Annotated in this window: 42 protein-coding genes and 1 pseudogene (2 of these 43 cut by a window edge); 13 read left to right on the forward strand and 30 right to left on the reverse strand. The window is 61.2% G+C overall.

What is annotated here, in order from left to right:
- From HU806_RS13170 to HU806_RS13235, 14 genes are all read right to left on the reverse strand, one after another.
- On the reverse strand, positions 1-1,206 hold the 5' portion of the coding sequence (locus tag HU806_RS13170) for a tryptophan 7-halogenase (protein WP_186611785.1). Its footprint begins 42 nt before the window's first position; 1,206 of the gene's 1,248 nt are visible here — the first part of the coding sequence; the start codon lies at positions 1,204-1,206; its stop codon lies beyond the left edge, outside the window.
- Complete coding sequence (locus tag HU806_RS13175; protein ID WP_186611786.1) at positions 1,193-2,350, reverse strand: cation:proton antiporter; 1,158 nt, start codon at positions 2,348-2,350, stop codon at positions 1,193-1,195. Before HU806_RS13175 ends, HU806_RS13170 begins: the two co-directional genes overlap by 14 nt.
- Positions 2,347-4,683, reverse strand: coding sequence for an MMPL family transporter (locus HU806_RS13180; protein ID WP_186611787.1), 2,337 nt, complete (start codon positions 4,681-4,683; stop codon positions 2,347-2,349). Before HU806_RS13180 ends, HU806_RS13175 begins: the two co-directional genes overlap by 4 nt.
- Positions 4,667-5,260, reverse strand: a complete 594-nt coding sequence (apeL, locus tag HU806_RS13185; protein WP_186611788.1) for an ApeL family LolA-like protein — start codon at positions 5,258-5,260, stop codon at positions 4,667-4,669. Before apeL ends, HU806_RS13180 begins: the two co-directional genes overlap by 17 nt.
- The gene (locus HU806_RS13190; RefSeq protein ID WP_186611789.1) at positions 5,257-5,682 is read right to left on the reverse strand and encodes an acyl-CoA thioesterase; all 426 of its coding nucleotides are present in this window, start codon (positions 5,680-5,682) and stop codon (positions 5,257-5,259) included. Before HU806_RS13190 ends, apeL begins: the two co-directional genes overlap by 4 nt.
- Positions 5,675-7,219: an HAL/PAL/TAL family ammonia-lyase gene (locus tag HU806_RS13195; protein ID WP_186611790.1), complete on the reverse strand. Its 1,545-nt coding sequence runs from the start codon at positions 7,217-7,219 to the stop codon at positions 5,675-5,677. The genes HU806_RS13190 and HU806_RS13195 overlap by 8 nt, the downstream gene beginning before the upstream one ends.
- The gene (locus tag HU806_RS13200; protein ID WP_186611791.1) at positions 7,200-8,138 is read right to left on the reverse strand and encodes a lysophospholipid acyltransferase family protein; all 939 of its coding nucleotides are present in this window, start codon (positions 8,136-8,138) and stop codon (positions 7,200-7,202) included. The genes HU806_RS13195 and HU806_RS13200 overlap by 20 nt, the downstream gene beginning before the upstream one ends.
- Positions 8,135-8,869 carry a glycosyltransferase family 2 protein gene (locus HU806_RS13205; protein WP_186611792.1) on the reverse strand — a complete coding sequence of 245 codons (735 nt, stop codon included), beginning with the start codon at positions 8,867-8,869 and terminating at the stop codon, positions 8,135-8,137. The genes HU806_RS13200 and HU806_RS13205 overlap by 4 nt, the downstream gene beginning before the upstream one ends.
- 140 nt (positions 8,870-9,009) lie before the next feature.
- Positions 9,010-10,692 (reverse strand): ApeI family dehydratase, encoded by a 1,683-nt coding sequence (locus tag HU806_RS13210; RefSeq protein ID WP_186611793.1) that lies wholly within the window; start codon positions 10,690-10,692, stop codon positions 9,010-9,012.
- A complete protein-coding gene (locus tag HU806_RS13215; RefSeq protein WP_186611794.1) occupies positions 10,689-11,234 on the reverse strand; it encodes a COG4648 family protein in 546 nt (181 codons plus the stop codon). Before HU806_RS13215 ends, HU806_RS13210 begins: the two co-directional genes overlap by 4 nt.
- Positions 11,231-11,485: an acyl carrier protein gene (locus tag HU806_RS13220; protein WP_186611795.1), complete on the reverse strand. Its 255-nt coding sequence runs from the start codon at positions 11,483-11,485 to the stop codon at positions 11,231-11,233. The genes HU806_RS13215 and HU806_RS13220 overlap by 4 nt, the downstream gene beginning before the upstream one ends.
- Before the next feature lie 9 nt (positions 11,486-11,494).
- On the reverse strand, positions 11,495-11,752 hold the full coding sequence (gene apeE / locus HU806_RS13225; protein WP_186611796.1) for an ApeE family acyl carrier protein: 258 nt from the start codon (positions 11,750-11,752) through the stop codon (positions 11,495-11,497).
- On the reverse strand, positions 11,733-12,542 hold the full coding sequence (locus HU806_RS13230; RefSeq protein ID WP_186611797.1) for a lysophospholipid acyltransferase family protein: 810 nt from the start codon (positions 12,540-12,542) through the stop codon (positions 11,733-11,735). Before HU806_RS13230 ends, apeE begins: the two co-directional genes overlap by 20 nt.
- On the reverse strand, positions 12,518-13,237 hold the full coding sequence (locus HU806_RS13235) for a beta-ketoacyl synthase chain length factor (RefSeq protein WP_346657172.1): 720 nt from the start codon (positions 13,235-13,237) through the stop codon (positions 12,518-12,520). The genes HU806_RS13230 and HU806_RS13235 overlap by 25 nt, the downstream gene beginning before the upstream one ends.
- Positions 13,238-13,593: 356 nt before the next feature.
- Between HU806_RS13235 and HU806_RS13240 the strand changes: the two genes are divergently transcribed.
- The gene (locus tag HU806_RS13240; protein ID WP_186611799.1) at positions 13,594-14,364 is read left to right on the forward strand and encodes a ParA family protein; all 771 of its coding nucleotides are present in this window, start codon (positions 13,594-13,596) and stop codon (positions 14,362-14,364) included.
- Between the two features lie 27 nt (positions 14,365-14,391).
- Here HU806_RS13240 and trxC read toward each other — a convergent pair whose 3' ends face one another.
- On the reverse strand, positions 14,392-14,814 hold the full coding sequence (gene trxC, locus HU806_RS13245) for a thioredoxin TrxC (RefSeq protein WP_186611800.1): 423 nt from the start codon (positions 14,812-14,814) through the stop codon (positions 14,392-14,394).
- 115 nt (positions 14,815-14,929) lie between these two features.
- Positions 14,930-15,556 (reverse strand): isochorismate family cysteine hydrolase YcaC, encoded by a 627-nt coding sequence (gene ycaC, locus HU806_RS13250; protein WP_018603387.1) that lies wholly within the window; start codon positions 15,554-15,556, stop codon positions 14,930-14,932.
- A gap of 205 nt (positions 15,557-15,761) precedes the next feature.
- On the opposite strand from ycaC, the gene HU806_RS13255 reads away from it, so the two are divergent.
- Together HU806_RS13255 and HU806_RS13260 are read left to right on the forward strand one after the other, a co-directional pair.
- Positions 15,762-16,667 (forward strand): LysR family transcriptional regulator, encoded by a 906-nt coding sequence (locus HU806_RS13255; protein WP_346657173.1) that lies wholly within the window; start codon positions 15,762-15,764, stop codon positions 16,665-16,667.
- A 103-nt stretch (positions 16,668-16,770) separates the two neighbouring features.
- Positions 16,771-17,040, forward strand: a complete 270-nt coding sequence (locus HU806_RS13260; RefSeq protein ID WP_186611801.1) for a hypothetical protein — start codon at positions 16,771-16,773, stop codon at positions 17,038-17,040.
- 196 nt (positions 17,041-17,236) lie between these two features.
- On the opposite strand, the gene selO is transcribed toward HU806_RS13260, so the two are convergent.
- Genes selO through HU806_RS13275 form a run of 3 tightly spaced genes read right to left on the reverse strand, consistent with a single transcriptional unit; the run spans position 17,237 to position 23,877 of the window.
- Positions 17,237-18,700, reverse strand: a complete 1,464-nt coding sequence (gene selO, locus HU806_RS13265) for a protein adenylyltransferase SelO (protein WP_186611802.1) — start codon at positions 18,698-18,700, stop codon at positions 17,237-17,239.
- Between the two features lie 37 nt (positions 18,701-18,737).
- Positions 18,738-22,100: a mechanosensitive channel MscK gene (gene mscK / locus HU806_RS13270; protein WP_186611803.1), complete on the reverse strand. Its 3,363-nt coding sequence runs from the start codon at positions 22,098-22,100 to the stop codon at positions 18,738-18,740.
- Between the two features lie 34 nt (positions 22,101-22,134).
- Positions 22,135-23,877, reverse strand: a complete 1,743-nt coding sequence (locus tag HU806_RS13275; RefSeq protein WP_186611804.1) for a potassium/proton antiporter — start codon at positions 23,875-23,877, stop codon at positions 22,135-22,137.
- 309 nt (positions 23,878-24,186) lie between these two features.
- On the opposite strand from HU806_RS13275, the gene HU806_RS13280 reads away from it, so the two are divergent.
- From HU806_RS13280 to HU806_RS13300, 5 genes are all read left to right on the forward strand, one after another.
- On the forward strand, positions 24,187-25,899 hold the full coding sequence (locus HU806_RS13280; protein WP_186611805.1) for a ShlB/FhaC/HecB family hemolysin secretion/activation protein: 1,713 nt from the start codon (positions 24,187-24,189) through the stop codon (positions 25,897-25,899).
- 36 nt (positions 25,900-25,935) lie between these two features.
- Positions 25,936-33,303 (forward strand): two-partner secretion domain-containing protein, encoded by a 7,368-nt coding sequence (locus HU806_RS13285; RefSeq protein WP_186611806.1) that lies wholly within the window; start codon positions 25,936-25,938, stop codon positions 33,301-33,303.
- Between the two features lie 9 nt (positions 33,304-33,312).
- Entirely contained in the window at positions 33,313-33,783 is a 471-nt protein-coding gene (locus HU806_RS13290; RefSeq protein ID WP_186611807.1) for a DUF2247 family protein, read from the forward strand.
- Positions 33,784-33,873: 90 nt separating this feature from the next.
- Positions 33,874-34,317: a hypothetical protein gene (locus HU806_RS13295; RefSeq protein WP_186611808.1), complete on the forward strand. Its 444-nt coding sequence runs from the start codon at positions 33,874-33,876 to the stop codon at positions 34,315-34,317.
- A 381-nt stretch (positions 34,318-34,698) separates the two neighbouring features.
- Positions 34,699-35,037 (forward strand): DUF6124 family protein, encoded by a 339-nt coding sequence (locus HU806_RS13300; protein WP_186611809.1) that lies wholly within the window; start codon positions 34,699-34,701, stop codon positions 35,035-35,037.
- A 183-nt stretch (positions 35,038-35,220) separates the two neighbouring features.
- Here HU806_RS13300 and HU806_RS26835 read toward each other — a convergent pair whose 3' ends face one another.
- Together HU806_RS26835 and HU806_RS26840 are read right to left on the reverse strand one after the other, a co-directional pair.
- Positions 35,221-36,093 (reverse strand): methyl-accepting chemotaxis protein, encoded by an 873-nt coding sequence (locus HU806_RS26835; RefSeq protein WP_527251151.1) that lies wholly within the window; start codon positions 36,091-36,093, stop codon positions 35,221-35,223.
- A 30-nt stretch (positions 36,094-36,123) separates the two neighbouring features.
- Positions 36,124-36,846, reverse strand: a pseudogene (locus HU806_RS26840) (MCP four helix bundle domain-containing protein); the annotation flags it as partial.
- A 258-nt stretch (positions 36,847-37,104) separates the two neighbouring features.
- Between HU806_RS26840 and HU806_RS13310 the strand changes: the two are divergent.
- Both HU806_RS13310 and HU806_RS13315 read left to right on the forward strand, forming a co-directional pair.
- Positions 37,105-37,335, forward strand: coding sequence for a hypothetical protein (locus HU806_RS13310; protein ID WP_186611811.1), 231 nt, complete (start codon positions 37,105-37,107; stop codon positions 37,333-37,335).
- Entirely contained in the window at positions 37,332-37,634 is a 303-nt protein-coding gene (locus tag HU806_RS13315) for a cell division protein ZapA (RefSeq protein ID WP_186611812.1), read from the forward strand. The genes HU806_RS13310 and HU806_RS13315 overlap by 4 nt, the downstream gene beginning before the upstream one ends.
- A 54-nt stretch (positions 37,635-37,688) precedes the next feature.
- Here the strand turns inward: HU806_RS13315 and HU806_RS13320 are convergent, their stop codons facing one another.
- The 3 genes from HU806_RS13320 to putA all read right to left on the reverse strand — a co-directional run bounded on the left by HU806_RS13320 (position 37,689) and on the right by putA (position 44,129).
- Positions 37,689-39,491 carry an acyl-CoA dehydrogenase gene (locus tag HU806_RS13320; RefSeq protein WP_186611813.1) on the reverse strand — a complete coding sequence of 601 codons (1,803 nt, stop codon included), beginning with the start codon at positions 39,489-39,491 and terminating at the stop codon, positions 37,689-37,691.
- A 288-nt stretch (positions 39,492-39,779) separates the two neighbouring features.
- A complete protein-coding gene (locus HU806_RS13325; RefSeq protein ID WP_186611814.1) occupies positions 39,780-39,983 on the reverse strand; it encodes a cold-shock protein in 204 nt (67 codons plus the stop codon).
- 192 nt (positions 39,984-40,175) lie between these two features.
- The gene (gene putA, locus HU806_RS13330) at positions 40,176-44,129 is read right to left on the reverse strand and encodes a trifunctional transcriptional regulator/proline dehydrogenase/L-glutamate gamma-semialdehyde dehydrogenase (protein ID WP_186611815.1); all 3,954 of its coding nucleotides are present in this window, start codon (positions 44,127-44,129) and stop codon (positions 40,176-40,178) included.
- Positions 44,130-44,591: 462 nt separating this feature from the next.
- Between putA and putP the strand changes: the two genes are divergently transcribed.
- Positions 44,592-46,076: a sodium/proline symporter PutP gene (putP, locus tag HU806_RS13335; protein WP_186611816.1), complete on the forward strand. Its 1,485-nt coding sequence runs from the start codon at positions 44,592-44,594 to the stop codon at positions 46,074-46,076.
- Positions 46,077-46,151: 75 nt separating this feature from the next.
- On the opposite strand, the gene HU806_RS13340 is transcribed toward putP, so the two are convergent.
- Positions 46,152-46,652, reverse strand: coding sequence for a DUF2165 family protein (locus HU806_RS13340; protein WP_186611817.1), 501 nt, complete (start codon positions 46,650-46,652; stop codon positions 46,152-46,154).
- A 265-nt stretch (positions 46,653-46,917) separates the two neighbouring features.
- Here HU806_RS13340 and HU806_RS13345 point away from each other — a divergent pair, with 265 nt between their 5' ends.
- Both HU806_RS13345 and HU806_RS13350 read left to right on the forward strand, forming a co-directional pair.
- Positions 46,918-48,936 (forward strand): type VI secretion system Vgr family protein, encoded by a 2,019-nt coding sequence (locus HU806_RS13345; RefSeq protein ID WP_186611818.1) that lies wholly within the window; start codon positions 46,918-46,920, stop codon positions 48,934-48,936.
- Positions 48,937-49,038: 102 nt separating this feature from the next.
- Positions 49,039-49,878 (forward strand): 23S rRNA (adenine(2030)-N(6))-methyltransferase RlmJ, encoded by an 840-nt coding sequence (locus HU806_RS13350; RefSeq protein ID WP_186611819.1) that lies wholly within the window; start codon positions 49,039-49,041, stop codon positions 49,876-49,878.
- Between the two features lie 50 nt (positions 49,879-49,928).
- On the opposite strand, the gene msrA is transcribed toward HU806_RS13350, so the two are convergent.
- From msrA to aceE, 5 genes are all read right to left on the reverse strand, one after another.
- The gene (msrA, locus tag HU806_RS13355; RefSeq protein WP_186611820.1) at positions 49,929-50,576 is read right to left on the reverse strand and encodes a peptide-methionine (S)-S-oxide reductase MsrA; all 648 of its coding nucleotides are present in this window, start codon (positions 50,574-50,576) and stop codon (positions 49,929-49,931) included.
- A 115-nt stretch (positions 50,577-50,691) separates the two neighbouring features.
- Positions 50,692-53,376, reverse strand: coding sequence for a putative bifunctional diguanylate cyclase/phosphodiesterase (locus HU806_RS13360; protein WP_186611821.1), 2,685 nt, complete (start codon positions 53,374-53,376; stop codon positions 50,692-50,694).
- Positions 53,377-53,570: 194 nt separating this feature from the next.
- Positions 53,571-54,965, reverse strand: coding sequence for an alkaline phosphatase D family protein (locus tag HU806_RS13365; protein WP_186611822.1), 1,395 nt, complete (start codon positions 54,963-54,965; stop codon positions 53,571-53,573).
- 290 nt (positions 54,966-55,255) lie between these two features.
- Positions 55,256-56,884, reverse strand: a complete 1,629-nt coding sequence (gene aceF, locus HU806_RS13370; protein ID WP_186611823.1) for a dihydrolipoyllysine-residue acetyltransferase — start codon at positions 56,882-56,884, stop codon at positions 55,256-55,258.
- A gap of 11 nt (positions 56,885-56,895) precedes the next feature.
- On the reverse strand, positions 56,896-57,671 hold the end of the coding sequence (gene aceE, locus HU806_RS13375) for a pyruvate dehydrogenase (acetyl-transferring), homodimeric type (RefSeq protein ID WP_186611824.1). The gene runs 1,870 nt beyond the window's last position; the window shows 776 of its 2,646 coding nt (coding positions 1,871-2,646); its start codon lies beyond the right edge, outside the window — the gene reads right to left on this strand; its stop codon occupies positions 56,896-56,898.

The raw sequence follows: 57,671 nt of genomic DNA on the forward strand, positions 1-57,671 counted from the left end.
GCGCCGCTTGGGTTCGCTGACGAAGGGATTACGCTGGTCCCAGGCGTAGCCGGCCAGGATCGAACTGATCATGCGGCGGATGTCGGAGGAACCTTCGCTGTAGAAAATCACGTCCTGGAACGTGCCGGCGTACCAGCCCTCGACATAGCAGCGGAAGGTGTCGACGCCGCGCTTGAGCGGCTCGGCGAACTCGCTCTGCCAATCGACGCTTTCGCCTTGTAGCTGACGATGCAGCACGCCCGCGGCCATGCTCGCCGAGCGCATGGCGATGGTCACGCCGGAGGAAAATACCGGGTCGAGGAATTCCGCAGCGTTGCCCAGCAGGGCGAAGCCAGGGCCGTGCAATGTCTTGACGTTGGCCGAGTAGCCGCCGATGGTGCGCGCCGGGGTGTCCCACACCGTGTTCTGCAGGACACCGGCCAGGCTTGGGGTTTCATTGATAAAGCCGCGCAGGCAGGCGTCGAGGTCTTCGGTGCGTCCCTCGAAATGTTCTGCCGCCGCGACCACGCCCACCGAGCAGCGTCCGCCGCTGAACGGAATGGTCCAGAACCACACATCGCGTTTGCTCGGGTGGGTGGTGATGAGGATTTTTTCCCGGTCGAACGCCGGGGCGTCGATGCGATCCTCGATGTGAGTGAACACCGCCTGGCGCACCGGGAAGTTCGAGGGTGCCTCAAGGTCCAGCAGACGCGGCAGGACTCGGCCGTAGCCGCTGGCATCGAGCACGAAAGCGGCCTCGACGCGGTACTCGCTGCCGTCCTCGCGCTGCACGCCCAGTTGCGGCTTGGCCAGGGTGAAATCTACGTTGGCGATGGCCTGGCCGTAACGGATTTCCACGCCTTGCAGCGCGGCTTGGTCGGCGAGCAACTTGTCGAAGTCGGCGCGCTGGACCTGGAACGTGGTGGGCTTGCCTTCGCTGAAGGTGTCGCCGAAATCGAAGGCGCTGTAGCGCTCGCCCCAGGCGAACGCCGCACCGTTCTTGCGCTGGAAGCCGGCGGCATTGACTGCCTCGAGCATGCCGGCTTCTTCGACGAAGTCCAGGCAATGGGACAGCAGGCTCTCGCCGATTGAGAACCGTGGAAAGTGCTGGCGCTCGATGACCAGCACATCGTGGCCGCTGCGCTTGAGCAGCGCAGCGGCAATGGCGCCGGAAGGCCCTGCGCCGATGATCACGACCTGTCGACGTTCCATTTCAACTGTTGACACTTGGGCTCCTGGCCGGGACGGCATGCGAAGGAATACGGTGGAAACCGGCCACGGCCGGCAGCAAAGTGGCGATCAAGCCCATCAGCATCAGCGCGAAGTACAGCGCCGGGCTGATGAGCTGTTGTTGCAGCAGCAGGTTGAGGAAGACGATTTCACTCAAGCCGCGAATGTTCAGCAAGACACTTTCCCGCCAGCGACTGGCGCCGACGAACGAGGCCCCGGCCCAACCGAGCCCCAGCCAGTTGCCAAGCAGTTTGCTGGCAATCGGCAACAGCAGCAACGCACCCAGCTGGATCCAGCCAAGGCTGTCCATGGCGCTGTGCACATTGATCTGCACGATGCCGAAGGTGAGGATCAACGGGATCGCCAGGTAAGTCTGCAACCGATGCATCCAGGCGGCGCTGAGTGGCAATACCAGTGGCACCTTGAGCGCGGCCATGCACAGCAGATAACCGATGCCCGTGATCAACGCGTTGAGCCGGTAATGTTCGGCCACCACCAGCAGGGCAAAGAACAGGCCGCTGTGCAGCAGCGGTTGGCGCAGGCCGGCCAGTCGCAGCAGCAAGGGCACGCAGGCGCCGGCCAATGGCAGCAGCAGGCTGCTCAGGTGCAGGCTGCCCTGGGCCAGGGCGAACAGGCTCCAGCAGATCAGGTCGATCAGAATCGCGGTCTGCACCAGGCGCCGGGTGGCGGCGGGCGGGTAATCGATGTGCCGCAAATACAGGTACAGCACCGGTATCGCGGTAATCGCAAACAAAAGCCCGACCGCCAGCGAACTGATCCAAGGCTGTGGTGGCAGCAGCCAGACCGCAGTCGCCAACCCGCACACGAACGGCACGCCAAAGCTCGGCAAGGCGATTTTAACGCTCTGGCGGTCCAGCTTCAGGTCGATCACGTCGCTGAGAATGTGCCCCAGCAGCAAGGCGAACGCGAGGCTGTAGAGGTTTTTCAGCCACACCGGCGAGACCAGTTGCGCGCCGCCCAGGTGCCAACCCGGCTCGATCCAGAAGTACATCAACAAGGGCAGGCCGAACGTCGCCAGCAGCAATTGGCTGACGATCGGAATCAGCCCGAAGCGCCGGCCAACCAGGGTCGCGACGGCAAACAGCGCCAAGGTCATCAGCCAGAACAACGCGGTCATCATTGGACGGGCTCCGCAGTGCCGGCATGGGCCTGACGCCCGGCCCACGGCGCGAGCAGGAAGCTGAATGCCAGCCCCAGGCTTACCGCCAAGCCGAAGTTACTCACCGCCGGCGTACTGGACAACGCCAGCAAGCCGAACGACAGCCACGTGGTGACCGCCGCCAGCAGTGTGCCCAGCAGGCTCACGGCGGCACCGCCGATCTGTTCACGCATGAGAATGGCGTAGTCGACGCCGATGGCCGTCACCAGCAGCAGGCCGAAGAGGCTGAACAGCGTCAGCGGTTGCCCCAGCCAGCCGAGGCTCGCCAGGCTGCACAGCGCAGCCAGCAGCGGCAATGCCACGACGCGCAAGGCACCGCCGACGCCGAATGGCCAGATCAGCACCAAAACGATCAGCACGCACGAGGCCAGTTTCAGTTCGGCGGCGCTGACTTGCGTGGCAGCGAACACCCGGTTCAGGTCGCCCAGGCGATCCACCAGTTGCACGCCGGGCAGGTCCACCGCCTGCACCCGCAGCAGCGCGGCATCGTTCAAGCCTTGCAGGCTGACCACCGCCGCCACGCCTTGCGCCGTCGGGCCGAGCCAGAGCGTGCGGTAGGGTTCGGCCAGTGGCCCGGTCAGCGCGGCGTCAATGTCGGTGACCGGCAAGGCCTGCAATTGCGCCAGCTCCGTTTCCAGCGCAGCGGCGGGTACGCCGAGGTCCAGGAGCGGCTGCCAGAACGCCGGCAACCGGGCCAGGGCCTCACGAACCTGTTGTTGCTCGACGGGCGGGCTGACCAATTGATTGAGTGACAGATAGCCTTGGAGTTTTTCCAGGCCGATCAACTGGTCGAGCCGCTCGTTGAGGGCCGTCTGGCGCTCGAGCAACTGTGGCTGGTTCTCGGCACGGATCAGGAAGAACTGGCTGGTGGGCTGGAAGCCGGTGATGCGGGCGATGGCCTGGGCTTCATCGGTCAGGTGTTGGGGCGTGCCGATCCACTGGCGAATGTCGTTTTTACTGGTCAGTTGCCAGAGGCCACCGCCACAGAAGCCGAGCAAGAGCGCCAACAGAATCGGCGTGCATACCCGGGCCAGCAATGCGTCGCGGCACTGGAGCAGGCTCTCGCACAGCCGCAACGGCCATTGGGCAGGGCGCAGGTCAGCGTGTTGAAGCAGTGCCGGCAACAGGCAGACCGCCGACAGATAGGCGCCGACCAGGCCGGCGGCAGAAAAAATTGCGATTTGGGTCAGGGCCGGGAACGGGGTCCAGGCCAGGGCCAGGTAACCGATGCACGTGGTCGCCAGGCTCAGGCTCAGGCCCGGCAGCGTCAAGCGCAGGGCCGGCCAGCTGCGCCACGGCTTGAGGCTCCAGCTCTTGGACAGGTAGTGCAGCGGATAATCCACTGCCACGCCAATCAGGCTCGAACCCAACACCAGGGTCATCACGTGCATCCGGCCGAACAGCGCCACGCAAGCCACCGCGCCGAACAACATGCCCACCAGCACCGGCACGAACGCCAGCCACACCCGAAAGCGTCGGAAGGCCAGCAACAGCAGCAACAGGATGCCGACCGTCGCGCCCCCGCCAACCCAGGTGATTTCCCGCGACGCCTGTTGCTGGCCGCTAGCGGCATACAGCAGGCCGCTGGCGGCCAGCAGTTGCCCTTGGGCCTGGCTTGCGAGGTCACGGCTGCGTTGCAGCAGATCGGCCACTTGCAGCGGCAGGTTCATGTCGAAGGCATTGCCTTGGGTGCGCGCCCGCAGCATGACCCATTGCTTGCCGTCGGCTTCGGCGATCAGTGCGCCGCTGCCCACGTCCAGCTGTATCGCGCCGCGTTGCGGCTGGCTGTTCTGGATACGACCGGTCAGGCCGAGCCAGTCATCCGGGCTCGGCACCAGGCTGAAGCCGCTGAACGGGTCGAACAGGGCCTGCACACGTTGCTGGATAAAGGCCTGGGGTTGATCGATCAACTGCTGCCGATCGGCGGCCGAGAGCATGGCCAATCGACCGTCGAGCAATTGCTTGCGCAGCGCCGGCAGGTCAGCCTGCAGCGTCCACTGGACCCTGTCGAACAGACCGCTGGCCTGCCATTGTTCGCCGAGGGTTTGCGCCAGGGTGATGGCATGCTCGCGGTCGGCGTGGCCAACCAGCACCAGCACTTCGCGGTTCAGCGGCTCTTGCATGCGTTGTTCGGCAATCAGTTCCAGCGCATCAGGCGACGTACCGGGCACCAACTCCATCAGATTGGCCGACAACGGTGCGCCGTTGCGCCATTGCCAACCGGCGAGCGCCAGCACCGCCAGCAGCAGGATCAGGAACAGCCGTGGCAGCATCCGTTCACTCGGCAAAATCATGTCGCTCCGCTTCGCTCAAAGGCTGCGCACTGGTGCTGTCCCGCATGCGCAACACGGTGCTGTCACCCTGGGTTTCCAGCAGTTCGATGCGCTGGACCAATTCGCCGCCGTCGATGTTGATCTGGTTGAAGACTTGTTTGAGCAGCACCGAGCGCGGGATCAGGGTGAGTTTCCACTGCTGTGGCTGGCCCGACAGGCTCAGCTCGAAATCCCGTTGCAAGCCACTGCTGTCGCCCTGCAATACCGCGAGGAACAGGCGGTTTTGCTCGGTGCCGGCAGTTTTGTTCGGCAGCAACTGCCAGCCATTGCCGTCGCGCCGTGCGATGCCTTTGGCGGTGATGCGGTAATCCTGTTGTAGCGGCGTTTGCAGCAGCCAGAGCAGGCCGTGGTTTTTCGCCAGCACGAAGCGGCCCTTGCTGGTGAGTGGTTGGGGCAGGGCGCGCAGATGTTTTTCCTGGATGAACTGGCCGTGGATCACTTCCGGGCGGGCCAGTTGGTCGCTCAACTGTTGCAGGTCGAACGCCTGGGCCAGCGGCGAGAGGCCAAACAGCAGCAGCCAGGTGAGCCGGCGTTTCATGAGAGTTTCCTTTCGACGGCTTCGACAAATACCCGTGGCGAAGCCAGGAGCATTTCGCGGGTGGCCATGTCCACGGCCACTTGCACCGAGCTGGCACGGGTCAGGCGTTCGCCGGTCGCGGCATCGCTGATCAGGTAATTGATCTTCAGCCGGTTTTCCCATTCCACCAGGCTGGCGCGTACGGTCAGCGCCTGGCCGAACACGGCACTGCGCACGTAGCGCAGTTGCAGGTCGATCACCGGCCACGCATGGCCGGATTCGAGCATGTCGTTGTAGTTGTGGCCGATCAAGTCGAGCAAGGCGCAGCGGGCCACTTCGAGGTATTTGATGTAGTGGCCGTGCCAGACCACGTTCATCGAGTCGACGTCGAAAAACGGCACCACGATCGGGGTGTCGACATGCAAAACGCCTTGGCTACGCATGCAGCCTCCAGTGTTGCTCGGCGATGCGTTGCAGGCACAGGCGCAGTTCACCTTCCAGGGCACGGTCTTCGATCACAGGCGGGAAATCCTCGGCCAGTTGCTGGTGCATGGCGGCCAAGGCAGGCGGTAGTGGTCGTGCATCTTCGGCGCGGCCGCGCAGCCAGACGCCTTGGTTGGCGGCCAGCAACGTGGCGGCGGCGACTTGCTCGGTCAGTTCCAGTACACGGATCGCGTCCCGGGCGGCGATGGTGCCCATGCTGACCTTGTCCTGGTTGTGGCATTCGGTGGAGCGCGAGAACACGCTGGCCGGCATGGTGTTTTTCAGGGCTTCGGCGGTCCATGCACTGGTGCCGATCTGCACGGCCTTGAAACCATGGTTGAGCATCGCCCGCTCGGCACTGGCGCCGGACAGGTTGCTCGGCAAGCCGTGGTTGTAGCGTTCGTCCACCAGCAGGGCGAGCTGGCGATCCAGCAAGTCGGCGACGTTGGCGACCAGGTTCTTCAGGCTGTCCATGACGAAGGCGATGTGTCCGCCGTAGAAATGCCCGCCGTGAAGCACGCGCTCCGCTTCGGCATCGATGATCGGGTTGTCGTTGGCGCTGTTGAGTTCGGTTTCGATGAACGAGCGCAGCCAGCCCAGGCTGTCTGCCAGCACGCCGAGCACATGCGGCGCGCAGCGCAAGGAGTAGCGATCCTGCAGGCGATGCAGCGGCGCGGTCGGCGCGTCGATCGCCAGGTCCTTGCGCAGCCACGCGGCGACTTGCATCTGCCCCGGATGTGGCTTGGCGGCGAACAGGCGTTCGTCGAAGTGCTCCGGGTTGCCTTGCAGGGCGACCACGTTCAGCGCGGTGATGCGGGTCGCCAGTTGCAACAGATAATCGGCGCGGGCAAAAGCCAGGCAGGCCAGGCCGGTCATCACGGCGGTGCCGTTCATCAGCGCCAGGGCTTCCTTGGGCCGCAGCACCAGCGGCGTCCAGCCCAGTTCACGGTGCACATCGACGGCCAGACGGCGCTCGCCGCGGAACATGACGTCCCGCTCACCGGACAGCGTGGCGGCGACGTAGGACAGCGGCGTCAGATCGCCGCTGGCGCCCACCGAGCCTTCTTCCGGAATCAGCGGCAGGATGTCGTGTTCGAGAAAGGCCTGGAGGCGTTCCAGCAGTTCCACCCGCACTCCCGACACGCCGTGGCACAGCGACTGCAAACGCGCCGCGAGCACGGCGCGAGTGGCCTGGGCGTCGAGCAGCTTGCCGAGGCCACAGCCGTGGAACGTGTACAGGTGACGCGGCAACGCCTCGACATGGTGCAGTGGCACAGCCACTACGCAGGAATCGCCGTAGCCCGTGGTGACGCCGTAGATCACGCCTTCCTTGTCCAGCAGGGAGTCGAGAAATTGCGCGCCCTTGGCGATGCGCTGGCGGAACGCCGGGTCATCCTGCAGCTGCGTCGGCGCTTGGCGGTTGGCCAGGGCCAGCACGTCTTCGATGCGCAGGGGGCGTTCGCCGAAGGTTACCGGCTCAAGAATGGGCTTCGTCATCGGTCTTCCAGAAAGGGTAGAAGTTGAACCATTGTTGTGGCGCCTGGAGACAATACTGCGCCAGGCGGTCGGCATACAGGCCGGCCCAATGGGTAATCACTTGCTCGCGGTCGTTGCGCTTCCAGGTCACGGCCTCGGCAAACGGCTCGAGGGTGACGCGATAGCGCCCCTCGTGCTTGAGACACATCAGCAGGTTGACCGGGCATTTCAACAGGCCGGCCAAGAGCCAGGGGCCTTGCGGGAATGCCGCCGGGTGACCCATGAAATCCACGGTCACGCTGCGTCCGCCATGTAACGGCACGCGGTCGCCGGCGATCGCCAGCCATTCGCCGCGCTCCAGGCGTTCGCTCAGTTGCAGCATGATCACCGGGTCCAGCTCGCTGACTTGGATTAGGCGCAGGTGCGTCGCGCCAGCTTCGCCCAGCAACCGGTTGAATTGTTCGGCGTGCTTGGTGTGGACCAGCACGTTCATGGTGACTTTTTCGCCCAGTTCGGCCAAGGCCCGGCACATTTCCAGGTTGCCCAGGTGCGCGCCCACCAGCATTTGCCCTCGGCTATCGCGCAAGTGATTGCGCAGCAACGCCGGGTCGACGATTTCGATCTGCTCGATGCTCAGTTTGCCGTTCCAGACGTCGAGCTTGTCCAGCAGGGAATCGGCGAACGCCATGAACTGTCCGAAGACGCGCCGGTGGGTCGGGCGCAGCTCTGGGCGGCTGTTCCAATCGGCCAGGCGCTGTTGGTACTGCCAGGCGGCGTGACGGGCGCTACGGCCGAAAATGAAGAAGTACAGGACGATGCCGTACAGCACCGGGCTCAATAGCCGACGACCCAGCACCTTGGCGGCGAGCGCCGTGAGTTTCATCAGCCAGAAACTGCCGCGCTCCTGGCGATCGGCCCAGTGTTGTTTGTCGATGTTCATGCTCGCCACCGTCGCCAGAGAATCAGCGGAAAGCGCACCAGCATGCCGAAGAACAACCGGGTGTGCATGCTGGAAATCAGCACGTTGTCGTGGAACAGGCGAAAGTGCGAGACGCCGTCCAAGGGGTAATGAACCCGGGTGCGCAGCCAGCGCATCGGCTGGTTGCGCCAGGCCAGCCGGACCAGGATGTCCGAGTCGAAATCCATGCGCTTGCCGATGTTCGCCGAGTCGATCAGCGCCAGGGTCGGCACCAGGGGATAGACCCGGAAGCCGCACATCGAATCGCGGATTTGCAAGGACAGGCTGTTGATCCAGACCATGACGTGGGTCAGGTAGCGCGCGTACAAGCGACCTTTCGGCACGCTGGCGTCGTACTGCGGATAACCGCAGATCACCGCGTCTGGATAGGTGCGGGATTGCTCGATGAACGCTCGGACATCGCCAAGATCGTGTTGCCCATCGGCGTCGACCTGCAAGGCGTGGCTGAAACCCAGGCGCGCGGCCTCGCGCAGGCCGGTCATCACCGCGCCGCCCTTGCCCTGGTTGACCGCCAGCCGGACCAGGTGAACCCGCTCGTGCTCGGCCAGTTGCTCAAGCACCGCGGCGCATGCCGGGCTACTGGCATCGTCCACCAGCACGCAGGGCAAACCGTTGCCGAGCAACGTCTGGACCACCGTAGCGATGGCGGTTTCGTGGTTGTAGACCGGGATGACGGCGCAGGGGTTATGCATATTTTCTGCCCCCCACCGATCCACTGTGGCGAGGGAGCTTGCTCCCGCTCGAGTGCGAAGCGCTCGCTCTTGAAAAACCAGGGGCTGCTTCGCAGCCCAGCGGGAGCAAGCTCCCTCGCCACAGGGATTTGTGCTGGTGCCTAGGCATTGTTTTCCCCCAACACAATCCGCCCACTGGAGCAGGCCGCCGCCGCGTTGCGGTAAGCGAAATACAACTTGCCGCGCTCACGGTCGAAGCGCAGGTGCAGTTGGATTTCATCGCCGGGTCGCACCAGTTGCTGGAATTTAAGAACCTCCATGCCCAGGAATCGGGGCGGCAAGTTCAGCAGTTGCCGGCCGAGGCTCAAAGCCCAATCGACCTGAACCACGCCCGGGAGGACCGGCGCGGTGGGAAAGTGGCCACTGAAGTAAGCCAAGTCTGGCGGCACTGCCAGGCACAGGTTCCACTCGCCTTCGGTTTCGGTTTGCTCGAGCAGTTCGGGGGCTTTCGGGCGGGGCGCCATCAGCACGGCTTCGACTTCGGCCTGGGGCAGCTTGCCTTGGGGGTTCAGCGGCAGTTGTCGCAGCCAGCGCCAACGTCGGGGCAAGGCCAAGGTTTCGCAATGCCCGCTCAGGTGCTGGCGCAGCGCTTGGGTAACGGCGCGTCGGCCCAGATTGCGCAGCGCGTGCAGGCCGGTTTCGCTAAGCACCAGCAGGGCACCGAGGGAGGCGCGATTCTCCTGCACGACTCCCAACCGCGCTTCACTGACCCATTCATGAGCCGTCAACGCCTGTTCCAGCATCGGCAAGGAGATACGTTTTTCTTCAAGCTTGACGATGCGATCCAAGCGACCGAGCAATTCGAAACGCCCATCTGCGGCGATCCGCGCCGCGTCTGCGGTATGTTCCACATGACCGGTCGGTAGATAGGGCGAGGCAATCAGCAAGGCGCCGTCACTGTCCTGGCTCAGCTCGACACCAGCGAAGGGCTGCCATAGGTTGCCGCCCTGGCGCCAGGCAATGCCGCCGGTCTCCGAGCTGCCGAACACTTCGGTCGGCCATTGTCCCAGGCGTTGTTGCAGGGTTTGCGCAGCCTCGGGGGGCAGGGCGCCGCCGGAGGAAAATACCCGGCGCACGCAGCTCAAGGCCGGCCAGTCGAGGTTGTCGCCCATGCGCTTGAGCAGCGCCGGGCTGGCGACCCAGGCAAATGCCGGCTGTTCGCGGCTGGCGCGTTGCAGGTCTTCCGGAAACGCCAATTGCCGACGCACAAAGGTGCGTCCGGCGCACAGCGGCCACAGCACCCGGAACAGCAGGCCATAGATGTGTTGGGTGGCGACGCTGCCGATCATGCAGGCTGCCGGGCCAAGGTCGGCGCCCCATAATTGCTCCAGCGCCTGGACTTCGTTGCTCAGATGGCGCAGGTTTTTCTCGATGCGCTTGGGTTCGCCGCTGGAGCCGGAGGTGCACAGGCTCAGCCAACAGTCATCAAGGTCCAGTTCGGCGGCGTCCAGCGGGGCCTGATGAAAATCGTTGGGATGCGTGTCGCCGGCCTGGTCGGTCAACCACAGGTCGACATCGGCCGACCAGCGTTGGCGTGTCTGGGCTTGCAGGTCGGCGGGCAGCAGGATGTGCGCGCCCGCGCGCCAGGCACCGAGTAGCGCTGTCGCCAGATCGGCTGCATCTTCGAAGTACACGGCCACGCGACGGATGCCACCGGCTTGCAGGCCTGCGGCCAGGCATAGCGCGCTTGCGCGCAACTGTGCGTGATTCAACGCCGGATCGATGGTTACATCGCGTTCCGGCTGCGCCTCGAGCAACAACTGCTCAAGCGTTATCCAATTCATGGGCGGCCTCTTACCCGTTGTCGTATGAGCCATTCAATGGCAAACAGCAGCCCCATCAATCCGTAGGAAATCAGGCCGGTGTACAACATCCACCAGCTCAGCGGCGCCCAGAGGGTCAGGGCGGCGGCGAGCAAACCGTTACACAGGAAAAATACACTCCAGGCCACCGTGACCTGGCGTGTATACACCACCGCTTTGGCCGGCAGCTGCGGTTCGCGCAGGCGGGCCAGGCGTTCAATCATTGGCGGGCCATATTTCAGGCTCAGCGTGAACAGCCCGAGCATGAACGTGCTGATCAGCACCGGATACCAGCGCAGCAGGCGCGGGCTATCGAATACCGCGAGCAGCACGCAAAAGATAATCGCCGAGACCGCTATCCAGCGATTGCCGGGGTTGCCCCTGCCGAGCAGCGCCCGGGCCAACCACAGGCAGCCCAACAACAACCCAAACTGCCAAGGAGCAAAGTGCTCCATGCCGAAATACACCGCAAAGGGATACAGCAGGCCCGCCAGCAGCAGGCCAAGGCCGATCAGCCGGCTCATGCGGCCGGTTGGACCAGTCGATAGACCGCCTCGACCACGTCGTTGACGGTGCGCACCGATTTGAATTCCTCGGCGGCGATTTTCTTGCCGGTCTGGCGCTTGATGTGGTCGATCAGGTCGACCGCATCGATGCTATCGATTTCCAGGTCCTGGTACAGGTTCGAATCCAGCGTCACGCGCTCGGGCTCCAGCTCGAAGAGCTCGACCAGAGCATCGCGAAGGGTAATGAAAATGTCGTCACGAGTTTGCATAGTCCGGTCTCAGGCGCGTTTTGCAGTGACGAAGGCCGCAAGGCTCGCCACGTTGCTGAAGTGGTTACGGGTGTCCTTGGCGTCGGCGTCGATCTTGATGCCGTACTGCTTCTGGATCGCCAGGCCGAGCTCCAGGGCATCCACCGAGTCCAGGCCCAGGCCTTCGCCGAACAGCGTCTGGTCGTCGTCGATGTTGTCGACGCTTATGTCCTCAAGGCCGAGGGCGTCGATGATCAGCTGTTTGATGTCACGGTGCAGATCGCTCATCTATGGCGAGCTCCTTGATGAAATAATGATGCAAAAAATCGTTGAGCCTGCGCGAAGCCTGCGGCGCGGGGCCGAGCGCGGCGAAAGCCTGTGGGTCTATATCGGCCCCCACGTGAAAACTGAAGTGCACGCGGCGCTTGGGGATCCGATACCAGGGTTCGGCCTTGGTCAGGGTGGTCGGGCTGACCTTGATCGTTACCGGCGTCAGGATTGTCGCGCCCCGCAAGGCAATGGCCGCCGCCCCTCGATGAAAAGCCGGTGCCTGGCCTGGCTGGGTGCGCGTGCCTTCGGGGAAGACAATCAGGCATTGGCCGTCTTGCAGGGCGTCGCTGGCGGCATCAAGCATGTCCATGCTGCCATCGTTGCTGATGTATTGCGTCGAACGCAGCGGGCCCCGAGTGAAGGGATTGTCCCACAGACTTTGCTTGACCACGCAATTGGCGTCGCGCACCAGCCCGATCAGGAACACCACGTCGATCAGCGAAGGGTGGTTGGCGATGATCATCTGTCCGGGCCGACCGAGTTTCTCCGCGCCGTCGATCTGATAGGTCAGTACGCCGGTACGGGCCATGAACCGGATAAAGAACCAGAACAGGCGCCCAACCGTACGGCGGGCCCGTTGTCGATGGGTCCGGGGATCGCCCGGCAGCGTATTGAGCAACGGGAACACCAGCAAACGCAGGCACAGCCCGCCCAGCCCGAAAAGGGCGAAGCTTGCAGCGGTCGCGAAGAGGCGCCAGTAATAGGCGTCGCGATGTTTACCGGTCACCGGTTGCGTTGCCAGGTCCATAGACGATTCTTCCAGGCATGTTGGCAAGTGGTTTGATTGCCCAGCAGCGTACGTACCAAGTCCAGGGCGTGGGGCCAGTCGCAGCCGGGCATCGGGGCTGGCGGGCGGGATAATGCCAATTGCCAATCTTCGCCCCGGGTCAGCAGCAGCCCCACTGCGTAGGGAAACGGTACGTCATCGACCCAGTGCGCATACACGCTGGGCGGTTGTTCTTCGGTGATGACCAACAGCACCGCGGGCTCGCCTTCGTTCAACAGCGCGGCGGCTTCCAGCATGCCGTGTTCCAGGCCATCGCCCGTCGCGGCCAGAGCGGTCATTTCGCTGGTTTCGCCGCGCATGATCGACCACAGGCCGATGACGGCGTTGTGCACCGACAAACTGAACTGGGTGGGCGACAAGGGTTGGTCGGCTGCCAGGTCCTTGAGAATCTCAAAGGTGCGTGGGGTTTCGCCGTGACGGGAAATAAAGACCAACGGTAGGTCCGGTCGCCCCTCGGCCAGTGGCCAGGCGACGCTGAAAGCCATGCGGGCCAGGCGGCTGAGACGTCGGCGCTGCATGGCGGGCAGGAACGATACGTCAGGGGCCGCATCGCTGACGGGCGGCACGACCGGTTGTCGGCTCCATGCCCGCCAATCGTCCACGCTTTCGAGCCCAGGAGCCCACGCGCGCCATTGGGCGATATTGAAGTTGATCACAGACTCATCCCACCCCTGCGGGCTTTTATTGTCACGGTTCAGTGGCTTGACCCGCGTCCAACCCTGCATGGCCTTGCGACCCAAGTGGCGCGCATTATCCCGGTGCGGTTGGCTTGTAGCAAATACTGGTTACATTTTGTCCAGGGCAACCGTCGGCTGGTCCGGGCCGGCTCGGCAGGGCCATTGTCACGATTGTGACGAGGCGCGTCTGTAAGCCACTTCCGTCATCTTGCGGGTCAATTGACGCTCGGTTGTCCGAAAAAGCCACCGATGCCGTAATCCGCCCCCGCTGAAGGTAGCGAAGCGGCGCATAGGCCTACTACACTCGGGAATCTTTGATACACGGAGGTTTTGATATGCGGCGTGTGGTGTTCAATCAGAAAGGTGGCGTGGGCAAGTCCAGCATCGCCTGCAATCTGGCCGCGGTCAGCGCCAGCGAGGGTTATCGCACGCTCTTGGTCGACCTGGATGCCCAGGCCAATTCCACTCAATACCTGACCGGCTTGACGGGCGATGACATTCCCATGGGCATCGCGGATTTTTTCAAGCAGACCCTGTCGTCCGGGCCTTTCTCGAAAAAGAACAAGGTGGATATCTACGAAACGCCCTTCGATAACCTGCACGTGATCACCGCCACGGCGGAGCTTACGGACTTGCAGCCCAAGCTTGAGGCGAAACACAAGATCAACAAGCTGCGTAAATTGCTCGAAGAGCTAGGCGAGGATTACGACCGGATCTATCTGGACACGCCGCCAGCGCTGAACTTCTACGCTGTATCAGCGTTGATCGCCGCCGACCGTGTGCTGATTCCCTTCGATTGCGACAGTTTTTCCCGCCAGGCGCTGTACGGCCTGCTGGCGGAAATCGAGGAGCTCAAGGAAGACCACAACGAGGGGCTGGAAGTCGAAGGCATCGTGGTCAATCAGTTCCAGGCCCGCGCGAGCCTGCCTCAACAGATTCTCGACGAACTGATCGCCGAAGGCTTGCCGGTGCTGCCCGTCTACCTGAGCAGTTCCGTGCGCATGCGTGAGTCGCACCAAGCGAGCCTGCCGCTGATTCACCTGGATCCGCGGCATAAGCTGACCCAGCAGTTCGTGGAGTTGCATGGCTTGCTGGAAAGCCCCTGATCCTGGCTGCGCAAATAACGCGGGGCTTCAAATCCCCTGGCTGCGCAACCAACTCATCAGTTGTGGCAACGGGAATGCGCCGCTCTGGCGCGCTACCTCCCGACCGTCCCTGAAGAGAATCAGGCTGGGAATCGAACGAATCCCCAACTGCGCCGAGAGCTGTTGATTGGCTTCGCTGTCGAGCTTGGCCAGTCGGCACTGGCCCGTCAGCTGCGCGGCGGCCTGTTCGAACACCGGCGCAAAGGATTTGCACGGGCCGCACCACTGCGCCCAGACGTCCACTAACAACGGCAGATCGCCCTTGATCTGGCTGGCGTAGTCGCCTTGCTTGAGTTCGAACGGTTTGCTTGAAAGCACCTGGGCTTTGCAACGCCCGCACTTGGGCTGGTCGCCCAGGCGTTCGGCGGGGATGCGATTGAGCCCATTGCAATGGGGGCAAGGGATCAGCATCGGATCGTCTCCTGGAAAAATTCAAATGGCCTGGCACAGATTGAACACTAAGTTGCGACCAGCGCAAAACCCCCGTGGGCGTCTGCACGCTCCACAGGGGGAAGGGGTGTGGCTGTTATTTAGCGTTGGTCAGCGTGTTGTAGCTGGTCATCAGGTTGCGGTAGTCCGGGATGTGGTTGGAGAACAAGGTCGCCAGCCCTTCCACATCGTTGCGCCAGTCGCGGTGCAGTTCGCAGGCCAGGCCGAACCAGGTCATCAGTTGCGCACCCGAGGAAGACATGCGGTCCCAGGCCGATTGACGGGTCAGTTCGTTGAACGTTCCGGACGCATCGGTGACCACGAACACTTCGAAACCTTCGGCCAGGGCCGACAGCGCCGGGAAGGCTACGCAAACTTCGGTCACTACGCCGGCGATGATCAGCTGCTTCTTGCCGGTTGCCTTGATTGCCTTGACGAAATCTTCGTTGTCCCAGGCGTTGATCTGGCCAGGACGGGCGATGTATGGGGCGTCCGGGAACAGGGTCTTCAGTTCAGGCATCAGCGGGCCGTTGGGGCCAGTTTCGAAACTGGTGGTGAGGATGGTCGGCAGTTGGAAATACTTGGCCAGGTCGGCCAGGGCCAGCACGTTGTTCTTGAAACGGTCCGGGTCGATGTCGCGGACCAGGGACAACAGGCCGGCTTGATGATCGACCAGCAGAACAGCAGCGTTATCTTTGTCGAGACGGTTGTAGGAAGTAGTCATGGCGTAGCCCTCATTAAGTTTTGGTTGCCGAAGGTTTCGGCGTGGTTAAGGTTTTTAATGTCGGTGCAGCGATTATTCGGTGACTCATCTGGCCGAAGCGCCGGTTTGAATCCGTGTTGCGTTTCGATGGGTGTAGATTAAAACTGGCACCTTTGAACCGCTAGACTGCGAAAATCAGCCTTAGCGTTCTATTTGGAGAACGATCATCGAAGACCTCAACACGCTTTACTATTTCACCCAAGTGGTTGAGCACCGTGGGTTCGCCGCGGCCGGCCGGGCACTGGACATGCCGAAGTCAAAGCTCAGCCGGCGTATCGCCCAGCTAGAAGAGCGGCTCGGGGTGCGATTGCTCCATCGCACCAGTCGCCATTGCACGCTGACGGAGATCGGCCAGGCCTATTACCAACGGTGCCTGGCGATGCGGGTCGAGGCCGAAAGCGCTGCGGAGGTCATCGAGCGCAACCGCTCCGAGCCCCAAGGGCTGGTGCGCATCAGTTGCCCGACGGCGCTGCTCAACAGTTGGGTCGGGCCGATGCTGACGCGCTACATGCTCAAGTACCCGCGGGTGGAGTTGTTCATCGAGAGCACCAACCGCCGGGTCGACTTGATTCATGAAGGGTTCGATATCGCGTTGCGGGTGCGCTTCCCGCCGTTGGAAAACACCGACATGGTCATGAAAGTGCTGAGCAACAGCACCCAGTGCCTGGTGGGCAGGCCGTCGTTCCTCGAGCGCCTGTCTTCACCTGCCTCGCCGGCGGACCTCAATGGCCTGCCGAGCGTGCATTGGGGCGCGGCGCAGCGCGAGTATCAGTGGGAATTGTTCGGCCCGGACGGCACCCGCGCGCTGATCCGCCATGAGCCGCGCATGGTCACTGATGATTTGCTGGCCCTGCGTCATGCGGTACTGGCAGGCATCGGCATCGCCCACCTGCCCACCGTCGTGGTGCGCGAGGACATCGCGGCCGGGCAACTGGTGGAACTGGTGCCAGGCTGGACGCCCAAGTGCGGGATCGTCCATGCGATCTTTGCTTCCCGGCGCGGGTTACTGCCGTCGGTGCGCTCGCTGATTGACTTTCTGGCCGAGGAGTTCAGCCACAGCGATATGGCCTGAGGCTGTCTTCAGCAGGTTGCCATTCATCAGGTGCGCCGCACTGTGAACGTGTCACGGTCTCAAAACAGACACGACGTACTCGTTTGCAACCTCAGGAGGTCCCATGAACCATCCTCAAGACCCAGCTACCCCACAGGCCGTGGACAACCCCAACGACGACGGCTTCGTCCTCGGCACCGCCGGCCGCGACGAAGACCCCAACGCCGCTCCGGCCTACGCCACCGACAGCCGGCACGACCGTGATGAGTTGACCCCTGAAGATGCCCGCGGCATGCCCGGCTATCCCGATGAAAAACCGGCGCAAAAACCGGCGAGTGAAGAGACGGAGTCAGGGATCGAGACGCCTGAGCAGGGGAACGATAAGGTTGGATGAGCAGCCTATGATGACTCTCGTCCAGGCAACCCTGATTCCGTGGCGAGGGAGCTTGCTCCCGCTCGGCGGCGCAGCCGTCGTAAACCGGTTGACGCGGTTAGTCTGAAAAAGCGCATCAGTCCATTTTGGGGGCTGCTTCACAGCCCAGCGGGAGCAAGCTCCCTCGCCACGGGGATTGATGCGTCTGGCAAGAGGGTTACGACGAGCAACTGATCTCCAGATGCTTGCCCCATTCCGGAGGGCGCTCGGCGTAGCTGTCCATGCCTGGTTGTTCTTCGAACGGCTTGCTCAGTACGGTGTGCAGGCGGCGGACTTCTTCGTAGTCGCCGGACTCGGCGGCGTCGATGGCTTTCTGGGCCAGGTAGTTGCGCAGCACGTACAGCGGGTTGACGGCATGCATGCGGGCGCGGCGCTGGTCTTGATCGATGGGGCCTTCGCGATTGACTCGGGCGATGTAGAGTTCGCCCCAAGCGTCGAACCCCTTGAGGTCGACAAAGTCATCGCGCAGGGTAGCGACGGCTTGCTCGGGAGATTGCTCGCCCAGTCGACGGAAGAACAGACTGTAGTCGATGCCGCTGTTCTGCATCAATTGCAGCAGGCGTTCCACCAACTTCTGGTCATCTTCTTCGGCCTGGGTCAGGCCGAGTCGGCGGCGCATCAAGTCCAGGTAGTGGGCCTGGTACAACGGCAAGTACAAACCGAGCGTTTCGCGCAGGGCGTCAACGCTGATGAACGGCGTCAGCGCCTGGGCCAGGGCGCTGAGGTTCCATTGGCCGATGGGCACCTGGTTGCTGAACGAGTAGCGGCCCTGGTCATCGGAGTGGTTACAGATGAAGTTTGCATCGAAGTCGTCGAGGAAGGCGAACGGCCCGAAGTCGAACGTGATGCCCAGGATCGACATGTTATCGGTGTTCATCACCCCGTGACAAAAGCCGTAGGCCTGCCACTTGGCAATCAGCTCGGCGTTGCGCTCGACGATCTCGCGGTACATCGCCAGGTACGGTTCCGGCTGCTCGCGGCATTCGGGAAAATGCAGGTTCAGCACATGCTCGGCCAGCGAGGCGTGCAGCTCGGGCTTCTTGGTGTAGTAGAAATATTCGAAATGGCCGAAGCGCACATGGCTCGGCGCCAGGCGCAGCACCATGGCGGCGCGCTCCTGCTTTTCGCGCCACACCGGAGTGTCCGAACCGATCACGCACAAGGCGCGAGTCGTGGGGATGCCCAAGGCATGCAGCGCTTCGGAGGCGAGGAATTCGCGGATCGAGGAGCGCAGCACCGCTCGTCCGTCGCCCATCCGCGAGAATGGCGTCTGGCCGGCACCCTTGAGGTGCAGGTCCCAGTGCTCGCCGGCTTCGTTGTACACCTCGCCCAGCAGCAACCCACGGCCATCGCCCAATTGCGGGTTGTAATGACCGAACTGATGCCCCGAATACACCATTGCCCGAGGCTCGGTTTCGGCCCACAGCTTGTGGCCGCCAAAAATCTCGGCAAATAACGGTGTCTCGGCTTCGGCCGGATCCAGGTCCAGCAGCGCCATGGCGGCCGGGCTGGCGACCACCAAGCGCGGATTATCGATAGGCTCGGGCAGCACGTGGGCCGAGAAACCGTCGCCCAGGCGGGCAAAACGGTTATCGAAGGTCAGCGTTTCCAGCGTTTTCATGGCTGTCTCCGGCGGGTTGCCCGCAGGCACCGCGCGATCAGTCGAGTGTCTGTTGCGGTGGCTCCGGAACGGGCTTGATGCTGGCTACCGCCGAGGGCAAAGGGCCGAGGGTCTTGTTGTCGGGTTCGGCAGGCACCAATTTGTATTCCTGGCCTTGTAGATTTTTCAGATAGATCTCCATCTGACGGAACGAGATGTTGATATGTTCCTTTTTGAATTCGCGGTTGATGAAACGGTTGATTTCATCGAGTACCGGGTTGCGGTCACCCAGGTCGCGAACGTGCATGCGCAGTTCATGATCGAGGGTGCTTTCGCCGAAATTCAGGAAGTACACGATAGGCTCCGGCTCCTTCAGGACACGCGGATTATCGCGGGCAGCCTTGAGCAGCAGCTCGCGCACCCGATCCAGATCCGAGCCGTAGTCCACGCCCAGCTTCAACGTCACGCGGGTCACGGTGTCGGTCAGCGACCAGTTGATCAATTGCCCGGTGATGAAGGTCTTGTTGGGGACGATGATGTCCTTGCGATCGAAGTCGGTAATGGTGGTGGCGCGAATGCGGATCTTGCTGACCGTGCCCGACAGGTTGCCGATGGTGATGGTGTCGCCGATCCGCACCGGGCGTTCGAAGAGGATCATGATCCCCGAGATGAAGTTGGCGAAAATCTCTTGCATGCCGAAGCCCAGGCCCACCGAGAGCGCGGCCACCAGCCATTGCAGTTTGTCCCAGCTCACGCCCAGTGTGGACAGTGTGGTGACGAAGCCGACGCCGGCGATGACATAGGACAGCAGCGTGGTGGTGGCGTAGGCGCTGCCCTGGGCCAGGTTCAGTTTCGACAGCACGAACACTTCCAGCAGGCCCGGCAGGTTGCGCGCCAGGGCGAAGGTGATGCCGATGATGATCAGTGCACCGAGCATGTCGCCGATGCTGATGGGCACCATGCTCATGTTGACGCCAGTGCCGCTGGTGTACTCGTAGAGGGTGATGTTGTCCAGGTAGGAGAACACGCTGATCAGGTCTGACCAGACCCAGTACAGCGCGGCCATGAAGCCACCCAGCAGGGCGAGGCGGATCAGGCGCAGGGACTGTTCGTTGACCTTTTCGATGTCCAGGGTTGGCTCCTCGACCACCGCTTCGCCGTCGCCCGCTTCCTTGGCCGCCTGACGCTTGGCCAGGGCGCGCTGGTAGGCCAGGCGACGCGCCGCGACCGAAAGGCCGCGCACGAAGGTGGCTTCGATGACCAGCCAGAACATCAGCAAGTAGAGCGTGTTGATCAAGCGGTCGCTGAGCTTCAGCGCGGTGTAGTAGTACCCGAAGCATACGGCGACAAACAGTGCGATCGGCAGCGCGGTGAACAGCACGCCGACGGCCTTGCGAAACAGCGAGGTGTTCTTGTGCGTAGGGCTGCTGAGCAGCAACCGGCTGAGCAACCAGGCCATCGAGGCGTAGCAGGTCAGTACCACCGGCATGCCGAGCACGTCATCGGCCAGGGCCGACGGCTGCAACTCCGCCACGGCCACTACTGCGACCAAGGCCAGCACCACCAGCCCAAGTCGACGGATCCAGCCCTGGAGGAATTCCACCTGGGGTTTTTCCCAGCGGAAGTGCAACTCGGCCACGCCGCCTGGGGAGAGGATTCGATAGGCGGTGTAGAACACCAGCCAGGCTTGCCCGATCTGCAGCAGTGCCGCGCCGAGATTGGTGTTCTGGCCGCGAGCGTCGATCTGTAGGGCGTAGCCGCACAGCGCCAGCGCCAGGGCCACCGGCATCGCCAAGAGGATGTTGATCAGGATCGCCTGGGGCGTGTGCCACTGGCTGTCGCGCTTGAAGTGCCCGACATCCTGATGGACCTTGTTCAAGCGCGCATAAAGATTCTTGCGTCGCCACAGCAGCGCACCGATCAGCAGCGCCAGGGGCAGGAACAGCAACGGTCGCTGGGTCAGGCCGTCGGCCAGTTCACTGAGGCTGGAAGCCCAGGGCAGCGAGTCGACCTGTTTCTCCAGGCGGGCCGGCACGCCACGCATCCATTCGAAATCCAGCGGCTTGTTGCTGGGAATCCAGAACATCTGTTCTTCGAGGGTGGACCGCAGGTTCTGGGCCGTGCTGAGCAATTGCTTCTGGTTGAGCTGCAAGGTAATGGATTCGTTGAGCACCGCGCTCAATTCGCGGTTCAGTCGCTCCAGCAGGTCAACGCGAGTAAGGGCCAGTTCCAGCAGGGTCTTGCGCAGTTGCGGCGTGACCTGCTCCGACGGCTGGGACGCCAGCAGGCTGTCGACGTAGGCGCTCGGATTGTTCAGCAGCTCGCGTTGCTGGCTGACTTCAAATTGGTAGAGGCGGATGTCGGCGATCTGGTCGGCCAGGTTCTGATCCAGCTTCAAGCGCGGCAGGGTCTGGCGCTGCTTGTAGAGGATCTTGGAGAGCAGCAGGCTGCCCTTGAGCACGCTGATCTGTTCATCCAGGGCCGCATCGGTCTGGGTCACGCTGTCCAGAAGCTGCTTGGTCTGCAGGTTCTGCTGGGTGACCTCGTTGAGGCGATCGGTGCTTTTGAGCAGGTAATCGGAGAGCTTGAGGTTGGCCGAGCTTTCCGTTGCCAGCAGGCTGCTGCCGCCGGCCTTCTGCGCTTCGATGGATTGTTGGGTCACTGTCTCCTGGGATTGAGCCAGGCGCTTCTGGTTGATCAGGTTCTGCAGGTCCTGGATTTCCTGCTCCATGCGGGCGATTTTTTCCGACAGCAAGTCGTGCTGGCTGTTGCCCAGGTCTTGCAACTGGCTGTTCCCGGCGAGTTCCTGGCGGCGCAACGGAATCAGCGCATTCAGGGCCGCCAGTTCGGCGTTCAGCTGGTCGCGCTGCTCGCCGCTCAGGGCTTTGCCGGCATCTCGGCCGGCCTTGAGGATGGTGTTGATTTGCTGGATGCGGGTCTGGCTGGCGGAAATTTCAGCCTGGGCCCGCTCCGGACGGGTCTGCGCGGTGATGACCAGGCTGTTGGCATCGGCCAGGGCTTTTTGCAAGTCGCTCTGCTGGGTGGAGCGTTCCGTCAGCATCTGCTCGAGTTGGGGGATCGGCAAGTTGGCGTAGCGTTGCGCCACCGGAACAACGGTGGTGCCCTTGAGTCGCGCGAGCTCACGCTGGTTCTCGATGTTCTGCCGAGGTGCGTTCGCCAATTGCTGCTTGAGCGCCTGCAGCTTCTGCTCGTAGTCGGCCTTGCTGGAGAGTTGCGTCAGGGTGTTCTGCAACACGGCCTGCAAGGCTTTCTGGTCGGCCTCCGGCAGCTTGCGGTCGCCGATCTTGTCCAGGCTGGCCTGCACCGAGGTGCTGGTGGGCGGTTCGGCGGCTTGCACCGTGCAGATGGAAAGACTCAGGCCGAGCAGGGCGATGGAAAAAAAGGAGCGCAGGGTAGGCATAGAGACCGGTCAAGCAAGTGAGAGTGGGAGCAGTTTAGAGGAACAAGCCGGGACCCGGGCGACTTCCTTCGGGGAATCTGACGCCCACTTTGCCGATCTTGTTCCCATCCATGGCCGCGACGGTCCACAGGGTGTTGTTCCAGTCCACCTGGTCGCCGACTACTGGCGCTCCGCCAACTTTCTGCGCAATGAAGCGGCCCAGGGTCATGTCTGGATCGATGCCATCGAGTTGTAGCCCGTACAGCGCCGCAACCGCGGCCAGCTGGGCGTCTCCTTCGAGCACGAAGTCGCCAAAAAAGCGCAGGTCCAAGCCCCGTTGCGGCGCTTGGCTGAAGAGTTTTCCGAGGGCCGGCAAATCGTGTTCATGGCCAATTACGCACAGTAAATCATCGACTTCCAGCACCGTACTACCCGACGGATGGAGCAGCTGCTGGCCACGAAACAGGGCCGCGATACGTGTTCCGTCGGGCATTTTCAGGTCGCGCAGCGGTGAGCCGATGCACCATTTTTCGGCGCCGAGGCGATAGATGAACAGCTCCCACTCGCTGGTGACATGAACTTCCAGCGCCGCCCGCGAAATCGGCAACGGCTCTGGCGGAACGGTCACATGCAGCAGCTTGGCGACCCAAGGCAGGCTCGTGCCTTGCACCAACAGCGACACCAGGACGATAAAGAAGGCCAGGTTGAAATACAGCTGCGCGTGGGGCAAGCCGGCCATCAGCGGGAATACCGCCAGGATGATCGGTACAGCGCCGCGCAGGCCGACCCAGGAAATGAAGGCTTTCTCGCGGCCGTGGAACGCCTTGAACGGCAACAGCCCCACCATGACCGACAGCGGCCGCGCGAACAGGATCATCCACAAGGCCAGGCCGAGGGCGGGCAGGGCGATAGGCAGCAAGTCATGGGGTGTGACCAGCAGGCCCAGCACCAGGAACATGCCGATCTGCGCGAGCCAGGCCATGCCATCGAGCATGTGCAAGATGCCGTGGCGGCTGCGCACCGGACGGTTGCCGATCACCAAGCCGCACAAGTACACAGCGAGGAAGCCGCTGCCGTGCAGGGCGTTGGTCAGGGCGAACACGGCCAGGCCGCCGCTGATGACCAGGATCGGGTAGAGGCCGTTGGCGAGGTTGATGCGATTGACCAGTTGCAACATCAGCCAGCCACCGCCCAGGCCGATCACCGCGCCGATGCCGAACTCGCGCACCAGATGCCCGAGCAGGCTCCATTGGAGGTCGGTTTCACCGCTGGCGAGCATGCCGATCAAGGTGACAGTGAGGAACACCGCCATCGGGTCGTTGCTGCCGGACTCGATTTCCAGGGTGGCGCTGACCCGTTCGTTCAGGCCCTTGCCGCCCAACAGCGAGAACACCGCCGCGGCGTCGGTGGAACCGACGATTGCGCCAATCAGCAGACCCTGGATCAGATTCAGGTCGAACAGCCACGCCGCCGCCATGCCGGTCAGGCCCGTGGTGATCAGCACGCCCACCGTGGCCAGCGACAGCGCCGGCCACAAGGCCACCCGGAAGCTTGAAACCCGCGTGCGCAAGCCACCGTCGAGGAGGATGACGGCCAAGGCGAGGTTGCCGACCAGATAAGCCGTGGCGTAGTTGTCGAACAGAATACCGGCGCCGTCGACACCGGCCACCATGCCCACGGCCAGGATGATCACCAGGATCGGGATGCCCAGGCGCGACGAAAGAGAACTCACCAGAATGCTCGCACCCACCAGCAACGCGCCGATCAAGAACAGGCTGTTGATGGTCGTCGCGGTCAAAGGCAGTACTCCGGAAATCTTTAGGGACAGGCACAAACTGACCATGCAGTCTGCGTGCCAGCGATTCTAACCTGTTGAAATGTGATGCTGTCAAAAAAGGTTCGGGCGTCTTCTGTTTACCCTTGAGTCGAGATGTTCGTCCCATAGGAGGTTGGGTTTTAAATAGAGTTATTTCCCACATTCATATGGGAAACAGCTGATTGCTGACGAATAGCTCAATGAGCTAGCCAAATGGTTGACTCCAGGAGTGCGGCTCCCTAGTATCCGCCCGCTATTTTCGGACGCTACTTCTTGCTCGAGGGATCGAACATGTCTCCACCCGCCCATCGGGCGAGGTTGTGCCTGGCTTTGCTGTTGCTGTGCTTTTCTTCGCTGATACCTGCCTACGCCGCGCCAACCCCTGGCGACACGGACCTGATCCGCGAGCGCCAGAATCGCTTGCTCGAAGAGCAGCGTCGGCGCCTCGAAGAGCTCAAGGACCTGCCAGGCAAAGAAGCCAAGCCGATCCAGCCGACAAAACCTGCCGATACCCGTTGCTTCCAAATCGAGACCATCGAGCTCAAGGGCGCCGATGCCTTGTCCGAGCACGAGCGGCAACGCTTGCTCAAGCCCTACATCAACCAATGCCTGGGCGTGCCGCAGCTTAACGAATTGCTCAAGACCGTTACCGATGCCTACCTGGAAAAGGGCCTTGTCACGAGTCGTGCCTATCTGCCGCAACAGGACTTGTCCAGCGGTCGCCTGCAAGTGCTGGTGGTCGAGGGACGGCTTGAAGGCCTTAGGGGCGCCGAGGACAGCGGCCTGTCCGAACGGGAGCTGGCGATGAGCTTTCCCGGCAGGCCGGGCGATTTGCTCAACCTGCGAGAAATCGAGCAAATGATCGACCAACTGAACCGTTTGCCCTCCAACCGCGTGGAAATGGAGCTGGCGCCAGGACAAGACATCGGCGGCAGCGAAGTGCTGGTCAAGAACACCGCGCAGAAACCCTGGCGTGCCGGCCTGTCACGGCATAACGACGGGCAGAAGAACACCGGTGAACAGCAATGGGGTGTCTCCCTGGACTGGGACAATCCCTTGGGCCTGGCTGACCAATTGGCGTTGCGCGGTGGCCACGATGCTATCAGCGATCATCAGAAAACTTCACGCAACGCGATGCTCTATTACAACCTGCCGTTTGGCTGGTGGAATCTGAGCTACAGCTATAGCCAAACTGAATACCGGGCACCGGGGCAAACCAATGGGCGCATCTTCAAGCAGACCGGCGACAGCCAGAACCATCAGTTGCGCCTTGAGCGAGTGGTTCATCGCGACGCGGTGAGCAAAACCTCGCTGAACACAGGCCTGGCGTACCTGCGCACCAATAACTTTCTCGAAGACAGCAAGATCGGTGTGAGCAGCAATCGCATCAGCGAAGCGCAGTTCGGTATCAACCATGGTCGGCGGATCGGCAATGCCTTCGTCAACCTCGACCTGGGTCTGCAGAACGGCATCGGTGCCCTCGATGCCCAAGGTGATCATGATCCTCGACCCGGCCAGCCCGACGCGCGCTATCGCAAATACACGGCGACCCTCAGCTATCTGCAACCCTTCCAAGTGTGGGGCGAGTCCTTCAGCTTCAGCAGCCTGATGACCGGCCAGCGCAGCGAGGAAGCGCTGTTCAGCCCGCAGCGCATGAGCCTCGGCGGGTTGTCTTCGATTCGCGGCTACAAGGACCAGACGCTGGCCGGTGACAGCGGCGGCTACTGGCGCAACGACCTGCGCTGGAGTCGTCCGGTGACGCTGCAATGGCTGCGCCCGGTGTTCGCCGAATACGGCACCAGCCTCGGCTATGACCAGGGCGTAATACGCGGTAATCACTACAACAAAGAACCGAACGGGCGCATGTCGAGCAACTCCCTGGAGTTGTTCGCCCGCGGTGAACACCTGAGCGCCAGCGTCACCTTCGCCCATTCCCTGGAACGTCCGGACGTGCTGACCGAACGCGAAGCGCCGATCTACTTCCGCCTCGACGCCTTTTTTTAGACAGCCATTTAATCGCTGTAACGAGACCTGATCATCATGGACGAACGCCAATACGCCTTCCTGGCCCGCCAGCCCTCTGCTGCCCTGAAAACCCGTGATGCATTCTGGGGCATGCCCAAGCGAGGCCTCGCGTTCCTGCTGGTCAACGTCATGTTCTGGCAACCGCTGTGGGCCCAGGCCGACGGCATCGTGGTCAGTGCGCCGGGTACCAGTCTCGGCAAGGCGGGTAACGGCGTGCCCGTGGTCAATATCGCCAAGCCCAACGGCAGCGGCCTGTCGCACAACAAATTCACCGACTACAACGTCGGCAGCAACGGCGTGATTCTCAACAACGCCACGTCCCGCACCCAGTCCACGCAACTGGGCGGCATCATTCTTGGCAACCCGAACCTCAAGGGCACGGCGGCCAAGGTCATTCTCAACGAAGTCAACGGCGGCAACCCGAGCCAGTTGCGCGGCTACACCGAAGTCGCGGGGCAGTCGGCCCACGTCATTGTCGCCAACCCGTATGGCATCACCTGCAACGGCTGCGGTTTCATCAACACCCCGAAGGCGACGTTGACCACCGGCAAACCGATCATCGAAAACGGCCAGTTGAACCGTTATCAGGTGGACCAGGGCAGCGTCTCCATCGAAGGCACCGGCCTTAATGCCAACAACGTCGATCGCTTCGAAATCATCACCCGCAGCGCCAAGCTCAATGCCGAGATCCAGGCGAAGAACCTGACCATCGTGGCCGGGCGCAACGACGTTAACGCCAGCACGCTGAACGCCACCGCCCGTGCAGATGACGGCAGCGCGAAACCCGAGCTGGCCATCGACTCCTCGGCGCTGGGCGGTATGTACGCCGGGGCGATCAAGTTGGTCGGCACCGAGGCCGGGGTGGGCGTGAAGCTGGACGGCAAGATGGTTGCCAGTGGCGGCGATATCCAGCTCGATGCCAATGGGCATCTGAGCCTGGCGCAGACCACGGCGTCGGGTGTGGTCGATATCAAGGCCGAAAGCCTGGACGCCCGGGAAACGATTTATGCCGGCAATCAGGTCCAGGCGACGACCCGGGGCACGCTCACCAACCGGCATGCCATTGCGGCGCGTGACAATGTCACGCTGACAACCGATGGGCAGCTCAACAACCTGGGCATCATCGAAGCGGGCGTCAACGTCGACAATACCCGTAACCAGACAGGCGACGTGGCGCTGACCGCGGCCAATATCGACAACCGCAACCAGAGCGTCATCGCCAGTCGCGACTTGAAAGCCACGAGCACCCAGACCCTCGATAATCGCGGCGGCACTCTCGCGGCCGGAAACAGCCTGACGCTCGACAGCAAGGACGTCGATAACCGTGCCGGCACGCTGGTCAGCCAAGGCAAACTGCAAGCGCGGGTCACCGGGACGCTGGATAACCGCGACAAGGGAACCATCGCCAGCAACGGCGAGCAGACCCTGGTGGCCGGGACGCTGAAGAACAGCGCAGGGGTCATCAGCAGCAACGACCTTCTCAAGCTCGAAACGGATGTGCTGGATAACAGCAGCGGCAAAATCGCGACCGACGCCGCGCTGACCCTAAAGGGCGGCAGCGTTGAAAACAGCGGGGGACAAATCACCAGCCAGGCTGACACGCTTGCGACGCTGAAAAGGTTCAACCAGCAGGGCGGCAAGCTGATCAGCCAGGGGAAACTGACCCTGACCGCAGACAACATCATCAACAGCGACGAGGGTTACATCGCCTCGGTCGAGGCCATGAGCCTGACCGCTTACCAGCGACTGCTCAATAACGGCGAGGCGATCATCAGCACCGAGCAGGGCTTGACGATCAGCGGTGGCAGTCTCGATAACGCCAACGGCAGCCTTCTCAGCCAGGGTGGCCTGAAGGTTGATATGTCCGGCGACTTCGTCAACCGAGACGGCAACGCCATCGCCCAGGCCGGGAACGTGGATGTCGAGGCGAGCAGCCTCGACAACCGTGGTGGCGTCGTCGCCAGTGTCGGCGGTTGGCTGAAAGCAACCCTGGACACGGTGCTGGACAACGGCCTGTCGCTCACCTCCGTCGGCCAGGCGGGATTGCTTCAGGCGCAGTCGGTCGACCTCGATGCGAAACAGGCGTTGCTCAACAACGGCGGGCAGGTTTCGGCGTTGTCTGGGACCGCTGAGATCGCCACCACCACCCTTGAGAACCGCACTGGATCGGTGCTTGCCAAGGAGGCGCTGAAGGTGGGTGCCAAAGACCTGGACAACGACCATGGAAAGCTGGCGGCGGATACGATCGATCTGACGCTGACCGGCGCGTTGAACAACCGGTCCGGTCTTGTCGAAGGCTCCAATGGATTGCTGGTCAGGGCCGCGTCCATCGATAACCAGGACGGCAAATTGCGTTCGGTGGGCCAGCGCGGCATCGCGGCGCTCACAGTTGACCAATTGCTCGACAACCAACGCGGCGTGATCGAGGCGGCCACCGAGAACCTGTCCTTGAAAATGGCAGGCTTCAACAACGCCGGTGGCGATATTCGTCACGTGGGCACGGGCATTTTGGATGTAGATCTCGCCAGGTTCGCCAACGTCGGCGGCAGCCTCACCACCTCCGGCACCTTGACGGTCGACGCGGCGCGCTGGGACAACAGCTCGGATATCCAGGCCAATGCCCTGAACCTGAAGGTGGGCCAGCTCAATCAGGCCGCCACTGGCAAATTGCTGGCGGTCAAAAGCCTCAAGGCAACCGGCGACGCCTGGAACAATGCAGGCACGATCAGCAGCGACGATGATTTCGATCTGCAATTGACGGGAGCCTACGCCGGCACCGGAGACAGCCGTCTCAGCAGCGTCGACCAATTCGATTTGCGCGCCGCGAGCATCGGGCTTTCGAACGGCTCGCGCCTGACTGGAGGCGGCACCACTAACGTCACCAGCCTCGGGACCTTGAACAATGCCGGACGGATCACAGGCGGCGGCAAGTTCTCTCTGACCGCCACGAGCCTGATCAACACCGGCACGCTGGGTGGCGCCGATACCGTCGAGCTGATTGCCAACGAGGCCCGTAATGATCGCGGGTTAATGTTCAGTGGCGCGGACATGGCGCTGCGTTTCAACAGCTTCACCAACCATTACGCCGACGTCTACAGCCTGGCGGCGTTGAATATGACGGCCCGTGACGGCATCGCCCGCAGTGCACTGCTGGAAAATATCTCCGGCACCCTGGAGTCGGCCAAGGACATGTCGCTGCGCAGTCAGGTCTTGGTCAACCGCAAGGACGTCTTCTCGACCACCGATGAGCTGGTGTCGGGTGCCATCAGCGTGACCTGCTACGACTGCGGCGGCGATCACCACAACGTCGACTATGTGGCCAAGGAAACCTTCCAAAGCGTCGTGATTGAAGACTCGGCGAGCGCCACCCTGAAGAGCGGCGCGAAGCTGACCGTCGACGGCTCCACGGTCACCAACCAACACAGTGTCATGGCGTCAGCGGGCGATCTGCTGATCACTGCGGACAACTTCGCCAACGTTGGCGCCGCTTCCGGCACCAGCGTCAGGACGCGCACCTGGAATACCGGCAGGGTCACCGACGGAACCGACGAACGCTTCCGCGCCAGAGTCATCGTTCCCTACAACGCCCAGGCCAATCCCAAGCAGCTGCCTGTCGATGCGTTGAACCGTTTCCGCCAGGTAAGTGACATCACGACCGTGACGCCAGGGGAATCGCTGGCGCCGGCTGTCGTTCAATCGGGCGGCAACATCAGCATCCAGGCGACACAACAGCTGCAGAACAGCAGTATCGTGCAGTTCCAGGCCCCGCTGGCGGGCGCGACCAAGTCCGCCGCCACCGGCGTTGCCAACACTGCGCGACCGGCTGTCGTGGTGCTCAATCCACAGCTGCCGCCTGACTTGGCCCAACAACAGGTCAATCCGACCACCCTGCCGGGGTTCGTCTTGCCGACGGGGGACAATGGCCTGTTCCATGTCGTCGACAGCACGACCGCGGCGCAAAACAGCCGTGACCAAAGCCAGGCCACGGTCCAGGGGTCGAACGCAAGCTGGGCTTCCAGCGGTCACAAGTATCTGATTGAAACCAATCGTGAGCTGACCGACCTCAAGCAGTTCATGAGCTCGGATTACCTGCTGGGCAACCTGGGCTACGACCCGGACACCAGCTGGAAGCGCCTGGGCGATGGCCTGTACGAACAACGCCTGATCCAGCAAGCCGTGCTTGCCCGAACCGGGCAGCGCTTCATCGCCGGGCAAACCAGCGACGAAGGCATGTTCAAATATTTGATGAACAATGCCATCGCCAGCAAGGACCAACTGAACCTGGCCGTCGGCGTCACCCTGACTTCGCAGCAAGTCGCCGCGTTGACCCACGACATCGTCTGGATGGAAGACCAGGTCGTCAATGGCGAGCACGTGCTGGTGCCGGTGCTTTACATGGCACAAACCAACAACCGGTTGATGGCCGATGGAGCGCTGATCCAAGGCAAGAACCTCACGTTGGTCGCAGGCACCGACCTGAGGAACGCCGGGACGCTGCGTGCCAGCGAAAACCTCTCGGCCGCGGCCGGCAACAATCTGGTCAACACCCGCCTGGCCGAGGCGGGCGAGCGGCTCAAGCTGGTCGCGGGCAAAGACCTGGTCAACATGCAAGGCGGCATCCTCAAGGGCAAGGACGTCGAGCTGTCGTCGCTGACCGGCGATATTCGCAATGAGCGAACCGTCAGCGTCATCGAGAACAGCGGCAAAGGCTTCAGCTCGAAAACCTCCGTGGTCGACAACGCGGCACGCATCGAGGCCGACAACAACCTCACCGTGCGCGCGGGGCGCGACCTGCTGAACGTGGGCGGCGCGATCACGGCGGGCAATGACGCCGACCTGAGCGCCGGCAGAGACGTCGTCATCTCGGCAGCTCGCGAAGAAAACGGCTCGATGCGCCAGGACAAGCGTCATTTCTGGGAACAGAGCCAGACCGTCCAGCACGCCAGTGAAGTCAAGGCGGGCGGCGACCTCAACGTCACCGCCGGCAACAACCTGACCGTCGTCGCCAGCCATTTGCAAGCCAAGGGCGACATCAACCTGAGCGGCAACGACGTCGCCCTGATCGCGGCGGCGAACGAGGACTCCAGCGAATACCGCTACAAGCGCAGCGGCAAGAAAATCAACAAGGAGGAGGACCACGTCCAGCAGCAGGCGACCACGCTTGATGCGGGCGGTGATGTCAGGGTGTCGGCGCGTAATGACCTGTTGATGGTCGCGAGCAAGATTGCGGCGGGTAATGAGGCTTACCTGGTAGCGGGTAACCAATTGAGTCTGCTGGCTGAGCAGAATCGCGATTATTCGCTGTATGACATGAAGAAGAAGGGGAGCTGGGGGAGCAAGGCCGCGCGTCGAGACGAGGTGACTCAACTGACCCATGTGGGAAGTGAGATCAGCACCGGAGGCAACCTGTTGTTGGCCAGCGGTGGCGACCAGACCTACCAAGTGGCGAAGCTGCAAAGCGGCAACGACCTGACGATCGACAGCGGTGGGCGCATCATCTTCGAAGGGGTCAAGGATCTCCACGACGAGAGCCATACCAAGAGTAAAAGCGACCTGTCCTGGTACAAGATGAAAGGCGAGGGCCGGACCGACGAAACGTTGCGCCAAAGTACTCTGGTTGCCCAAGGTAAGTTGGTCATCAAGGCTGTCGAAGGCCTGCGCATCGATATCAAACAAGTCGATCAGCAGAGCGTCACCCAGACCATCGATGCAATGGTCAAGGCAGAGCCGGGCCTGGCCTGGATGAAAGAGGCCCAAGCGCGTGGCGACATCGATTGGCGCCAAGTAAAGGAAATCCACGACAGTTTCAAATATGACAACTCCGGCCTGGGCGCCGGCGCCAAGATCGCCATTGCGATTCTGATGTCGTTCATCATGGGGCCGGCCGGCTTCGGGCTGTCAGGCGCCAAGCTTGCTGTCGCCGCCAGCCTGAGCACCACGGCGGTCACCAGCACCATTGATAACAAAGGCAATCTGGGACGTGCGCTGAAAGAGACAGCCAGCGCCGACAGCCTGAAGAGCGCGGCGATTGCCGGTTTCACTGCGGGTGCCTTGGAGTATGCGGACGAGAACTGGTTTACCGGTGCCGACAGCGCAGGGTCAACCACGCAAGGCGTCGAGCCGTCCGCAGGTTCGGCGGGTTCGGCATCGAGCGCCAGCAACTCCTCCAAGGACATCTTCCGTTGGAGTAACGCGACAGACACGGCAATTCGCACGACCGGGCGAGCGGTCATTTCCAGTGGCATCTCCACTGCGATTGGCGGCGGCAGCTTCGGCGATAACTTCAATGCTGCCCTGCTGGGAGAGGCCGGCAATGTGGCGATGGCGACGGGCTTCAACTGGGTGGGTGACACCATCAAGTTCCCGGATGGCGGCCCTCAGAAAATTGTCGCCCACGCGATCATGGGCGGACTGCTGGCAGAACTGACGGGAAGTGATTTCAAGACCGGCGCGGTCGCTGCCGGTTTGAACGAAGCGCTGATCCCGGGCATGGCCAAGGCCGCGGGTGAAAACAAAGACCTGCAGCTGATGCTGTCGCAACTGACGGGCCTGCTGGCCGCGGCGGCGGTCGACGGCGACCTGAATACAGGCTCGAAGATCGCCGAGAAAGCGACTGCCTTCAACTACCTGTTCCATGCCGAGCTGCTCGAAAGAGAACAAAAGCTCAACACCTGCGCCTCTCCGGCGGATTGCCAAGCCGTCAGGGACCACTACAACAACCTGGATGCGACTCGGAATAAAGAGTTCGGCCAGTACTGCCGGACTAACCCGGCGGCTTGCTTGCAAGTGACCAAACAGTTGGCGGATGAGATTCCGACCAATGAGAAATTGCTGCATGACGGTCGTGGCGCCGGGTTCGATCGCTCGGCAGCACTTTGGGAAATTACTCGAAGTAACGAGCGAGCTATCAATACCGGTATCACCGAGAAGACGCGTACCGATAAAGGCGATGCTGCGGCGTTTTTGACGGAGCTTGCGGCGGATGGGTTGAATCCGGATAGGGATTTGTTCTCGTCGACGGCTGGGGGTAAGGGTGGTACAACCGGGGTTAAGGTTGGGGTTGTTGGGGATGGTCCTAAGGGGATTGATAACTCAGTTCTAGGCAAGCCAAGGGTTGGGAGCGCTAATAAGCTTCCTGATGGACAGCACGGCTTCAACGATATTATCGATAATTACGCTGGTGCTGCTGCAAAGTTCGAAATACCAACCAAGGGTGCTGGCGGGGTTGTGCTAAGAGTTTCCGAGCTAAGGCAAATTGAAGGCAGTAACAATGGAGTTAGTGGCGTGTTTGAGTGGATTGTTGATGAGGGAAATGTGACCCATCGGCGTTTTATTCCCGGCGGTCAGGTGACTGGAAGACCTAACCAGACTCCCAGAAGGTAGGAACAATTTATGTCACCATTCAACATGCTGTCGAAGTTAGGATTGGTGTGCTGGTCGACCATCCATTTAGGGCTCAAGAAGGGGTGGGTGAAAAGAAATGATGTTTTTAAATATGCTATCGATAAGCTTGAAGATGGTGAGGACAGTCAGGATGTCGTTTTAATCGCGGGCGGCGACTACTTATCTGATGAAGAACTTCTCTCGTTGATCGAGGGGCAACTGCAAGGAGAGGACGTTGCTTTCGGTATAGATAAATGGCGCCTAGCATTTTTGCTTTGTATCGAAGAATCCACTGAGAGCGATGAAAGCAAGTTGCGTAGGCTTCAAGAGATATATGCGGATTTTGATTATCCTGAAGATATGTCGCTGTGTAGTATATATTCCTCGGGCGATACTCCTCCGCTTGCGGAGATGAGTAAAGTTGTGCAAAAACTGAAGGGGTGTTTTTTGCTTTCAGGGGGCGGGAGCGGGTTCAATTAAAAGGAGGAAGGGGTGCGTATCGCTGAGGTGTTAAATAAAACTGCGCCATTTTTTCGCTAGATCGAAATAAAGTGCCTTGGAGGGCCATTGATGAGACATGATGTTGTTTCACGCTTTATTGCAATGGGTTTGACTTGCTTCACCTTGACCGGTTGCATTCACTACGAGCATAAAAGCGCAGAAGGAAAACCCTGGGACGAGGTCGCAACGATTCGGCAGTTCGACAAAAGTCTGTCGATATCCAAGATCGATGACGATACGTCGTTATATTGGCTAGCCCGTCAAACTGAATATCGACTCGGAGCAGGACGGCACAAGCTTTCCGTCAAGCACGCCATTGGAACTGAATACAGTTGGCCCGTGGAGATGACGGTTGATCTGGTCGGTGGTCGTACCTACGGTCTTTATGGCAGGTCTTCGATGAAGTGGTGGTATTACGAGGTTCGGGATCTCGAGACAGGGCGTTCCGCGAAGGTGATGGACTCGGCCGGTACAGCTGCGCCTTCTGATCCAGTGGAGCAGCCGCTTCAGTAGTCATGGTGGTTTTGCAGGCAGGGTTCGTGTCGGAAAATGTCTAAACAGGCTCGCCGTAGGAATCGGCGGAAAGAATATTCCCCATTGACTTGCAGGACATTTCCTAGAAAATTCCAGCCTCTTGCGCCTGCCGATTTCGGTGCCTAGTCTTTGTTCGCCGCTGCCCATCAGCGGTCGGGTTTAGTCGCTCGGTATTTCGTTAGGCGCAAGGTCTCCTTGAAGTCAGGTTAAGGTTTTGTCTGATTTTATGGTGGCTGTGCGCAGGGCACTTCCGAGTGCGCCGGTTTCCTAACGTCCCGGTCGACTAACCTGTGCACAGCCGCCACCCCACTTCGTTTAGTCGCGAACAGTGGCGGATCCGACTGACGTTAGGAGGTCCATATGGACAAACTCATCCCAGACCCACCCGTTCCACCGCTGCATCTGGATATCGCGGCCGACGTCAACACCGAGCAGGTCATCGATTCCTATCTGAACCCTAAAACCGCCCAGCCCAAGAAGAAGGCGCCTGACCAGCTGTTCACCGTCGTGGAGGGCGTCGATGTTGAAAGCCTGTTGGCCAACCTCAGCGAAACCCTGGCCTCGGCCAATGCGATGGCCAGTGACCTGGCCTTCGACCTGAAAGGCTCGCGACGACACGTTGCGTTGGGGCTGCAACAGTTGATCGAGATTGGGGAGCTATTGGCAAGCCGGGCCCTGGATATCGTCGATCCCAGGTAAGCCGGAGGTTTGAAAAAAGGGCGGATTCCAGAGTGGAAACACTGTGGCGAGGGAGCTTGCTCCCGCTCGGCTGCGAAGCAGTCGTCGCTTTTAAGGACGGGGCCGCTGCGCGGCCCAGCGGGAGCAAGCTCCCTCGCCACAAAAGCCAGGCGGATGATTGCTCACTACCATCCGTTACGCGGTTTAGAGGCTGAACCGCCCAACCATGCTGTTCAAATCCACCGCCAGGCGCGACAGTTCGGCACTGGCGGCGCTGGTCTGGTTGGCGCCGGTGGCCGATTGCACCGACAGGTCGCGGATGTTCACCAGGTTGCGATCGACTTCACGGGCCACTTGGGCCTGTTCTTCGGCGGCGCTGGCGATCACCAGGTTGCGTTCGTTGATTTCGACGATAGCGCTGTTGATCGTGTCCAGGGACATCCCGGCACCGCGGGCGATGTTCAGCGTCGACTCGGCGCGCTCGGTGCTGTTGCGCATCGAGTCCACGGCGTGTTCGGTGCCGCTCTGGATGCTGCCGATCATGCGTTCGATCTCGCTGGTCGATTGTTGGGTACGATGGGCCAGGGCGCGTACTTCATCGGCCACGACCGCAAAACCACGACCGGCTTCACCCGCACGGGCCGCTTCGATGGCGGCGTTGAGGGCCAGCAAGTTGGTCTGGTCCGCCAGGCCACGGATGACATCGAGCACCTTGCCGATATCGCGGGATTCGTTGGCGAGGTTGCCGATCAGCGTCGCGGTGCTCTGTACATCGGCGCTCATGCGTTCGATGGCGCCGACCGTTTCCTGCACCAGGTCGCGGCCATCGCCTGCCGAGGTCGTTGCGTTTTTGGACGCCTCCGAGGTGCTGACCGCGTTGCGCGCGACTTCTTCCACGGCGCTGGTCATCTCGTTGACCGCCGTGGCGGCCTGCTCGATTTCGTTGTTCTGCTGGGTCAGGCCACGTGCGCTTTCGTCGGTGACGCTGTTGAGCTCTTCGGCGGCGGAGGCCAGTTGCGTGGCTGAGCCGGAGATCCGTTGCAGGGTGTCGCGCAACTTGTCCTGCATGGTTGCCATGGCGCGCAGCAGACGGCCGGCTTCGTCGCTGCCGTCAACCGTAATCGGCCGGGTCAGGTTGCCCTTGGCGATTTCCTCGGCGGCATCCAATGCGTTGGCGATCGGCTTGGTGATGCTGTTGGTCAGCAGCCAGGCGAACAGCATAGTCAGGCCGGTGGCGATGACCAGCAGGGCGACGACCCAGTTGAAGGCGGTGGAATATTGTTGCGCCGCGTTTTTATTGAAGTCTTCCGCTTGCTGGTTATTGATGTCTGTCAAACGCGCCAGCACTGCGTTGATGGCGTCGGAATTGCTCATCAGCTCGGTGTTGAGCAGCGCTTGCAGTTCGTTGACCTGATTGTTGCGCGACAGGGTTTTCATCCGCTCTTCGAGCTGGCGGTACTGATTGAGCAATTGCACATACTGGTCATACGCGGCCCGCTCTTCCGGCGCGCTGATGAGCTTTTCATAGGCAGTCTGTGCGGCGCGGACTTGCTGGTTGCGCTGCTCGAACAGATCCAGGGTTTTTTGCTGGGTATCCGCCTCGCGGTTAGTCAGCAGGCGATAGGACAGCACGCGCAGGCGCAGGGTGAGTTGAGTAAATTCATTAAGCGCCTTGATACTGGGCACGCTGTTCTGGGCGATGTTATCGCCTGACACGCGAATCTTGCTCATCTGGCTCAGGGCAAACACCCCAAGGGCCAGCATCAGGGCGCCGATCAGGGCAAACCCCAGGAACGCCCGCGGCGCGATGTTCATATTACGTAGGGACATGGAAGTTACCGTGAAGAAGCGCGTCCGTGCGGGGCTGTGACTGGTTTCACTGACTTATCGGTCTGGCGACTCAAGTCTTGAGGGCGCTGCGTGCTTTTGTCGCACTCCGTGACCGGCGGTGCGACGAAGGGTCGGAACCAGATGCTGTGTTCACAGTCTTTACAGCTCGCGAGCGGAGCACTGCCGCCCTCTGAGTCGTGGCGCCGACGGTGACTTTTCTTTATCGTACGCGCCCCTTGAAAAAGCCTGGAAATCAATATGTTGGAAGCATCCCTCAGTCAGCTGGAGCAATTGGTCAACGACCTGGTGCAACAGAACCGCCACCTCACCAGCCTGAACGAAACCCTGAGCGCTGAACTGGCCAAGGCCAAGGATGAAAACGAAAGCCTGCAACTGAACCTCATGGAGCAGGAGGAATTGCATGGCGCTACCACCGCACGTATCCAGGCCCTGGTCGAACGCGCCAGCAACGCAACGGCTAGCGCATGAAACACGAGGCCTGCGGGGTAACAGTCGTCTCGATTCTCGGGGAGGATTATTCGATCAAGGCACCGGCCGGGCAGGAGCAGGCCTTGCTGGACGCCGCTTCGATGCTCAAGTCCGCCCTGGCCGATACCAAGCGCAAATATCCGACGCTGATCGGTGACCGCCTGCTGGTGCTGGCGGCCATGAACCTGTGCTCGCAGCAGATCGAGATGCAAAAGCAGCACCGGGCGGAACTCGACCGATGCCAGGAACAGGTCAACGCCACGGTCGAGGTGATTGCCAAGACTATTCAGCAGGCGTGAAGCCCATCGCGAGCTTTCTCGCGATGGATTTCCAGCCGTGTTGAATGTCTTGGCTCAGAACCACTCGTCCCGCATCGCCAGGCAGGTATCGTCTCGCGTCTCTAGAATTGCCAGTTCGTGATGGCAGCCTGGCACTTCCCAAGTCAGGAAGTAGCGCGCGGCCTGCAGCTTGCCGTGATAGAAGTCGCTGTCCGCTGGATTGCCCCTGGCAAGTCCTTCCTCGGCACGGATCGCCTGTTCCAGCCAGCGCCAGCCGATCACCATGTGCCCGAAGACCTTCAAGTACAGCGCTGAGTTGGCCAGGCTGCTGTTGACCTGGCCTTGGGCCAGGTCTGTCAGCAGGCCGAGGGTGACCGTTTGCAGGCGCGCAACCAGGGCTTCCAGCGGCTGACGCAAGGACGCCAGCGATTCATAGGGCTGGGCACGTTCGGTGGTGTCGGCCACCAGGCGAATCAGTTGTTTGAGCCCGGCACCGCCGTTTTGCGCCAGTTTGCGCCCCAGCAAGTCCAGCGACTGGATACCGTGGGTGCCCTCATGAATCGGGTTCAAGCGATTGTCGCGGTAATACTGCTCCACCGGATATTCGCGGGTGTAGCCGTGGCCGCCGAGGATTTGAATCGCCAGCTCGTTGGCCTTAAGGCAGAACTCCGATGGCCAGGATTTGACGACCGGCGTCAGCAGGTCCAACAGCTCATGGGCCCTGCGGCGCTCGGCCTCGCTTTCAAGGGTCGTGGTGTCGTCGAACAGCCTTGCCGCGTACAGGCCCAAGTCAAATGAGCCTTCCACGTAGGCTTTTTGCGTCAGCAACATGCGGCGCACGTCGGCGTGCTGGATGATCGCCACGGGCGCGGCGGTCGGGTCCTTGCTGTCGGGTACCCGGCCCTGCGGACGTTCGCGGGCGTATTCGAGGGAGTACAGATAGCCGGCATAGCCCAGCATCACCGCGCCCATACCCACGCCGATTCGCGCCTCGTTCATCATCTGGAACATATAGCTCAGGCCGTGGTGCGGTTTTCCTACGAGATAACCGACACATTCGCCATTGTCACCGAAGTTGAGCGCGGTAGACGTGGTGCCGCGCCAACCCATCTTGTGGAACAGTCCGGCCAACAGCACGTCGTTACGCGGGCCGAGGCTGCCGTCGTCCTTGACCAAAAACTTGGGCACGATAAACAGCGAAATGCCTTTCACACCTGGCGGTGCATCCGGCAGTTTCGCCAGGACCATGTGCACGATGTTTTCCGACAGCGGATGATCGCCGCCGGAAATGAAGATCTTGTTGCCCTTGAGTCGATAGGTACCGTCGGATGCCGGCTCTGCGCGCGTACGAATATCCGCCAGCGAAGAGCCTGCATGGGGCTCGGTCAGGGCCATGGTGCCGAAAAAACGGCCGTCGATCATCGGTTGCAGGAAACGTTGTTTCTGCTCGTCGCTGCCGAAGCTTTCGATCAGGTTCGCCGCGCCCATGGTCAAGAACGGATAAGAGGTCGAAGCGGCATTGGCCGATTGGAAATGCGCGAAGCAGGCCTGGGACAGCAATGTCGGCAGTTGCATGCCGCCGGCGTCGAAGCTGCGCGCGGCGTTGAGGAAACCGGCCTCCAGAAAGGCATCCACCGCCGGTTTCACCTCGGGAATCAGGATCGCCTCGCCGTTCTCGTAGCGCGGTTCGTTTTCATCATTCTTACGGTTGTGAGGCGCGAAAAATTTCTCGGCAATGCTGCGGGCGGTGCCTAGGGCTGCGTCGAAGGTTTCGCGGTTGTGCTCGGCAAATCGTTCGCGCTGGGTCAGGCCCTCGGCATCGAGGACTTCGTACAGCTCGAAAGCCAGATTGCGGGAACTGAGCAATGTCTCGGACATGGCGGCCTACCTTTTTTTGGAATGGGCCGAGTCTAGGCGTGGGGATGGAGGGTGAACAGGATGATTGATTTGGGTGATGGAACAGAAGGGGTGGCGCTAATCAAAAAGTGGAAGCAAGCTTCCCTCGCCACGGATCAGGCGTGTCCGGGTTCGGCTCGGATGAAGATCCAAATATGGAAGCCCAATGGTTGAGGGGGGAGCCCTCTCAACCATAGTCTTTTACCTCAGATTTTCGTGATGTTTGAGCATTCCGTTCCGCCTCGTTTGTACCGGAGAGGAATCGTAGATTCAAATTGGCCGGATGTTAACTGCTTGTGGTCCTTTCGGTCCTTGCGTAACGTCAAATTCAACCCTTTGATTCTCTTGGAGGGCCTTGTAACCCGCCGATTGAATGTCAGAATAAAGCGCAAGCAGATCCTGTTCACCCTCGTCTGGCGTAATGAAACCGAAGGCTTTTTCTACGTTAAACCACTTAACCGTTCCCGTTGCCATCACCGTTCTCCTATGCCCAGTGCACATGCGCACCTTACAACCCCATCCAATCGCGAAAGCGACTTGATGGCTACTGTCAAAGTTGACAGGTAAGCAGAGGTTCAAGACGAACGGTACTGCTGAAGGCGCGGGCTCACACACATCAGGATTCGGTTACCAGGCACCCATCGCGGGTGCCTGGCCTACAGCGGTTTAGCCGATGGTCATCAGGCTGGCGTTGCCGCCCGCCGCGGCGGTGTTGACGCTCAGCGCGCGCTCGATCACCAGGCGCTCCAAGGCAATATTGGTTTCGCCCTGGGACAAACCATGTACCCCGACAATGGCCCCGGCGCGCTTGGCCACTTGCTGGCAAACGCCACGCAGTTGGTCCGAGTCGCCGTGATGCAAGACCGCGTCGAAGACCACTTCATCCTTGGTCCAATCTGCCACCCGTTGGATGCGTGCCTGAATATCTTTCGGCAAGCGTGCGAACACCGCCTTGCTGGTGTCGGTTTCCGGCCACACGGCCGAGCCGCCGACGGCCAGTACGGCCACCAGTTGCGTCAGCAGATCGCCTTCGACGTCGGCCAGGCACAGCACGTGCTCACGCGGCAGGATGGCGTAGCTGTTGCGTTCGCCGGTCGGGCCGGTCAGCTGGCGGGTAATACCGCTCTGCGACTGGGCCGCGAACTGCACGCACAAGGCGCTCAGTTCGGCGAGTTTCTGACTGTCGGCCCAGGCTTGCAGCGCCGCCAGCGGTTTACCCATGGCGTCGCGCAAACGCAGGTCCGGCGCCGCCAGGGCATCGCCACGCACGAACGATTGCTGGATCGCATCGGTAGGACGTGTCGACAGCAGTCGGTACAGGTACAGCGGGCCGCCGGCCTTGGGACCGGTGCCCGACAGGCCTTCGCCGCCGAACGGCTGCACACCGACCACGGCACCGACGATGTTGCGGTTCACGTAGACGTTACCGGCATGGACGTTGTCGATGACCTTGGCGATGGTCTCGTCGATACGCGTGTGCACGCCAAGGGTCAGGCCATAGCCGGAGGCGTTGATCTGGTTGATCAACTGGTCCAGCTCCTTGCGCTTGTAGCGCACCACGTGCAGCACCGGGCCGAAGATTTCGCGCTGCAGCTCATCGAAGCTTTCCAGCTCGATCAGGGTCGGCATCACAAAGGTGCCGCGCTTGCATTCGTCGCTGTCGGCGATAGCCATCTGATACACGGTGCGGCCTTTGTCGCGCATGGCCTGGATGTGTTTCTCGATGCCGGCCTTGGCTTCGGCGTCGATCACCGGGCCGATGTCCACCGACAGGCGTTCCGGGTTGCCGAGGCGCGATTCGGCCATGGCGCCCTTGAGCATTTCGATGACGCGGTCGGCGGAATCTTCCTGCAAGCACAGGACCCGCAGGGCCGAGCAACGCTGGCCGGCGCTGTCGAAGGCCGAGGACACCACGTCGATGACCACTTGTTCGGTCAGCGCCGAGGAGTCGACGATCATTGCGTTCTGGCCACCGGTTTCGGCGATCAGCGGAATCGGTCGGCCCTGGTTGTCCAGGCGACCGGCGACGTTGCGTTGCAGCAGACGGGCGACTTCGGTGGAACCGGTGAACATCACGCCTTTGACCCGATCGTCACCTACCAGGCGCGCGCCGACGGTTTCGCCGCGACCCGGCAGCAGTTGCAGGACGCCTTCCGGAATGCCCGCTTCGAGCATCAGGCGCACCGCTTGGGCAGCCACCAACGGCGTCTGCTCGGCGGGCTTGGCCAGTACCGGGTTGCCGGCGGCGAGTGCGGCGGCGACCTGGCCACTGAAAATCGCCAACGGGAAGTTCCACGGGCTGATGCACACAACCGGGCCGAGTGGGCGGTGGGCGTCGTTGGTGAAATCGTTGCGGGCCTGCACCGCGTAATAGCGCAGGAAATCCACCGCTTCACGCACTTCGGCGATGGCATTGGCGAAGGTCTTGCCGGCTTCGCGGGCCAGCAGGCCCATCAGCGGCTGGATCTCGCCTTCCATCAGGTCGGCGGCGCGCTCAAGGATCGCAGCGCGCTCGGCCGGTGGCGTGGCCTGCCAGATCGGTGCGGCGTTGAGTGCGCACTGGATGGCGTTGTCGACATCGGCGACGGTGGCTTCCTGCACATGACCGACCACATCGCGGTGATCGGACGGGTTCAGCACCGCTGCCGGGGTTTCCTCGCTGGCGGCGCAACCGAGCATCGGCGCGGCTTTCCAGTCGTTATGGGCGGTGGCCAGCAGGGCGCAGGACAGCGACGCCAGGCGATGTTCGTTGGCCAGGTCGATGCCGCTGGAGTTGGCGCGTTCGCTGCCATACAGGTCGCGCGGCAGAGGGATGCGCGGGTGCGGCAGGCCGAAACCGCCTTCCAGGGTTGCCATCTGCTCGATGCTGGCCACTGGATCGGCCACCAGTTCCTGGATGGAAATCGACTGGTCGGCGATGCGGTTGACGAACGAGGTATTCGCGCCATTTTCCAGCAAGCGGCGTACGAGGTAGGCCAGCAGTGTTTCGTGGGTGCCGACCGGAGCGTACACACGGCACGGACGGTTCAGCTTGCCTTCGGAGACTTTGCCTACAACTTGCTCGTACAACGGTTCACCCATGCCGTGCAGGCACTGGAACTCGTACTGGCCCGGGTAATAGTTCTGACCGGCGATGTGGTAGATGGCCGACAGGGTGTGGGCGTTGTGCGTGGCGAACTGCGGGTAGATGACTTCCGGCACGGACAGCAGCTTGCGCGCGCAAGCGATGTAGGAAACGTCGGTGTACACCTTGCGGGTGTAGACCGGGTAGCCTTCCAGGCCTTCGACCTGGGCGCGCTTGATCTCGCTGTCCCAGTACGCGCCTTTCACCAGGCGAATCATCAGGCGGTGACGGCTGCGACGGGCAAGATCGATAACGTAGTCGATCACGTACGGGCAACGCTTCTGGTACGCCTGGATCACGAAACCGATGCCGTTCCAGCCGGTCAGCTGCGGCTCGAAGCACAGGCGCTCGAGCAGGTCCAGGGACAGTTCGAGACGGTCGGCCTCTTCGGCGTCGATATTCAGGCCGATGTCGTATTGCTTTGCCAGCAGGGTCAGCGACAGCAGGCGCGGGTACAGCTCTTCCATGACGCGCTCGTACTGGGCGCGGCTGTACCGCGGATGCAGGGCCGAGAGCTTGATGGAAATACCTGGGCCTTCATAAATCCCACGGCCATGGGACGCTTTGCCGATCGAGTGGATGGCTTGTTCGTACGAGGCCAGGTACTTCTGGGCGTCATGTTCGGTGAGTGCGGCTTCACCCAGCATGTCGTAGGAATAGCGGAAGCCCTTGGCTTCGAACTTGCTGGCGTTGGCCAGGGCTTCGGCGATGGTTTCGCCGGTGACGAACTGCTCGCCCATCAGGCGCATGGCCATGTCGACGCCCTTGCGGATCATCGGCTCGCCGCTCTTGCCGATGATGCGGCTCAGGGACGAAGTCAGGCCGGCTTCATTATGAGTGGCGACCAGTTTGCCGGTCAGCAACAAGCCCCAGGTGGCGGCATTGACGAACAGCGACGGGCTGTTGCCCAGATGTGGCTGCCAGTTGCCAGTGCTGATCTTGTCGCGGATCAGGGCATCGCGGGTGCCTTTGTCCGGGATGCGCAGCAGCGCCTCGGCCAGGCACATCAATGCCACGCCTTCCTGGGACGACAGGGAAAATTCCTGTAGCAGGCCCTGAACAATTCCGGCACGGCCGCCGGCACTCTTCTGGTTACGCAGTTTTTCGGCAATCGACGCGGCGAGCTTGTTGGTGGCCTCGGCCATTTCAGCCGGCAGGCGGGCCTGCTCGATCAGCATTGGCACCACTTCCGGTTCCGGGCGGCGGTAAGCGGCGGTAATGGATGCGCGCAAGACCGATTGCGGAAGGATGCTCTCGGCGAATTCGAGGAAGCACTGGTGAGCGTGATCGGCTTGGACTTCGCCAGCGTCGTCGCTGTCGGCGCGGACCGACCCGTTCAGTTCGGTCAGGGTTGCACCACCCTCGAGTTTCTCCAGGTAATTGAAGATTGCCTGCTTGATCAGCCAGTGTGGCGTGCGATCAATCGAGGACGCGGCCGCCTTGAGGCGTTCGCGGGTCGGGTCGTCGAGTTTGACCCCAAGGGTGGTGGTAGCCATATTTTTATCCTCATGTTTGCCACGTACCGCGTGGCATCAGCTGGCGGCAAGATTAGCTGCGAGCTGGATGAGGTGCAACCGGGTGCAACCTGTTTTTTGTCGAAATAATGAGCAGCTCATCTGGACGCGGCGTAGCACTTTTATTTTGTGCGCTTTATTGGTGCGCTGCGGATCAACGAATTGGATGAATTGCACCAATAGCGGGCATAATGGCGCCTTCTGTAAGAGGTTTCCGACTAGGTGCAACTTATTTGAATGAAACTGGTTGCACCTTATTTGCTTTGTTGAATAGCATTCGCGGCCAAGGTGCAACCGGCTCCAAGCCGAGGGGCATCGGCTGATGGCTTTCCTGGGGAAACATCAGTCATAAATTTGCGGGTCTGCAAACCGTCGGTACAACGTCTGCGTTGTCGGCGCTTGCAACTGCCACCGCACCATAAAAACAAAGCCAGGGCGTAACTCATGAGTGTTAGCAACCCCACCCTGATCACCTTCGTGATCTACATCGCAGCCATGGTCCTGATCGGCCTGATGGCTTATCGCTCCACCAATAACCTTTCCGATTACATCCTGGGCGGTCGCAGCCTGGGCAGTGTCGTGACGGCGCTTTCTGCCGGCGCCTCCGATATGAGCGGCTGGTTGTTGATGGGGTTGCCCGGAGCAATCTACATGTCCGGCCTGTCGGAAAGCTGGATCGCCATCGGCCTTATCGTCGGTGCGTACCTGAACTGGCTGTTCGTGGCCGGTCGCCTGCGGGTCCAGACCGAGCACAACGGCGATGCGCTGACGCTGCCAGACTATTTCTCCAGCCGGTTTGAAGATACCAGCGGCTTGCTGCGGATCATCTCGGCGGTAGTTATCCTGGTGTTCTTCACCATCTATTGCGCTTCCGGCATTGTCGCCGGTGCCCGTCTGTTCGAAAGCACCTTCGGCATGTCCTACGAGACCGCGCTGTGGGCCGGTGCTGCCGCGACCATCGCCTACACCTTCATTGGTGGTTTCCTGGCCGTGAGCTGGACCGATACCGTACAAGCCACCCTGATGATCTTCGCGTTGATCCTTACGCCGATTATCGTGCTGCTGGCCACTGGCGGCGTCGACACCACTTTCCTGGCCATCGAAGCGAAAGATCCTACTTCGTTCGACATGCTGAAAAACACCACCTTCATCGGGATCATCTCGCTGATGGGCTGGGGCCTGGGCTACTTCGGCCAACCGCACATCCTGGCGCGCTTCATGGCGGCGGATTCGGTCAAGTCGATCGCCAAGGCGCGTCGCATCTCCATGGCCTGGATGATCCTGTGCCTGGGCGGCACCGTTGCCGTCGGTTTCTTCGGCATCGCTTACTTCTCGGCGCATCCTGAAGTCGCCGGTCCGGTCAGCGAAAACCCTGAGCGTGTGTTCATCGAACTGGCCAAGATCCTATTCAACCCTTGGGTTGCCGGTGTCCTGCTGTCGGCCATCCTGGCTGCTGTGATGAGCACCCTGAGCTGCCAGTTGCTGGTGTGCTCGAGCGCCTTGACCGAAGACTTCTACAAGACTTTCCTGCGCAAGAGCGCCTCCCAGCTGGAACTGGTCTGGGTCGGTCGTGCCATGGTGCTGTTGGTGGCATTGATCGCCATCGCCCTGGCCGCTAACCCGGAAAACCGTGTATTGGGTCTGGTGAGCTACGCCTGGGCCGGTTTCGGTGCCGCGTTTGGTCCGGTGGTCCTGATCTCGGTGATCTGGAAGAACATGACTCGCAATGGCGCCCTGGCCGGTATCCTGGTTGGCGCGATCACCGTCGTTGTCTGGAAACATTTCGAACTGCTGGGCCTGTACGAAATCATCCCTGGCTTCATTTTCGCCAGCCTGGCTATCTATTTCGTCAGCAAGATGGGCTCGCCTACCGCCGGTATGCTGCAGCGCTTCGATGCGGCCGAGAAAGATTTCCGCTTGAACCAGTAAGCTTTCGGCGAGGCCTGCACGGCTCGTCCCTAGTATCAAAAAAACGGCCCGCCTCCCTTGGAGACGGGCCGTTTTTCATGGGTGCCCGGCCGAATCGTCGGGCTGGTTGAGGAAGATCAGCACGCCGAGTAGGGCCATGTAGAACCTGAAAGCGGCCTCCTGGCCATTCCAGACTTCGGATTGCCACATCAGGAACCATTCGCCGCCGACGACCATGAACCCGAAGAACCAGACGAAGAATCCGACTGTGAGTCCGATAATGGCGCTCCCCTTGGCGCGGGTGAAAACTGTCCCCTTGGCGTGGCGTGCTTGCCAGAGTTTCAGTGCGCCGTAGGCCAGCAATCCGCAGGTCATTGCTTCGCCGAGGATGATCAGCCAATAGGCGCCGTGCCACATCCACGGGTGCTTGATGGCGCGATACCGGGCGGCATTGTCGGGGAAGGTGGTGTCCATGCTCAGGACGTGATGCACGAAATTGAAGTTGGAGCTGTAGTCCGTAACGTTGTTGAACACCGTGAGGAAAGCGAAGGCGGCGAGTGCCAGGAGCATTGCGATTTTTGTGTAGCGGGCTGTCATGGTTGCGTCCGTTGCGTTTTTTGACCAGGAACGTTATCACGCCTTTTTGCAGCCTTGAGGCCCGTCGGGTTGTAAGAAACTGCTGATTCATGCGTGCGAATGCTTCCAGCCACCACGGCCCAAAATTTGTCTGTCAGAAAATACAGCGCGCCACGAAGTTTTTGGCTTATCAGATGTAAGGCAAATCTGTTTTTCACGACGTCCGATCCAGACTCCGAATAGCTGATGCAGAATCGCCCGTCTTCATTAAGCAGAGGCACATCGGATGTTCGCGCCTGCCAACCAACCACGTTTCACGCTGACGTTCGACAGCGGGCCAAATGAGCTCAGGGTGCTTGAGTTCAAGGGCAAGGAAGCTATCAGCCAGCCCTACTGCTTTGACCTGGAGCTGGTCAGTGAGCGGCCCGACCTGGCGCTTGAAGATCTACTGCATCGCCAGGCGTACCTGAGCTTCGATGATCGAGGTGGTGGAATACATGGCCAGGTCTACAGCGTGGCCCAAGACGATTCGGGCAAGCGCTTGTCCCGCTACCAGATCAGCCTGGTGCCGCGCCTGGCGTACTTGCGCCATCGCATCAACCGGCGAGTTTTCCAGCACCTGAGCGTGCCGGATATCGTCGCCCGCATCTTGAAGGACCACGGCATCTTCGCCGACGCCTACCAGTTCAGCCTTGGCGGGCAATACCCAGAACGTGAATATTGTGTGCAGTACGGTGAAAGCGATCTGGCCTTTATCGAGCGGATTTGCGCCGAGGTCGGCATTCACTATCACTTCCAGCACAGCCTTGGCGGCCACCTGTTGGTGTTCGGCGACGACCAGACGATGTTTCCTCGCTTGCCTGAATCGACGCTGTACCTGCCGGGCAGCGGCATGGCCGCCGACGAGCCGGCGATCAAGCGCCTGGCGGTGCGTCTGCAGACCCGTACCACCGCCGTGACACTGCACGATTATGACTTTCGCAAGCCTGGCCTGCAGCTTCAGGCAAGCCTCGACAACCAGCGATTACCATCGCTTGAGAGCTATCACTACCCGGGCCAGTTCATCGACCGCGAGGATGGCAAGCTCCTGGCCCGGCGCACCCTCGAACGCCATGGCGCCGACCATCGCGTGGCGCAGGGTGGCGGTGACGACAGTGCCTTTGCCAGCGGGCATTTCATGCGCATCAAGGAGCACCCGCGGGCGCAATGGAATGACCTCTGGTTGCTGACGCAAATTGATCACCATGGCCGCCAGCCGCAAGTGCTTGAAGAGTCCGCCTCGATTGGCCCGGAAGAGTTCCAAGGCTACCGTAATACCTTTCTCGCAACGCCGTGGGATGTGTTCTTTCGTCCGCCCTTGCAGCACAAGAAGCCGACCGTTAACGGCTATCAGCCTGCCGTGGTGACGGGGCCGCAGGGCAGTGAGATCCATTGCGATGCGTTCGGGCGGGTCAAGGTGCAACTGGTCTGGGACCGCGACGGTGAGCGTGACGAACAGTCCAGTTGCTGGCTGCGCGTGGCCACCGGTTGGGCTCATGGTCATTACGGCAGCGTGATGATTCCTCGGGTCGGCATGGAAGTCCTGGTGGGATTCATGGAGGGCGACGTCGACAAGCCGTTGGTGGTTGGCTGTCTGCCGAACGGTGCCAACCCGGTGCCGCTCGACCTGCCGGCGGACAAGACCCGCAGCATCCTGCGCAGCCAGAGCAGCCCGGGTGGTGGCGGCTACAACGAGTTGCGCATCGAAGACCGCAAGGGCGCCGAGGAAATCTACCTGCGGGCCCAGCGCAACTGGACCCAGCACGTACTGCATGACCAGCGCGTGCAGGTCGATCACCAGCGCAGCATCGTCGTCACCGGCCTGGCACGACATGAGCTCAAGGCTGACGAACAGCGCGTCACTCAGGGGCGACGCCAGGTTGAAATCCGCCAGGACGATCATTTACTGGTCATGGGCGACCGGCACATTCGCGTCGCCAACCAGGCCGTCAGCGCTGCTGGGGAATTTCATGTCAGCGCCGGCCAGCAGGTCGTGTTGGAGGCGGGCGCCAGCGCGACCATCCAGGCGGGGGGACACTGGATCAACATCGGACCGGGCGGAATCTTCAGCAGCGTGCCGATCCAGGTGGGCGGCGCCGCAATGGTCGCAAAAGGCGCCGCACCCATCGCGCCCGGCGCCCCGGAAAAGCTCACCGCAGCCCTGGCCCCTCAGCTTTCCCTAGCGCAAATACTGAGCTTGAGAAGTCCGGCACCCTTCTGCGAGGAGTGCGAGCGGTGCAAGGACGGCGCTTGTAGTTTGTCGTAGCTCGCCACAGGGCCGGGCTGATGACTGTTCGTCCGTTCGGCCGCGAACCCCTGACGTTCGGCGCGCTTCAAGGTAAACTCGGCGGCCTTCGCAGGAGCCGCCATGAATTATCGTCACGCCTTCCACGCCGGCAATCACGCCGACGTGTTCAAACACCTGGTCTTGACCCGCCTCATCGCCTTGATGTCGCGCAAGGATCAGCCTTTCGCCTATCTCGACACTCACGCAGGCATCGGCTTGTACGACTTGCAGGGTGACCAGGCCAATCGCACCGGTGAATACCTGGAGGGCATTGCGCGGTTGTGGGGCGAAGATGACTTGCCGCCGCTGACCGCCGACTACATGAACGTGCTGCATGAGATGAACCCGGACGGCCAGTTGCGCTATTACCCAGGCTCACCGGAACTGGCGCGGCGCCTGACCCGGCCGCAGGATCGGGTTCTGCTCAACGAGAAGCATCCCGAGGACGGCGTGCTCCTCAAGGACAACATGAAGGGTGACCGTCGCGTGGCGGTGCATCTGGGCGAAGGCTGGCATGTGCCTCGGGCGCTGCTGCCAGTGACCGAGAAGCGTGGCTTGATGCTGATCGATCCGCCGTTCGAACAGCTCGACGAGATGCAGCGCTGCGCCGCGTCCCTCAAGGAGGCCATCAGCCGGATGCGCCAGACCGTGGCGGCGATCTGGTACCCGGTGAAGGACCAGCGGATGTTGCGTCGCTTCTACCAGGACTTGGCCGGCACCGGCGCACCGAAGCTGTTGCGGGTAGAGTTGCTGGTGCATCCGTTGGCAACGCCCAACAGCCTTAACGGCTCCGGCCTGGCGATTGCCAATCCCCCTTGGGGGCTCGAAGAGGAATTGCGGGAGTTGCTGCCGTGGCTGTCCAAGAAGCTTGGGCAGACCCAGGGCGGCTGGCAGATGGATTGGTTGATCGCTGAGAGTTGAAGCATTGATGGCGCCTGGAAGGGCGCCATCATGGGAGCAAGACCGGAAGGTCAGATCGGGCAAGTCACGCCCGTACCGCCGATCCCGCAATACCCTTCAGGATTCTTGGCCAGGTATTGCTGGTGATAGGCCTCGGCAAAATAGAACGTCGGCGCTTCATCGATTTCGGTGGTGATTTCGCCCTTGCCGGCCTTGTTCAGTTCGGCCTGGAAGATCTCCTTGCTCTTATTCGCCGCTGCCAGTTGCTCGGGCGTGGTGCAGTAGATCACCGAGCGGTACTGGGTGCCGATGTCATTGCCCTGGCGCATGCCTTGGGTTGGGTTGTGCAGTTCCCAGAACATTTTCAGAAGTTCTTCGTAGCTCACTTTTGCTGGCTCATAGACCACCAGCACCACTTCGCTGTGGCCGGTCAGGCCCGAGCAGACTTCTTCATACGTCGGATTCGGCGTAAAGCCGCCCGCATAACCCACCGCCGTACTGACCACGCCCTCGCGTTGCCAGAACTTGCGCTCCGCGCCCCAGAAGCAGCCCAGGCCGAAGATCGCGAAATCCACGTCCATGGCAAACGGGCCCAGTAGCGGCGCGTCATGGACGAAGTGTTTCTCCGGCACTGTCATCGGGGTTTCACGGCCAGGCAGAGCTTGTTCTTGAGTAGGAAGCACGTTTTTGTTCACCAGGATTTCCGAGCGTAAGATCATTGGGGCAGCTGCAAGCTGCAAGCTACAAGCTGCAAGCTGCAAGTGGTGAGAGTGTGCCACCGTTTGCTTGAAGCTTGAAGCTTGAAGCTTGAAGCTTGAAGCTTGAAGCTTGCCGCTAGCGACAAGGATAGCGCTTGAGTTTCTCGATAAGCTCTGCGCCAGGGATCGGCCGGTCAAACAGGTAGCCCTGGCCGACGTCGCAACGGTGGCGACGCAGGAAGGCCAATTGCTGGGCGGTCTCGATGCCTTCGGCCACGACCTTGAGTTTCAGGTTGTGGGCCATGGCGATCACGGCGGAGGTGATTTCCATGTCGTCCTGGTTGTCCGGGATTTCGTGGATGAAGCTGCGATCGATCTTGATGATGTCGATCGGGAATTTCTTCAGGTAGCTCAGGGATGAATACCCGGTGCCGAAGTCGTCCATGGCCAGGGTCAGGCCCAGGCGCTTGAGCTGGTCGAGTTGCAGGTGGGTGTCTTCGGTGGCTTCGAGCAGCAGGCCCTCGGTCAATTCCAGTTCCAGCAAGCGGGCCGGCAGCTGTTCTTCCTTGAGGATGCTGGCGATCGAGGCCACCAGGTCCGGGTCGGAGAACTGCTTGGGCGACAGGTTGATCGCCACTTGCAGGTTGCCCAGGCCGGCGGCGGTCAGTTGTTTGCTCATGCGGCAGGCCTGGCGGGCGATCCACTTGCCGATGGGGATGATCAGGCCGGTTTCCTCGGCCACGCTGATGAACTGGTCCGGACGGATCATGCCTTTTTCCGGATGGTTCCAGCGTAGCAGCGCTTCCATGCCCAACAGGCGGCCGCTGCGCAGGCACAGCTTGGGCTGGTAGAACACATCCAGTTCATTCTGGGTCAGGGCCCGGCGCAGGTTGTTTTCCACGAACAGCTTGTAGCTGGCCTCGGCGTTCAGTGCTTCGGTGAACACCTGGACCTGATGCTTGCCGTTGGCCTTGGCCTTGTGCAGGGCCAGCCCGGCGTTGCGCATCAGTGTCTGGGGGTCGCGTCCATGCAAAGGCGCACAGGCCAGGCCGACCGAGCCCGTCACGCTGATCAACTGGTTGTCGACGAACATCGGCTTGTCGAGCGTCATCAGCAACTGGCTGGCGATCTGCTGGCCGGCTTCAAGGTCGGTGTCGTCCAGCAGTACCGCGAATTCATTACTGGCGAATCGTGCCAGGCTACCGCTGGGGCTCAGGCTGTTGCGCAAACGCCGGGCCAGGCTGATCAGCAACTTGTCGCCGGTCTGGTGGCCAAGGCTGTCGTTGATGCGCTTGAAGTTGTCGATGTCCACCAACAGCAGGCTGATAGGCGAGTCGCTGTCTCGGGCGAAGCGCTCATCAAGGTTGCGAATGAAGGCCGGACGGTTGCCCAGGTTGGTCAAGTTATCGGTATAGGCCAGGCGCTCGATGCGCTGTTGGGCGAGCTTGGTCTGGGTGATGTCTTCGTAGATGCCGATGTAGTGGGTCAGTTCGCGGTTGTCGCCATAGACCTTTGAAATCGACAGCTGGCCCCAGTAGGGTTCGAGGTTTTTGCGTCGACTCTTGAATTCGCCCTGCCAACTGTTGCTCTGGGCCAGGGCCGACGGCGCGTCGAACAGCAGTTCGCTGAGATTTTCCAGGGCGGGCAGCTCGGACAGGCGCTGGCCGTGGACTTCTTCGGTGGTGTACTGGGTGATGGCGGTGAAGCTCGGGTTGACGTACTCCACCACACCGTCGCAGTTGACCAGCAGGAACGCGTTGGCGCTTTGTTCCACGGCACGCTGGAACAGGTGCAGGGCGCTGGTGGCTGTGCGGCGGTTGTGGTTGTTGATGACCTGGGCGAATTGGTCCGCCAGTTCGCCGGCGAAGGCGATCTCGTCCGACTGCCAGGCACGAGTGGCACCCACTTGCTCCAGGCACAGCACACCGACCACCTGGCCATCGATCCGGATGCTGGCATCGAGGATTGCATTGACGTCGCGGGCGCGCAGGTTCTCGGCCATTTCTCGCGTGCGTGGGTCGCGCATTGCATTGTGGGCGTCGATGGCCCGGCAGGTCTGCAATGCTTCCATGTAATCGGGGAATTCATCGGCATTGATCACTGCCGGCAAGTAATAAGCCTGGGACGCTCGGTTGTAGGCCGAAATCGGCACCAGCTTGCCGTCTTCCAGGTTCCAGATGCTCGCGGAGTCGATCTCATAGATGTCGCAGGCGCTGCGGGTAATCAGCTCGGCGGCTTCTTGTAGCGAATTGTTGGCGCTGTAGCGTTGGCGGGTCAGCAGCAAGATCAGGTCTTGTTGGGCGCGGACCCGATCCAGATGCTGGAGCTGCTCCTGTTGGGCGCGCTGGTTCAGTTCCAGGGCAATTTGCAATCTTGAGTTCTGAGTTTCCAGGTCTAAGGCCGGCAGGGATGGCCCGTCCTGCAGCAAGTTATCCACGGCGATCAGATAGCCGCGCAGCAGGTGACGATTGTGCTGCTTGTAAGTCTCACCGGTTTCCAGCAGGTTCATCGGTCCCTGGGCGGTGTGCAGCGTATAGCGGATCAGGTAGTGCGACGCCTGGGCCAGCTGCTGCTGGATCGCGTCATGCAGCTGATAGCGCGCTTCAGGCTCCATCAGGCTGGCGTAAGGAGAACTGACCAGCGAGCACAGCTCAACCGCCGGCACACCGAAGTAACGTTCGCAATTGGGATCAAGAAATAGCAGCGCCCAGCTTGCTTCATTCAGCCGTTCGAAACGCAGCATACCGAGCCGCGAGGGCACCGGTAATTGCGTCACTACCTCGGCCGCCATACGGCTGGCGGCATCGGGTTGGCTTTTCATGGGGAAACTCGCTTCGAAAATGCTGATCGCGCCGGGCTGACGCCCTCGTTATTACGGATTCCCGCAAGGTTGCATCATTGCGGCACCGGCTGACAAGAGACATGAAGGCCAAGTGCTATAAACCTTTTATCGGCCGACAAGGAGATTTCTCCAGTTGTCAGCCGATCAGAGGCACTTGTTGTACCTTAGGCCGCTCAGCGCAACGGTATATCGACGATCTCCAGCGGGGTGCCGTCACGGTCATGAAACGTCACTTGAACGCTCTGGGCCGTGACGTTCAGCTGGGCGAAATTGTCCTGGCTGATTACCTTGCTGGTCAGTTCATAGTGATAGTCGCCGCTTGGCGCCTGGGCCATGGGCTTGCCAAAAATGAAAGTCGAAGCTGTGGCGTAAGGCAACAGTTTGCTGTTGCAGAACGGCGACGAAACGATGGTATGAACTTGGAAGTCAGGATCTTCGCTATGAACCAGGCGGCTGGTCAGGGAGCCATGTACGTCACCCGACACGAAAATGACGTTTTTGATCCGATGGTCGCGGATGGCTTCGAGCAAGCGCAGACGCTGTTCCGGGAAGGCTTGCCAGGCATCCCCACCATTGAAGCTGCGGTCGGGGTAGAACATGACGCCGGTCACGACAAATTTGACTCGGGCGGGGCTGTTGATAAGCCATTTGAGCAACGACTGTTCCTGTTCTTCATCGAGGATACGCCGAGCGTGCGCCGACAGGTCGCGTCGGGTCCGGCTGTCGGTAACGAACCACTCGATATCGCCATGAGCGAACTGATACCAGTAACGCTTCAAGGAACGACTGAGCGTGCCGTCATTTAAAAGTTCGTGCGCCGGGCTGTGGCTGGCCTGATAAAGTTCATATGCCTTAACAGCATTTACATAAAGGATCTCATCCCCTTCGTTCTTATTGGCAGGCCAGTTGTCTTCTATTTCATGGTCGTCGAGCATCATGTACGTCGGTGCGCCGGACATAACTTTTTTAATATGGGGTTGGGAAAAGGCGTTGCGATACTTGAGCAGGATTTCCTTGAAAGTGCGATCCGGGGCAATAATGTTCAAGTCATCGAGATATACCTGATCGCCGATCATCAGTACCGCACTGATCGGCGGATTGGCCTGCTCCATGATTCGATTGATACCAGCGAATGTGCGATCCCCCAATTCTGGTCTTGACGGTACGCCTGCAGTCATTCGCAGGTATCGGCAGGAGCCAGCGATGTAGCTGCGGGCAGCGTAAGGCTTGCTGGAGGGTGTTTTCAGTTCATAAATGTCCCTGGGCCACTGCAACGGCAGCTCCTGGATGGTTTCCACCGTATGGGTTGGATTCAAGAGGGTTTTCCAGCCGGCCTGATATTCATAGGCGGTGTCGGCCTGGAGGTCCTCCAGAACGATGACTTCGGACATGTCGCGGTGAGGTGTCAGTTGAACGAATTGTGCTTTTGACCATGCGGTATCACCTTTTCGCCTATAGCGAATACCAGCAAATACCGGGTTAATATTGTTTTCTTCGCCACGCAGGAATATGCGTGTGTGGTCGGTTGTTGTGTGGCCGACAATAGGGCCGACAGTTGGCTTTAGCATGTTCGAATCCATTCGAAGTTATATAAGTTTAGTGCGAGCCGTCAGTGGGCGCGCTGAACTTATGCTATAGCTCGAGGTGCGATAAATATTGATAGGGGAGGGGGCGTTTGCTGTGGGCAATTACTAACACGGCATGTAGTCTTTTTTGCGTAACGAGTAGGAAAAGTCGTTTAGCACACGCTGTTTTTTTCCGCAAAAAAAAGCCCCGCCAAATGGGCGGGGTTGAGGTACGAGCGTGGCGCTCGGAAAACGGATTCCCAACGGCCCTCCGCGAGGAGGGCCGTTCGGTGTTACAGCAGGATGGTGCGGATGTCGCCCAGCAGGTCGCTCAGGCGCTTGGTGAAGCGTGCAGCGGCGGCGCCGTTGATCACACGGTGATCGTAGGACAGCGACAATGGCAGCATCAGCTTCGGCTGGAAGGCTTTACCGTCCCAGACAGGCTGGATGGTGGCCTTCGAAACACCCAGGATCGCCACTTCCGGCGCGTTGACGATCGGCGTGAAGCCGGTGCCGCCAATGTGGCCGAGGCTGGAGATGGTGAAGCAGGCGCCTTGCATGTCGTCGGCGGTGAGCTTTTTGTTCCGGGCTTTTTCAGCCAGGGCAGCGGCTTCGCCAGCCAGTTGCAGCAGGCTCTTCTGGTCGACGTTGCGGATGACCGGTACCAGCAGGCCTTCCGGGGTGTCGACGGCAAAACCGATGTGCACGTATTTCTTGCGGATCACAGCCTTGCCGCTTGGGGCCAGCGAACTGTTGAAGTCCGGCAGTTCCTTGAGCAGGTGCGCACAGGCCTTGAGCAGCAACGGCAGCACGGTCAGCTTCACGCCGGCCTTTTCCGCCACGGCTTTCTGCGCGACGCGGAAGGCTTCCAGCTCGGTGATGTCAGCCTGGTCGAACTGCGTCACGTGCGGGATATTCAGCCAGCTGCGATGCAGGCTCGACGCGCCGATCTGCATCAGGCGAGTCATGGCCACTTCTTCGGTTTCGCCGAAGCGGCTGAAGTCCACTGCCGGGATTGGCGGAATACCCGCGCCACCGCTGGCGCCTTCGGCCGGTGCGTTCTTGGCCTTTTGCATCATGGCCTTGACGTAGGCTTGCACGTCTTCCTTCAGCACGCGGCCGTGAGGACCGCTTGGGCCGACGGCCGACAGCTCGACACCGAATTCACGGGCCAACTGACGCACCGCCGGGCCAGCGTGGACCTTGGCACCGCTTGGCGCAGGCGCGGCAGCGACTGGGGCAGGAGCCGCTTCGGCCTTGGCCGCGGGTGCGGCGGCTGGCGCTGGAGCGGCTTCAGCCTTGGCGGCTGGAGCAGGCGCGGCAGGGGCCGAGGCACCCGCTACTTTCAGCTTCAGGATCAGGTCACCGGTACCGACTTCGTCGTCCAGCTTGACCTCGACGCTTTCCACCACACCGGCGGCCGGCGATGGGATTTCCATGCTGGCCTTGTCGGATTCCAGGGTGATCAGCGACTGGTCGGCTTCGACGGTGTCGCCGGCCTTGACCAATACTTCGATGATCTTGGCCTTGCCCGACGAACCGATGTCCGGGACATGAATGTCCTGGACAGTGGCTGCGGCAGGCGCAGCGGCCGGGGCGGGAGTCGCCTCGGCAGCCGGTGCGGCGGCAGGCTTTTCAGCCGCGGCCGGGGCAGCCGCAGGGGCGGGCGCTTCAGGCGCCGCGGTGGCGCCCTCGACTTCCAGCTCCAGCAACTCGTCGCCTTCTTTCAGACGATCGCCCAGCTTCACTTTCAGGCTCTTGATGATGCCGGTCTTTGGCGCAGGCACTTCCATGCTGGCCTTGTCCGATTCAAGCGTCAGGATGCTCTGCTCGGCTTCGATACGGTCGCCGACCTTCACAAACAGTTCAATTACTTCACCTTCACCGCTGCCGATGTCAGGTACGCGAATGAGTTCGCTCACGGAAATTCTCCTCAGCAGTCCAGTGGGTTGCGTTTTTCCGGGTCGATGCCGAACTTGGCGATGGCCTCGGCCACCACTTTAGGTTCGATATCGCCACGGTCAGCCAGGGCTTCCAGGGCTGCCAACACAACGAACTTACGGTCGACTTCGAAGAAGTGACGCAGCTTCTTGCGGCTGTCGCTACGGCCGAAACCGTCGGTGCCCAGCACTTTGAATTCCTTGGAAGGAACCCACTGGCGGATCTGCTCGGCGAACAGCTTCATGTAGTCGGTGGAGGCGATGACCGGACCTTTGCGGCCGTTCAGGCACTCTTCGACGTAGCTCAGCTTTGGCTTCTGGCCAGGGTGCAGACGGTTGCTGCGCTCCACGGCCAGGCCGTCGCGACGCAGTTCGTTGAAGCTGGTAACGCTCCAGACGTCGGCGCCGACGTTGAACTCTTCACGCAGGATCTTCGCTGCTTCGCGCACTTCGCGCAGGATGGTGCCGGAGCCCATCAGCTGGACGTGGTGCGCCGCTTCGCGGGTGTCTTCCTCGAGCAGGTACATGCCCTTGACGATGCCGGCTTCCACGCCCGCCGGCATGGCTGGCTGCTGGTAGGACTCGTTCATCACGGTGATGTAGTAGAAGACGTCCTGTTGCTCTTCGGTCATCTTCTTCATGCCGTCCTGGATGATCACCGCCAGCTCGTAGCCGTAGGTCGGATCATAGGTGCGGCAGTTCGGGATGGTCCCGGCCAGCATGTGGCTGTGGCCGTCTTCGTGCTGCAGGCCTTCGCCGTTCAGCGTGG

Source organism: Pseudomonas sp. SWRI154, assembly GCF_014268645.1.
In the GTDB taxonomy this organism is placed as follows: domain Bacteria; phylum Pseudomonadota; class Gammaproteobacteria; order Pseudomonadales; family Pseudomonadaceae; genus Aquipseudomonas; species Aquipseudomonas marvdashtae.

What these genes read in the sequence shown, in the direction of transcription:
- HU806_RS13175 (WP_186611786.1), bottom strand. Translation starts at nt 2,350, where the DNA reads ATGATGACCGCGTTGTTCTGGCTGATGACCTTGGCGCTGTTTGCCGTC.
- HU806_RS13180 (WP_186611787.1), bottom strand. Translation starts at nt 4,683, where the DNA reads ATGATTTTGCCGAGTGAACGGATGCTGCCACGGCTGTTCCTGATCCTG.
- apeL (WP_186611788.1), bottom strand. Translation starts at nt 5,260, where the DNA reads ATGAAACGCCGGCTCACCTGGCTGCTGCTGTTTGGCCTCTCGCCGCTG.
- HU806_RS13190 (WP_186611789.1), bottom strand. Translation starts at nt 5,682, where the DNA reads ATGCGTAGCCAAGGCGTTTTGCATGTCGACACCCCGATCGTGGTGCCG.
- HU806_RS13195 (WP_186611790.1), bottom strand. Translation starts at nt 7,219, where the DNA reads ATGACGAAGCCCATTCTTGAGCCGGTAACCTTCGGCGAACGCCCCCTG.
- HU806_RS13200 (WP_186611791.1), bottom strand. Translation starts at nt 8,138, where the DNA reads ATGAACATCGACAAACAACACTGGGCCGATCGCCAGGAGCGCGGCAGT.
- HU806_RS13205 (WP_186611792.1), bottom strand. Translation starts at nt 8,869, where the DNA reads ATGCATAACCCCTGCGCCGTCATCCCGGTCTACAACCACGAAACCGCC.
- HU806_RS13210 (WP_186611793.1), bottom strand. Translation starts at nt 10,692, where the DNA reads ATGAATTGGATAACGCTTGAGCAGTTGTTGCTCGAGGCGCAGCCGGAA.
- HU806_RS13215 (WP_186611794.1), bottom strand. Translation starts at nt 11,234, where the DNA reads ATGAGCCGGCTGATCGGCCTTGGCCTGCTGCTGGCGGGCCTGCTGTAT.
- HU806_RS13220 (WP_186611795.1), bottom strand. Translation starts at nt 11,485, where the DNA reads ATGCAAACTCGTGACGACATTTTCATTACCCTTCGCGATGCTCTGGTC.
- apeE (WP_186611796.1), bottom strand. Translation starts at nt 11,752, where the DNA reads ATGAGCGATCTGCACCGTGACATCAAACAGCTGATCATCGACGCCCTC.
- HU806_RS13230 (WP_186611797.1), bottom strand. Translation starts at nt 12,542, where the DNA reads ATGGACCTGGCAACGCAACCGGTGACCGGTAAACATCGCGACGCCTAT.
- HU806_RS13240 (WP_186611799.1), top strand. Translation starts at nt 13,594, where the DNA reads ATGCGGCGTGTGGTGTTCAATCAGAAAGGTGGCGTGGGCAAGTCCAGC.
- trxC (WP_186611800.1), bottom strand. Translation starts at nt 14,814, where the DNA reads ATGCTGATCCCTTGCCCCCATTGCAATGGGCTCAATCGCATCCCCGCC.
- ycaC (WP_018603387.1), bottom strand. Translation starts at nt 15,556, where the DNA reads ATGACTACTTCCTACAACCGTCTCGACAAAGATAACGCTGCTGTTCTG.
- HU806_RS13260 (WP_186611801.1), top strand. Translation starts at nt 16,771, where the DNA reads ATGAACCATCCTCAAGACCCAGCTACCCCACAGGCCGTGGACAACCCC.
- selO (WP_186611802.1), bottom strand. Translation starts at nt 18,700, where the DNA reads ATGAAAACGCTGGAAACGCTGACCTTCGATAACCGTTTTGCCCGCCTG.
- mscK (WP_186611803.1), bottom strand. Translation starts at nt 22,100, where the DNA reads ATGCCTACCCTGCGCTCCTTTTTTTCCATCGCCCTGCTCGGCCTGAGT.
- HU806_RS13280 (WP_186611805.1), top strand. Translation starts at nt 24,187, where the DNA reads ATGTCTCCACCCGCCCATCGGGCGAGGTTGTGCCTGGCTTTGCTGTTG.
- HU806_RS13285 (WP_186611806.1), top strand. Translation starts at nt 25,936, where the DNA reads ATGGACGAACGCCAATACGCCTTCCTGGCCCGCCAGCCCTCTGCTGCC.
- HU806_RS13290 (WP_186611807.1), top strand. Translation starts at nt 33,313, where the DNA reads ATGTCACCATTCAACATGCTGTCGAAGTTAGGATTGGTGTGCTGGTCG.
- HU806_RS13295 (WP_186611808.1), top strand. Translation starts at nt 33,874, where the DNA reads ATGAGACATGATGTTGTTTCACGCTTTATTGCAATGGGTTTGACTTGC.
- HU806_RS13300 (WP_186611809.1), top strand. Translation starts at nt 34,699, where the DNA reads ATGGACAAACTCATCCCAGACCCACCCGTTCCACCGCTGCATCTGGAT.
- HU806_RS26835 (WP_527251151.1), bottom strand. Translation starts at nt 36,093, where the DNA reads ATGGCAACCATGCAGGACAAGTTGCGCGACACCCTGCAACGGATCTCC.
- HU806_RS13310 (WP_186611811.1), top strand. Translation starts at nt 37,105, where the DNA reads ATGTTGGAAGCATCCCTCAGTCAGCTGGAGCAATTGGTCAACGACCTG.
- HU806_RS13315 (WP_186611812.1), top strand. Translation starts at nt 37,332, where the DNA reads ATGAAACACGAGGCCTGCGGGGTAACAGTCGTCTCGATTCTCGGGGAG.
- HU806_RS13320 (WP_186611813.1), bottom strand. Translation starts at nt 39,491, where the DNA reads ATGTCCGAGACATTGCTCAGTTCCCGCAATCTGGCTTTCGAGCTGTAC.
- HU806_RS13325 (WP_186611814.1), bottom strand. Translation starts at nt 39,983, where the DNA reads ATGGCAACGGGAACGGTTAAGTGGTTTAACGTAGAAAAAGCCTTCGGT.
- putA (WP_186611815.1), bottom strand. Translation starts at nt 44,129, where the DNA reads ATGGCTACCACCACCCTTGGGGTCAAACTCGACGACCCGACCCGCGAA.
- putP (WP_186611816.1), top strand. Translation starts at nt 44,592, where the DNA reads ATGAGTGTTAGCAACCCCACCCTGATCACCTTCGTGATCTACATCGCA.
- HU806_RS13340 (WP_186611817.1), bottom strand. Translation starts at nt 46,652, where the DNA reads ATGACAGCCCGCTACACAAAAATCGCAATGCTCCTGGCACTCGCCGCC.
- HU806_RS13345 (WP_186611818.1), top strand. Translation starts at nt 46,918, where the DNA reads ATGTTCGCGCCTGCCAACCAACCACGTTTCACGCTGACGTTCGACAGC.
- HU806_RS13350 (WP_186611819.1), top strand. Translation starts at nt 49,039, where the DNA reads ATGAATTATCGTCACGCCTTCCACGCCGGCAATCACGCCGACGTGTTC.
- msrA (WP_186611820.1), bottom strand. Translation starts at nt 50,576, where the DNA reads ATGATCTTACGCTCGGAAATCCTGGTGAACAAAAACGTGCTTCCTACT.
- HU806_RS13360 (WP_186611821.1), bottom strand. Translation starts at nt 53,376, where the DNA reads ATGAAAAGCCAACCCGATGCCGCCAGCCGTATGGCGGCCGAGGTAGTG.
- HU806_RS13365 (WP_186611822.1), bottom strand. Translation starts at nt 54,965, where the DNA reads ATGCTAAAGCCAACTGTCGGCCCTATTGTCGGCCACACAACAACCGAC.